The 57,671-nt window shown below is 43.6% G+C and carries 55 protein-coding genes and 5 tRNA genes (1 of these 60 running past the window's edge); 13 read left to right on the forward strand and 47 right to left on the reverse strand.

Annotated elements, in window-relative coordinates:
* Positions 1-88: 88 nt before the first annotated feature.
* A complete protein-coding gene (locus AKG39_RS02330) occupies positions 89-1,567 on the reverse strand; it encodes a sensor histidine kinase (protein WP_050738755.1) in 1,479 nt (492 codons plus the stop codon).
* Positions 1,564-2,235, reverse strand: a complete 672-nt coding sequence (locus AKG39_RS02335) for a response regulator transcription factor (protein WP_050738756.1) — start codon at positions 2,233-2,235, stop codon at positions 1,564-1,566. Before AKG39_RS02335 ends, AKG39_RS02330 begins: the two co-directional genes overlap by 4 nt.
* Before the next feature lie 217 nt (positions 2,236-2,452).
* Here AKG39_RS02335 and AKG39_RS02340 point away from each other — a divergent pair, with 217 nt between their 5' ends.
* Positions 2,453-2,836, forward strand: a complete 384-nt coding sequence (locus AKG39_RS02340) for a hypothetical protein (RefSeq protein WP_050738757.1) — start codon at positions 2,453-2,455, stop codon at positions 2,834-2,836.
* Between the two features lie 188 nt (positions 2,837-3,024).
* On the opposite strand, the gene AKG39_RS02345 is transcribed toward AKG39_RS02340, so the two are convergent.
* The 27 genes from AKG39_RS02345 to AKG39_RS02475 all read right to left on the reverse strand — a co-directional run bounded on the left by AKG39_RS02345 (position 3,025) and on the right by AKG39_RS02475 (position 27,259).
* Positions 3,025-3,837, reverse strand: coding sequence for a MetQ/NlpA family ABC transporter substrate-binding protein (locus AKG39_RS02345; RefSeq protein ID WP_050738758.1), 813 nt, complete (start codon positions 3,835-3,837; stop codon positions 3,025-3,027).
* A gap of 136 nt (positions 3,838-3,973) precedes the next feature.
* A complete protein-coding gene (locus AKG39_RS02350) occupies positions 3,974-4,633 on the reverse strand; it encodes a methionine ABC transporter permease (protein ID WP_050738759.1) in 660 nt (219 codons plus the stop codon).
* The gene (locus AKG39_RS02355; protein ID WP_242852536.1) at positions 4,623-5,660 is read right to left on the reverse strand and encodes a methionine ABC transporter ATP-binding protein; all 1,038 of its coding nucleotides are present in this window, start codon (positions 5,658-5,660) and stop codon (positions 4,623-4,625) included. The genes AKG39_RS02350 and AKG39_RS02355 overlap by 11 nt, the downstream gene beginning before the upstream one ends.
* A 100-nt stretch (positions 5,661-5,760) precedes the next feature.
* Positions 5,761-6,135: a YccF domain-containing protein gene (locus AKG39_RS02360; RefSeq protein ID WP_050738761.1), complete on the reverse strand. Its 375-nt coding sequence runs from the start codon at positions 6,133-6,135 to the stop codon at positions 5,761-5,763.
* Positions 6,132-6,671, reverse strand: coding sequence for a peptide-methionine (S)-S-oxide reductase MsrA (gene msrA, locus AKG39_RS02365; protein WP_050738762.1), 540 nt, complete (start codon positions 6,669-6,671; stop codon positions 6,132-6,134). The genes AKG39_RS02360 and msrA overlap by 4 nt, the downstream gene beginning before the upstream one ends.
* On the reverse strand, positions 6,655-7,413 hold the full coding sequence (locus AKG39_RS02370) for an alpha/beta hydrolase (protein WP_050738763.1): 759 nt from the start codon (positions 7,411-7,413) through the stop codon (positions 6,655-6,657). The genes msrA and AKG39_RS02370 overlap by 17 nt, the downstream gene beginning before the upstream one ends.
* A gap of 397 nt (positions 7,414-7,810) precedes the next feature.
* Positions 7,811-7,886 (reverse strand) — tRNA-Lys (locus tag AKG39_RS02375).
* Positions 7,887-8,068: 182 nt separating this feature from the next.
* Positions 8,069-8,144 (reverse strand) — tRNA-Gln (locus tag AKG39_RS02380).
* Positions 8,145-8,162: 18 nt separating this feature from the next.
* Positions 8,163-8,239: transfer RNA gene (locus AKG39_RS02385), tRNA-His, on the reverse strand.
* A 25-nt stretch (positions 8,240-8,264) separates the two neighbouring features.
* Positions 8,265-8,341: transfer RNA gene (locus tag AKG39_RS02390), tRNA-Arg, on the reverse strand.
* A 24-nt stretch (positions 8,342-8,365) separates the two neighbouring features.
* Positions 8,366-8,439: transfer RNA gene (locus AKG39_RS02395), tRNA-Gly, on the reverse strand.
* Positions 8,440-8,591: 152 nt separating this feature from the next.
* Entirely contained in the window at positions 8,592-9,377 is a 786-nt protein-coding gene (locus AKG39_RS02400; protein ID WP_050738764.1) for an ABC transporter permease, read from the reverse strand.
* Positions 9,378-9,386: 9 nt separating this feature from the next.
* Positions 9,387-10,292 (reverse strand): ABC transporter ATP-binding protein, encoded by a 906-nt coding sequence (locus AKG39_RS02405; RefSeq protein ID WP_050738765.1) that lies wholly within the window; start codon positions 10,290-10,292, stop codon positions 9,387-9,389.
* Positions 10,293-10,362: 70 nt separating this feature from the next.
* The gene (locus tag AKG39_RS02410; protein ID WP_242852537.1) at positions 10,363-10,713 is read right to left on the reverse strand and encodes an ArsR/SmtB family transcription factor; all 351 of its coding nucleotides are present in this window, start codon (positions 10,711-10,713) and stop codon (positions 10,363-10,365) included.
* A 32-nt stretch (positions 10,714-10,745) separates the two neighbouring features.
* Positions 10,746-11,240 carry a metallophosphoesterase family protein gene (locus AKG39_RS02415; protein ID WP_050738766.1) on the reverse strand — a complete coding sequence of 165 codons (495 nt, stop codon included), beginning with the start codon at positions 11,238-11,240 and terminating at the stop codon, positions 10,746-10,748.
* A gap of 194 nt (positions 11,241-11,434) precedes the next feature.
* Positions 11,435-12,034: an RdgB/HAM1 family non-canonical purine NTP pyrophosphatase gene (rdgB, locus tag AKG39_RS02420; protein WP_050738767.1), complete on the reverse strand. Its 600-nt coding sequence runs from the start codon at positions 12,032-12,034 to the stop codon at positions 11,435-11,437.
* Positions 12,035-12,046: 12 nt separating this feature from the next.
* Positions 12,047-12,796: a ribonuclease PH gene (rph, locus tag AKG39_RS02425; RefSeq protein WP_050738768.1), complete on the reverse strand. Its 750-nt coding sequence runs from the start codon at positions 12,794-12,796 to the stop codon at positions 12,047-12,049.
* Positions 12,797-12,893: 97 nt separating this feature from the next.
* On the reverse strand, positions 12,894-14,330 hold the full coding sequence (gatB, locus tag AKG39_RS02430) for an Asp-tRNA(Asn)/Glu-tRNA(Gln) amidotransferase subunit GatB (protein WP_050738769.1): 1,437 nt from the start codon (positions 14,328-14,330) through the stop codon (positions 12,894-12,896).
* A 3-nt stretch (positions 14,331-14,333) separates the two neighbouring features.
* A complete protein-coding gene (gatA, locus tag AKG39_RS02435; RefSeq protein ID WP_050738770.1) occupies positions 14,334-15,806 on the reverse strand; it encodes an Asp-tRNA(Asn)/Glu-tRNA(Gln) amidotransferase subunit GatA in 1,473 nt (490 codons plus the stop codon).
* A 9-nt stretch (positions 15,807-15,815) separates the two neighbouring features.
* The gene (gatC, locus tag AKG39_RS02440; RefSeq protein ID WP_050738771.1) at positions 15,816-16,103 is read right to left on the reverse strand and encodes an Asp-tRNA(Asn)/Glu-tRNA(Gln) amidotransferase subunit GatC; all 288 of its coding nucleotides are present in this window, start codon (positions 16,101-16,103) and stop codon (positions 15,816-15,818) included.
* Positions 16,104-16,244: 141 nt separating this feature from the next.
* Entirely contained in the window at positions 16,245-18,236 is a 1,992-nt protein-coding gene (ligA, locus tag AKG39_RS02445) for an NAD-dependent DNA ligase LigA (RefSeq protein WP_050738772.1), read from the reverse strand.
* Positions 18,237-18,266: 30 nt separating this feature from the next.
* A complete protein-coding gene (locus AKG39_RS02450; protein WP_050738773.1) occupies positions 18,267-20,468 on the reverse strand; it encodes an ATP-dependent helicase in 2,202 nt (733 codons plus the stop codon).
* A gap of 234 nt (positions 20,469-20,702) precedes the next feature.
* On the reverse strand, positions 20,703-22,013 hold the full coding sequence (locus AKG39_RS02455) for a sensor histidine kinase (protein WP_050738774.1): 1,311 nt from the start codon (positions 22,011-22,013) through the stop codon (positions 20,703-20,705).
* The gene (locus AKG39_RS02460; RefSeq protein WP_050738775.1) at positions 21,997-22,683 is read right to left on the reverse strand and encodes a response regulator transcription factor; all 687 of its coding nucleotides are present in this window, start codon (positions 22,681-22,683) and stop codon (positions 21,997-21,999) included. The genes AKG39_RS02455 and AKG39_RS02460 overlap by 17 nt, the downstream gene beginning before the upstream one ends.
* 28 nt (positions 22,684-22,711) lie before the next feature.
* Positions 22,712-24,760, reverse strand: a complete 2,049-nt coding sequence (locus AKG39_RS02465) for a hypothetical protein (RefSeq protein ID WP_050738776.1) — start codon at positions 24,758-24,760, stop codon at positions 22,712-22,714.
* A gap of 195 nt (positions 24,761-24,955) precedes the next feature.
* Positions 24,956-26,032 (reverse strand): tRNA 2-thiouridine(34) synthase MnmA, encoded by a 1,077-nt coding sequence (gene mnmA, locus AKG39_RS02470; RefSeq protein WP_050738777.1) that lies wholly within the window; start codon positions 26,030-26,032, stop codon positions 24,956-24,958.
* Positions 26,033-26,068: 36 nt separating this feature from the next.
* Positions 26,069-27,259, reverse strand: a complete 1,191-nt coding sequence (locus tag AKG39_RS02475; RefSeq protein ID WP_050738937.1) for an FprA family A-type flavoprotein — start codon at positions 27,257-27,259, stop codon at positions 26,069-26,071.
* Positions 27,260-27,617: 358 nt separating this feature from the next.
* On the opposite strand from AKG39_RS02475, the gene AKG39_RS02480 reads away from it, so the two are divergent.
* Positions 27,618-27,917, forward strand: a complete 300-nt coding sequence (locus AKG39_RS02480; RefSeq protein ID WP_050738778.1) for a hypothetical protein — start codon at positions 27,618-27,620, stop codon at positions 27,915-27,917.
* Between the two features lie 298 nt (positions 27,918-28,215).
* Here the strand turns inward: AKG39_RS02480 and AKG39_RS02485 are convergent, their stop codons facing one another.
* From AKG39_RS02485 to AKG39_RS02515, 7 genes are all read right to left on the reverse strand, one after another.
* Positions 28,216-28,881, reverse strand: coding sequence for a putative ABC transporter permease (locus tag AKG39_RS02485; protein WP_050738779.1), 666 nt, complete (start codon positions 28,879-28,881; stop codon positions 28,216-28,218).
* A 78-nt stretch (positions 28,882-28,959) separates the two neighbouring features.
* A complete protein-coding gene (locus AKG39_RS02490; RefSeq protein WP_083439382.1) occupies positions 28,960-30,207 on the reverse strand; it encodes a type II secretion system F family protein in 1,248 nt (415 codons plus the stop codon).
* Positions 30,195-31,856 carry a GspE/PulE family protein gene (locus tag AKG39_RS02495; RefSeq protein WP_050738781.1) on the reverse strand — a complete coding sequence of 554 codons (1,662 nt, stop codon included), beginning with the start codon at positions 31,854-31,856 and terminating at the stop codon, positions 30,195-30,197. The genes AKG39_RS02490 and AKG39_RS02495 overlap by 13 nt, the downstream gene beginning before the upstream one ends.
* A gap of 263 nt (positions 31,857-32,119) precedes the next feature.
* A complete protein-coding gene (locus AKG39_RS02500) occupies positions 32,120-32,452 on the reverse strand; it encodes a type II toxin-antitoxin system PemK/MazF family toxin (RefSeq protein ID WP_050738782.1) in 333 nt (110 codons plus the stop codon).
* On the reverse strand, positions 32,446-32,694 hold the full coding sequence (locus tag AKG39_RS02505) for an AbrB/MazE/SpoVT family DNA-binding domain-containing protein (RefSeq protein ID WP_201780237.1): 249 nt from the start codon (positions 32,692-32,694) through the stop codon (positions 32,446-32,448). Before AKG39_RS02505 ends, AKG39_RS02500 begins: the two co-directional genes overlap by 7 nt.
* 295 nt (positions 32,695-32,989) lie before the next feature.
* Entirely contained in the window at positions 32,990-34,198 is a 1,209-nt protein-coding gene (locus AKG39_RS02510; protein WP_050738783.1) for an aspartate kinase, read from the reverse strand.
* A gap of 19 nt (positions 34,199-34,217) precedes the next feature.
* Entirely contained in the window at positions 34,218-35,474 is a 1,257-nt protein-coding gene (locus AKG39_RS02515; RefSeq protein ID WP_050738784.1) for a homoserine dehydrogenase, read from the reverse strand.
* 137 nt (positions 35,475-35,611) lie between these two features.
* Between AKG39_RS02515 and thrC the strand changes: the two genes are divergently transcribed.
* From thrC to AKG39_RS02530, 3 genes are read left to right on the forward strand one after another with little or no spacing between them, the layout of a single operon-like run.
* Positions 35,612-37,117 (forward strand): threonine synthase, encoded by a 1,506-nt coding sequence (gene thrC, locus AKG39_RS02520; protein WP_083439383.1) that lies wholly within the window; start codon positions 35,612-35,614, stop codon positions 37,115-37,117.
* Entirely contained in the window at positions 37,110-38,000 is an 891-nt protein-coding gene (gene thrB, locus AKG39_RS02525) for a homoserine kinase (RefSeq protein WP_050738785.1), read from the forward strand. The genes thrC and thrB overlap by 8 nt, the downstream gene beginning before the upstream one ends.
* Positions 38,001-38,004: 4 nt before the next feature.
* Positions 38,005-38,439, forward strand: a complete 435-nt coding sequence (locus tag AKG39_RS02530; protein WP_050738786.1) for an ACT domain-containing protein — start codon at positions 38,005-38,007, stop codon at positions 38,437-38,439.
* Between the two features lie 185 nt (positions 38,440-38,624).
* On the opposite strand, the gene AKG39_RS02535 is transcribed toward AKG39_RS02530, so the two are convergent.
* On the reverse strand, positions 38,625-39,773 hold the full coding sequence (locus AKG39_RS02535; RefSeq protein ID WP_050738787.1) for a transglutaminase domain-containing protein: 1,149 nt from the start codon (positions 39,771-39,773) through the stop codon (positions 38,625-38,627).
* Between the two features lie 239 nt (positions 39,774-40,012).
* Between AKG39_RS02535 and AKG39_RS02540 the strand changes: the two genes are divergently transcribed.
* Entirely contained in the window at positions 40,013-40,909 is an 897-nt protein-coding gene (locus AKG39_RS02540) for an SPL family radical SAM protein (protein WP_050738788.1), read from the forward strand.
* Positions 40,910-41,029: 120 nt separating this feature from the next.
* Positions 41,030-41,683, forward strand: a complete 654-nt coding sequence (gene trmB, locus AKG39_RS02545) for a tRNA (guanosine(46)-N7)-methyltransferase TrmB (protein WP_050738789.1) — start codon at positions 41,030-41,032, stop codon at positions 41,681-41,683.
* Between the two features lie 108 nt (positions 41,684-41,791).
* On the opposite strand, the gene AKG39_RS02550 is transcribed toward trmB, so the two are convergent.
* Complete coding sequence (locus AKG39_RS02550; protein WP_050738790.1) at positions 41,792-42,268, reverse strand: SAM-dependent methyltransferase; 477 nt, start codon at positions 42,266-42,268, stop codon at positions 41,792-41,794.
* 133 nt (positions 42,269-42,401) lie between these two features.
* On the opposite strand from AKG39_RS02550, the gene AKG39_RS02555 reads away from it, so the two are divergent.
* The gene (locus AKG39_RS02555; RefSeq protein ID WP_050738791.1) at positions 42,402-42,743 is read left to right on the forward strand and encodes a DUF3784 domain-containing protein; all 342 of its coding nucleotides are present in this window, start codon (positions 42,402-42,404) and stop codon (positions 42,741-42,743) included.
* 37 nt (positions 42,744-42,780) lie between these two features.
* Here the strand turns inward: AKG39_RS02555 and AKG39_RS02560 are convergent, their stop codons facing one another.
* The 3 genes from AKG39_RS02560 to AKG39_RS02570 are packed head-to-tail and all read right to left on the reverse strand — an operon-like array spanning position 42,781 to position 44,679.
* The gene (locus AKG39_RS02560; RefSeq protein WP_050738792.1) at positions 42,781-43,602 is read right to left on the reverse strand and encodes a MerR family transcriptional regulator; all 822 of its coding nucleotides are present in this window, start codon (positions 43,600-43,602) and stop codon (positions 42,781-42,783) included.
* A 40-nt stretch (positions 43,603-43,642) separates the two neighbouring features.
* Entirely contained in the window at positions 43,643-43,978 is a 336-nt protein-coding gene (locus AKG39_RS02565; RefSeq protein ID WP_050738793.1) for a branched-chain amino acid transporter permease, read from the reverse strand.
* Positions 43,975-44,679 carry an AzlC family ABC transporter permease gene (locus tag AKG39_RS02570; protein ID WP_050738794.1) on the reverse strand — a complete coding sequence of 235 codons (705 nt, stop codon included), beginning with the start codon at positions 44,677-44,679 and terminating at the stop codon, positions 43,975-43,977. The genes AKG39_RS02565 and AKG39_RS02570 overlap by 4 nt, the downstream gene beginning before the upstream one ends.
* A 188-nt stretch (positions 44,680-44,867) precedes the next feature.
* Here AKG39_RS02570 and AKG39_RS02575 point away from each other — a divergent pair, with 188 nt between their 5' ends.
* Genes AKG39_RS02575 through AKG39_RS02585 form a run of 3 tightly spaced genes read left to right on the forward strand, consistent with a single transcriptional unit; the run spans position 44,868 to position 49,506 of the window.
* Positions 44,868-45,380 carry a MarR family winged helix-turn-helix transcriptional regulator gene (locus AKG39_RS02575; protein WP_050738795.1) on the forward strand — a complete coding sequence of 171 codons (513 nt, stop codon included), beginning with the start codon at positions 44,868-44,870 and terminating at the stop codon, positions 45,378-45,380.
* A complete protein-coding gene (locus AKG39_RS02580) occupies positions 45,377-47,614 on the forward strand; it encodes an ABC transporter ATP-binding protein (RefSeq protein WP_050738796.1) in 2,238 nt (745 codons plus the stop codon). Before AKG39_RS02575 ends, AKG39_RS02580 begins: the two co-directional genes overlap by 4 nt.
* Positions 47,611-49,506, forward strand: a complete 1,896-nt coding sequence (locus tag AKG39_RS02585) for an ABC transporter ATP-binding protein (protein ID WP_050738797.1) — start codon at positions 47,611-47,613, stop codon at positions 49,504-49,506. The genes AKG39_RS02580 and AKG39_RS02585 overlap by 4 nt, the downstream gene beginning before the upstream one ends.
* Positions 49,507-49,835: 329 nt before the next feature.
* On the opposite strand, the gene AKG39_RS02590 is transcribed toward AKG39_RS02585, so the two are convergent.
* Genes AKG39_RS02590 through AKG39_RS02610 form a run of 5 tightly spaced genes read right to left on the reverse strand, consistent with a single transcriptional unit; the run spans position 49,836 to position 54,569 of the window.
* The gene (locus AKG39_RS02590) at positions 49,836-51,152 is read right to left on the reverse strand and encodes a HAMP domain-containing sensor histidine kinase (protein ID WP_050738798.1); all 1,317 of its coding nucleotides are present in this window, start codon (positions 51,150-51,152) and stop codon (positions 49,836-49,838) included.
* A gap of 9 nt (positions 51,153-51,161) precedes the next feature.
* Complete coding sequence (locus tag AKG39_RS02595) at positions 51,162-51,833, reverse strand: response regulator transcription factor (RefSeq protein WP_050738799.1); 672 nt, start codon at positions 51,831-51,833, stop codon at positions 51,162-51,164.
* A 9-nt stretch (positions 51,834-51,842) separates the two neighbouring features.
* Positions 51,843-53,015 carry an ABC transporter permease gene (locus AKG39_RS02600; protein ID WP_050738800.1) on the reverse strand — a complete coding sequence of 391 codons (1,173 nt, stop codon included), beginning with the start codon at positions 53,013-53,015 and terminating at the stop codon, positions 51,843-51,845.
* Positions 53,008-53,697: an ABC transporter ATP-binding protein gene (locus AKG39_RS02605; protein ID WP_050738801.1), complete on the reverse strand. Its 690-nt coding sequence runs from the start codon at positions 53,695-53,697 to the stop codon at positions 53,008-53,010. The genes AKG39_RS02600 and AKG39_RS02605 overlap by 8 nt, the downstream gene beginning before the upstream one ends.
* Entirely contained in the window at positions 53,697-54,569 is an 873-nt protein-coding gene (locus tag AKG39_RS02610) for an efflux RND transporter periplasmic adaptor subunit (protein WP_050738802.1), read from the reverse strand. Before AKG39_RS02610 ends, AKG39_RS02605 begins: the two co-directional genes overlap by 1 nt.
* Positions 54,570-54,768: 199 nt before the next feature.
* Here AKG39_RS02610 and AKG39_RS02615 point away from each other — a divergent pair, with 199 nt between their 5' ends.
* Complete coding sequence (locus AKG39_RS02615) at positions 54,769-54,990, forward strand: hypothetical protein (RefSeq protein WP_050738803.1); 222 nt, start codon at positions 54,769-54,771, stop codon at positions 54,988-54,990.
* A gap of 210 nt (positions 54,991-55,200) precedes the next feature.
* The gene (locus AKG39_RS02620) at positions 55,201-56,439 is read left to right on the forward strand and encodes a glycosyltransferase family 2 protein (RefSeq protein ID WP_050738804.1); all 1,239 of its coding nucleotides are present in this window, start codon (positions 55,201-55,203) and stop codon (positions 56,437-56,439) included.
* A gap of 193 nt (positions 56,440-56,632) precedes the next feature.
* Here AKG39_RS02620 and AKG39_RS02625 read toward each other — a convergent pair whose 3' ends face one another.
* Positions 56,633-57,671: the 3' portion of a hypothetical protein gene (locus AKG39_RS02625; protein WP_050738805.1), read on the reverse strand. The gene runs 83 nt beyond the window's last position; 1,039 of the gene's 1,122 nt are visible here — the last part of the coding sequence; its start codon lies beyond the right edge, outside the window — the gene reads right to left on this strand; its stop codon occupies positions 56,633-56,635.

Below are 57,671 nucleotides of genomic sequence, written 5' to 3' on the forward strand. Positions count from 1 at the left end.
TCGTTTCTTTTGAATTTCGCAGTTGCCTAATTTAAGTTTTTAAATAATGCTATTATACCACAATCTTTGTTTTGAAAATCCATATTTTTTATTTTAACGGCAGCCGTATTTCAAACCAGACGCCTTTTTCCCGGTTTTGCACCGCCACCTGCCCGCCATGACACAGGACAATGCCTTTAACAATGGCTAACCCCAGTCCGGTGCCTTTTTTGTCAGTCTGGGCCTTATAGAAATATTCCCAGATTTGATCAATTTCATTTTCCGGAATTGGCTTCCCGACATTATAAACCGTGACTACCCAATCCCCGGATTGTAGTTCGCTTTCAAGCTCAATAAGGCCATCCTCCGGGACCACGTGTTTAATGGCGTTATTCAGCAGGTTGTAAAAGACCTGTTCCATCCTTTTTCGATCCATAATGACCAGTAATTCAGCATCGCAGCGATTTTCAAGCTTAATGTTTTTATGGGGATAGGTTTGCCTAAAACGCTCAACCACCGCTGCCAAAACCTCTGCGCCGAGGATTTTTTCTTTTTTCAAGGTGTATGCTCCAGACTCAATTTGGGCCAAATCCAGCAAATCACTGGCGATTCCGCTGATTTTATCGGCTTCCTTCTGGATGGTGATGAAATAATCCAGTTCTTCTTCTTCGGATTCCAGAATTTTGTCTTCGAGGGCCTCGGCGTAGCTTTTAATCACTGCTAACGGTGTCTGAATTTCATGGGATACCTGGGCGGTAAAACGCTGTCGCATTTTTTCCAGGGTCCGTTCCTTATTTAATTCGGCCTGAAGCTTATTGATGGTACTTTCCAACTCATCCGAAATGCGATTCAGAGTTTCTCCCAGCTGTCCAATTTCATCCTTCCGGCGACCTTTGTATTTTTCGGCAAAATTCAAGTTCCCCATTTCCTTTGAAATCCGATTTAAATTGACAATGGGTTTTGAAATGTTTCTGGCAAAAAAGTACGCAAAAATCAAAGAGCTAGCAAAAATAATCATCAAAAATACCAGTAAGAAGTTTTGTACAATTTCGATCACCTCGTGAACCGAGTACAAAGGGATGCGTCCAACAACCTGACTACCATCAGCCACAGCCTCTTTATAAGTTAGCCATTCGACCGCATGATCATCTTTCCCCAATACTGTTACAAAGCTTTCGCCATGCTGATGTTCTGCCACCTGGTTCTCAAAACTTTCCTGCTGCAGGCCGCTTCCCTGGCCCATACCTTGGCCAGTGCCTTGTCCTGTTCCTTGCCCGGTTCCATTCCCCGTCCCATCGCCCATGCCTTGATGTAATTCTCCTTCTTCGGCAGTGATTTGATTTTGGATAATTTCAATAACCGTACCTTCTTCACCGATTGTATCAATCCGGGACTGGAGTTCCGGCGTCAACCCTTCACTGTTGTAAATTTGCGAAATCTCTTTGGTATTGGTGATGAGGGCATCTGTTCTGGTTTGAGTATAATAAACCTCAAAGTAGGTACTGAGAATATAATAGGTCAACCCACATAAAATCAGGAAAAAAATCCCCAAATAAACCATGAGTCTGGAAAAAATAGATCCTTTCATTCTTGAAATTTATATCCAATTCCTCGAACTGTTTGGATACATTCCCCTTTCGCTTCCATTTTTTTTCGCAGCCGCTTGATGGTGGTATCCACTACCCGCAGGTCTCCTTCGTAATCAAATCCCCAAATTCGATCAAGAATTTGTTCCCGGGATAAAGCCATTTTTTGATGATTGATTAAAAAGATTAAAACCTCATATTCTTTTTGGGTTAATTTAATCATTTCATTATTAATCGTTATTAAATGCTCTTCTGAATTACAATTAATCCCGCAAATATCGGTTTTGCTTTCGACAGTTGCAATGCCACTGCGTTTTAACAATGCCTTTATCCGGACCATCAATTCCCTGGGACTAAAAGGCTTGGTCACATAATCATCGGCCCCGACCTCAAACCCCTGGATCTTATCATCTTCCTCTCTTCGTGCTGTCAACATAATCACCGGAACATTGTCGGTTTCCCGGATTTCCGCCAAAACTTCAAAACCATCCATTATCGGCATCATCACATCAAGAATAACACAGTCGGGCTGTTTTTCCGCCCAGAGATCCAGGGCTTCTTCCCCATTAGCAGCGCCGATTCCTTCGTAGCCTTCTTTTTTCAAATATTTTAAAATGATTTCTCGTAATTTATCTTCATCTTCCGCCACAAGAATGCGTATCCCCTTCATCAGTCACCTTACCTCCATTATTAATCTGTATCAGCATAGCATTTATGAATGTCATTTTTGTGTCAAATTAAGCCCTGACCTTTTATCCTGAAAATAGTTTATCATACTCTCTTAACCATTGTCTTTTATTTTCTGTTTTTGACACAGAAATGACACATAGCAGTCCTATAATACAACTATCGAAAGAAACAAAAATTTATTAATGGAGGAAATTAAAATGACCAAAAAAATGATTCTCGTAACATCTTTAGTATTAATGCTGGCAACCGCAGGAAGTGCCATGGCAGCTTCAGGAAACGGTGCCGGTAATGGCACCGGTGTTGGCAACGGCACCGGCCAAGGCACGGCACAATGTACTCAGGATGCTGATGGTGATGGTATCTGCGATCTCACCGGTAATCCTGTGGGCACTGGCGGTATGGGTAACGGCGCCGGCAACGCAAACTTTATCGATGCTGATGGCGATGGCGTTTGCGATAACGCTGGAACCGGTGGCTCGGCAAATTTTGTTGATGCTGATGGCGACGGCGCTTGTGATATCGGCGGCGGCACCCATCCCCAGGATGGCAGCGGCATGCGTCGCGGCGGACGAACAGTCTAATTAATTCTTAAAGTTTACAACAAAAAAACGCCTTCACAAGAAGCCGTTTGATACTGCAAAGAAGTAAGTCCCAAGGACAATCGTAACATCAGTTGTCGGCATCATGGCGAACAGGCCCAGCGCCTGTACGATCATACCGCCGACAACGATTTACCATTGTCCCTGGGACGTTTTTTTGTGCTTTGGGTTTAGAAAATTGGTACAACTGCACCTTGATAGGTTTCTTCGATGTATGTTTTTACCTTGTCGCTTTTTAATGCGTTCATCAAAGCCGTTGTCTTAGTACTGGTTTCGTCTCCGGCTCGCACGGCAATAATATTGGCATAGGTCTGTGCTGCCAAAGAATCTTTTTCTTCTTTGGCAATGGCATCCTTATCCACGTTCAAGCTTGCTTGAAGCGCATAATTACCATTAATAACGGCTAAATCCACATCAGGAAGTGACCGCGCCAGCTGAGCGGCTTCCAGTTCTTTGATGACAATGTTTTTAGGGTTTTCAATAATATCCTTTGGTGTAGCTTCAAGTCCTGCATTGGGATCAATCTTGATTAATCCAAGGGTTTCAAGCAGCAATAAAGCCCGCGCTTCGTTAGTGGTATCATTTGGTACTGCAATGGTGCTGCCATCAACAACTGCATCCAGTGACTTGATTTTTCCCGGGTATACGCCCAATGGTTCGTAATGAATGGCTCCGGCACTGACAAGGTTTGTGCCATTCTTAACGTTAAAATCTTCTAAGTATGGAAGATGCTGGAAGAAGTTGGCATCCAACTCTTTGTTTTCCAGAGTCAGGTTTGGCTGAACATAATCAGTGAATTCTTTAATTTCAAGAGTATATCCTTCTTCTTTTAGAACCTCCTGGGCAACTTTTAGAATCTCTGCATGAGGTGTTGGGCTGGCACCGACAACAATTGTCTTGTCGTCGCTTCCCTGGGTTGCGCACCCAGTAAACAAGCCAAGGCTAACAACCCCAACCAATAATACTGATAATAACTTCTTCATTTTTCTCTCCTTTTCATTTTCATTCTATACAATTCCTAGTAGTATGATATGTAATATAGCACAGCGCCCCAAGGTTGTCAATTCAAAAATTGTTATTCCCATAAAAGCTGCTGTTTAAACCAGAAGTGACCGTAAATTATTTTCGTCGATCCTGATTTTGCGCTATTTTCATTCCGGCTTCCTGAAAAATCTGAACCACTAAAACCAACAGAACAACAGTAACAACCATCACCCCGGTTTCATAACGATAATATCCAAAGCGAATAGCAATATCACCAAGTCCGCCGCCGCCGACGATCCCGGCCATGGCTGAATAGCCCAAAATCGTGGTGGTGGCAATGGCGGCTCCGATAATCAATGACGGCTTAGCTTCTGGAATCATGACCTTTGATACCACCTGAAAAGGGCTTGCCCCCATGGAAAGAGATGCTTCAATGATACCGTAATCCACCTCTTTAATGGAAGATTCAACCAAACGCGCAATAAAAGGTGCGGCAGCAATGACTAAGGGCACAATGGTTGCGGTGGAACCGATGCTGGTTCCGGTAATCAATCGGGTTAATGGAATTACCGCAATCAAGAGAATCAAAAAGGGAATCGACCGGGTGATATTAACCACAATATTAAGGACTTTATTGAGAAATTTCATGGGCACAATTCCCTGGGCATCACTAGTCACCAGCAAAACCCCCATGGGTAACCCAATAATGTAAGCAATCAAGGTTGAAGTCAGTGTCATATACAAGGTTTCAAATGTCCCCTGTACAATCAGGGTTGTCATTGAACTATCCCACATCGCCTTCCACCTCCTCAACGGTAATTTGATTGGCTCTGAGATAATTAATGGCCCGGGAAGCACTTAACTCATCCTCGGGCAACTGAATCACCATTTGTCCAAAGGTGATGCCATCAATATTTTTCATATCCGCATGCAGAATATTCACCATACATTTTGTTTCCAGGATCATTTTTGCCATCACCGAATCACTGGAAGATTTATTATCAAAAACAATCCGATAAAAGTTTTCGCCCATAACAACCGGGGTATTTTCACCTTGGGAAAAAATCATTTTTTTAGCAATTTCGGTTTTTGGATTTCTGAAAATATCCGCCACTCTGCCGAACTCGGCAATCTTGCTATTGTCAATAATCGCCACATGACTGCAGATTTCTTCCACCACACTCATCTCATGGGTAATAATAACAATGGTGATCCCCAGTTTCTGGTTAATTTCTTTGAGTAGTTTTAGAATTGCCTGGGTCGTTGACGGATCCAGTGCCGAAGTCGCTTCATCGCACAAAAGAATCTTAGGGTTGTTGGCAAGCGCTCGGGCGATTCCAATGCGCTGCATTTGCCCTCCGGACAGCTGTGAAGGATAGGCTTTGGCCTTATCCGGCAAGCCGACTAATTCCAAAAGTTCCGTCGTTCTTTTCCTGGCCGTGTTTTTTTCAACTCCGGCTATCTCCAGCGGAAAAAGAATGTTTTTTTCCGCTGTGCGCTGCATCAGTAAATTGAATTGCTGGAATATCATACCCACTGAATACCGCGTGGTTCGCAATTCTTTTTCTGTTAACGTCGAAATATCCTGTCCATCTATAAATACACTGCCTTCGGTTGGCTTTTCAAGAAGATTGATACAACGGACCAGGGTACTTTTCCCGGCACCGCTCATGCCAATAATCCCATATATTTCGCCTTGATTAACCGTCAGGTTAATACCATCTAAAGCCTTGACCTCGCCACTTTTGGGATAAAATGTTTTTACCAGGTCTTTTATTTCAATGATCGGTTTTTGGAACGTCTTATTATCGATGTTTCTCACTCTCCTCATAAAATCCAATTAAAAAACAGTGGGTTCGGTTTCGCCCACTGTATAATTATATTCTTGATATTGTTTTATTGTCAAGCTTATTAACGCGGTTCTACTTTGGAATATTAATGATTTCCGCTCCAAAAGGCAGCAGTGCCAATTTGGCAAACTTAAACCACTGAATACCAAAGGGAATTCCAATAACGGTTATGCAATAAAGCATTCCTAAAATAGCCGATCCGATGGCCAATTCCCAGCCAAAGAAAATAATCCAGAAGATATTCAATATCAAGGATCCTGCTCCCATTCTGGAAAAATCGACAGTTCTGCCAAAAGGCCAAAGTACCAACTGACCCATTTTAAACGCCTGGATTCCCAGCGGTATGCCAATAATGGTAATGCAGCAGATTAAACCGGCGATAAACCAGCCCAAAGCCATTACAAAGCCACCCAAAATAATCCAGATTATGTTTCCAAAGGTGCTCATTTTTCACCTCGAACCGTATCGTCCACAGCCTGGGCTGCTTTTTTAAAAGCACTGGTTCCAATATGGCAGTAACCCCCAGGGTTTTTATCCAGATACTTCTGATGATAGTCCTCGGCCGAACTGTAATTTTCCAGGGGCAGCACTTCAATGGCCAATTTTTTTTCGAAGTGGGTTTGCAATTCTTTTAAGGATTCCAAAATCACCGGCTTATCTTGTGGATCAGCATAGTAAATTCCGGTACGATACTGTGTTCCCACATCATTCCCCTGACGATTCAAGGCTACCGGATCAATAACCTGGTAATACATGTCCAGTAAAAAAGGCAAGGACACAACGCTGGCATCATAAACCAGCTTCACCGCTTCGGCATGTCCGGTTTTCCCACTGCATACTTCCTTGTAAGTTGGGTTCGGGGTTTTGCCATTGGCATAGCCCACCTCGGTTTTGATAACTCCTTTTATGGCTTGAAAATATTTTTCCGTTCCCCAGAAACAACCGCCTGCCAGGATAATTTCCTTGTTATTTTCCTGTTTCATCAATTTTTCCTCCCATAATATCTTTAATTTTTTCAACCGTAATAGCCTGCTGCTCCGGTGCTGAAATTAATGCGATTCCATCACCTTCCTGTTCCCCGTAATTTCCGAAATTCCCGTGATTTCCTCCAGTAATTTCCTGATATGAAACATCTGTTGGCATTTTTTCTTTTGCCTGCTCAAACGCTTCGCGGTTAAGCACACCATCTTCGCTGCCATAAAGGCTGAGCACAGTGATATCAGTTTGGGCTAATGTTGTATTAGGATAGGCTCCCATTAAAACCAGTCCCGCAAGCTTCTCTGGGTTCCCGGCCACATAATCCGATGCCATGGCCCCTCCCAAAGAGTGACCTCCGATGAACCAGGTTGTTATTTCAGGCAATGCCTCCATCGCCTCATTGGCACCATCGGCATTAAATACCGCCAGATTAAAGGGCATTCCGACTATGACAGTTGTGAATCCTTCCTGGGCCAAAGACCGCATTAAGGGTGCATAGGCGATGGCTTCAACCTTTCCTCCGGGATAAAAAACAAACCCCTGGTCGATCTCCTTGTCAGCCGGTGAAAAAATAGTGAGATTGCCCTGCTCTTCAACGGTCACGAGATTATCCGATATGAGCGCCTCATGGGCGACTGTGTCGGCATGATAATAATCTCCCAGATAGGTGAGGAGCCCAATAACAATGGCAACTAGAATGATTCCCATAATTTTAAAAAAGGTTTTTAGCGATTTTTTCTTTTCCATAAATCTCCCCCTTTTTTTAATATTGAATTCGTGCTTTGATTATACCCTATTCCCGGATAATCTACCATAGAATCCTTTATTCAAATGATGCCATTCTTCAGCATCGCTTAGCACTCTGGCTTTGTTCAAAAAAAGAAAAAAACCACAACGGTGTGCGGTTATAGTTATTAAAATGGTCCGATAACAAGGATCCTTTTAAGGCGGATCCTTGTTCCTGGATAACGTTTCGTAATGAGTCGCCTATCGGCTCTTTAAAACGAAACAGTTAATGATCCATGGGCTAAAAATAGTTCTTTCTGATTATCGGCTTTTCCCTTCGCGTTGCTCAGCGTTCGAGCCGATGGCGTTGTTCAAAAAAATAAAAAACCACAACGGTGTGCGGTTATAGTTATTAAAATGGTGACCCATGGGCGGCTCGAACGCCCGACACCCTGATTAAAAGTCAGATGCTCTACCAACTGAGCTAATGGGTCAGATAAAATATTAAATTGTAATGTGTCTTCATATAATTGCGTAATACTCAAGTTTGCCTAACTAAGTGATTCACACCAAATCAAAGATTTGGGTTCTCTACTTATACCAACTGAGCTAATGGGTCAGATAAAATATTAAATTGTGTGATCAATTTTTTGCCTGTCTTTCAAATTAATGAAAATGGCAGGGGTAGCAGGACTCGAACCTACGCATGCAAGAATCAAAATCTTGTGCCTTACCAACTTGGCCATACCCCTAAGACAAACAGAATAAAATGGGGTGGATAATGGGACTCGAACCCACAACATCCGGAATCACAATCCGACGCTCTAACCGATTGAACTATACCCACCACAATAAAACTACTTTGTTTGAAATGGTGCGCCTGAGAGGATTCGAACCTCTGGCACACGGCTTAGAAGGCCGTTGCTCTATCCTACTGAGCTACAGGCGCTCAATGCATTTGTACAAAAAAAAATGGAGCGGGTGAAGGGAATCGGACCCTCGCGACAAGCTTGGAAGGCTAGGGCTCTACCACTGAGCTACACCCGCATTGCCTCACTTAGAGACAAGTGTTAGTATACTTTAAATGACAAATATTGTCAAGAAGTTTTTTGTTTATTGTCCATTTTATTTTGCTTTATTCTTTGCTTTTTTCGTCTTTCCCGGTTATCTCAATAGAAAACGGGCCTATTAAAAGCCGGTTACACTGTTTTAATCCCAATACCTTTCTTAAATATGTGCGCTGCGATTAAATACGAACTGATGACCAAAACCGTCGTCACCAGGACATGGGTGTAGATATTACCTTCACAAACACCGATGTAAGCATATCTGGTAATATTCACCAGCGGATAGATTGGGTTAATGTATTTAATACTGGACAATATCCCGGGCAGTTTTGAAACCTCAAAAAACACCCCGCCTAAATAAGTTAGTGGCGTAATAACAATTGCCAGTGCAAAATTCATTTTCTCGAAATTATCTAATACGAGCCCGGCGATTAAACCAACTGATGCAAAAACAAAGGATGTTGCCGTCAGTCCCAAAACGAAAAATAAAGGATATTCAATTTCATAACCGACAAAGAAAATAGTTGCCGCATAGGTCAGCACCCCGACTAATACACCGCGGAACATTCCGCCAAAAATAAATGCCAGAATTTTTTCGGTAACAGATATGGGATAACTATTCAAATCCTGAATCGTATTCTGAAATTTTTGCGAGATAATTGAAAACGCCGGATTTTGAAATGCGGCAAAAATTGCTCCCATGGTCGCCAGACCAGGCACCAGAAAATGCAAATAGCTTACCCCATCAATGCCAACCGACCGCGTTTGCAGCATTCCGCCGAAAATAGCCATATACAGAATATTTGAAATAAGCGGAGCCAGAACCGTCTGGACCGGCACCTTCATGAATCGGTGAATTTCCCTGTTTAAAAGGGTTAAAAAGCCTGTTCTGTTGTAAAATATAAAGCCTCTCTTCATATGTATCTCCTAATGATTAATAAGATTTAAATAAATATCTTCCAGTTTTGGTTTTTCCACAATAAGATCGGTAAATTCCATGTTTTTTCCTGCCAGCTTTTGAAATACCTTTGAAAAATCTTTTCTTAACACCTTAAGTTTCAGATTTGTTTTTTCCTCTATTTGCGGTTGGTACTCTTTCAGAAAATCAAAATCATCAAGCTTCAGTTCATTATCAAAATGAATTTCAACCACAATTTCCCTGGAAAAAGTTTCCATCAGTTCTTCCTTGGGCTTATCGGCCACAATCTCACCACCATCGATGATAACAATTCGCTTGCACAATTTTTCTGCTTCCTCAATATAATGGGTTGTCAGTATGATTGTCGTTCCCGATTCATGCAGTTTAATTAAAAAATCATATAAGGTATGGCGCATTTCGACATCGACGCCGGCAGTGGGCTCATCCAGAATGAGGATTTTTGGTTTATGAACCAGCGCTTTGGCAATTAAAAATCGTCTGCGCATCCCACCTGAAAGGTCTCTCAGCCGGGCGCTTCTTTTTTCAGTTAAATAGAGCGCTTCCAGTAGTTCATCAATATATTCTTTGTTATCCTTGATCCCAAAATAACCTGATTGCTTTTTCAGCGCTTCATCAACGGTAAATATAAAATCATAGCCGGTATCCTGGGGCACAATCCCAATGATTTTTTTTGTATCAAGCTCATTGCTATCGATATCGTACCCACCGATTTTTACAGTACCCTTGGTCTTTTTTACATTGCCCGCCATGATATTGATTAAGGTGCTTTTTCCGGCACCATTTTGTCCCAGCAAGGCTGTAAATTCGCCTTCCATAATATCTAAATTTATATTTTTTAAAGCCTCTTTATTTCCTTGCTTATAGGTCTTTGATACGTTGCTAATACTCAGCATACGTTGTCTCCTTTTCCAATATTTGTTTTATTGTTCCATAATAATCGAACTTTAACGCCAAACTTCCGGACTACTCCAAAAATTCCCTGATCGCCTTCACGGCGTCCATATTAACCTTACATACTGAGCTTTGCCCAATACGAGTACATGTAATTAAACCTGCATTTTCAAGTTCTTTGAAATGATGCGAGATTGTCGACCGGGATAGATCCATACAGTCACATGCTTTAGTAAAACATTTCTCCACGCCTTCCTCTGAGCAGAAGCAATCTGCTGTTGCATCCGAGGTCGTCTGGTTCCAATTATAGAGCATGATAAAAATATTCAATCTCTGTTCACTTGAAAGGGCCTTGAAAATTTTTACTAATTCAATTTTTTTCATAGTTTCATGATAATCGAACAATCCTGTTTTGTCAATCATAATCCTTAACTAATTACTTATCCAGATTTATATCATGACCGGATATCGTCCCAGAGAGGAAAAATTTTTGCGTCGATATCCCCATTTTCAATGAAAATTATTCCATAACTCTCTGGATCTCCCATTCGGGGTGCTCCGATGGATCCGGGATTCATGATCAACGTTTGGCCATCATCCTGGAGAAAGGCCTTATGAGAATGTCCGAAAAGAATCACATCGGCGTTTTTTTCGAGACCGGCATGATAAATATTGTTAAGATCATTTTTAACCCCATATTGATGCCCATGACAGGCAAAAAAGTTAAATCCACCAATGGTCGTGATGATAATCGAACTCCCATCTTCGGCATGCTGATCCATATTTCCTTTAACGATATGAACGGCCGCACTAGTCAGGGTTCGCAGGTGCAATCCATCTTCAACGTAATCGCCAAGATGAAAGATCACATCCACCGCTCCCATTTGAGCCACCGCTTTTTCCAGAGCCTGCAAATTTCCATGGCTGTCACTAACCACTCCAATTTTCATGATTCTCTCCTTATTCTTTATTCTTATCGGTAATTGCTAACGTTTGGCGTTCCTTACTGTCCGTTTATATGAAACAATTTTTCCACTCTACATCGGACACTCTACGAGATGTCCGCCTCGACGTTACAAAATTGTTTATATAAACCAACACCAAGGTATAAAGGTCTTATTTTTTTTTAATTTTTTGCGAATATCTATTTATTATTTAAAAGCAAAGGTTTTGCCTTTGCAATGGCTGCGGCGCGGTGGCTGAGCCGGTTTTTTTCATTGTCGGACATTTGGGCGTAGGCGCGTCCGGTATCCTGGTGAATGAAAATCGGATCGTAGCCAAAACCGCCTGTGCCGGTATAATCAAAGGCGATGGTGCCCCGGACTTCACCCCGAAAGGTGAGCTCCCGGCCATCAGGAAAAAGAATGGCGATCACACAAATAAACGCGGCGCCCCGTTTTTCCGCGGGTACATCTTTCATGACCGCCAACAGCTTCTTATTGTTGGCGGCGTAGTCAACGTCTTCGCCGGCATAACGGGCTGAATAAATTCCCGGTGCTCCGTTTAGATAATCCACTGATAATCCGGAGTCATCACCCATCAGAATAATGTCTTTTCCCAGAACATAAGGCTTAAGAGCCCGGACCTTAATCAGGGCATTTTCCTCATAGGTCAAACCATCCTCAATAATATCGATGGCGATTCCATAATCTTTCATGGTCACAACCTCAAAGACGTTATCCAGCAAGTTTTTGATTTCCCGGGCCTTATTTTGGTTCCCTGTTGCCAGTAAAATTGTTTTCATCAAAACAACCTCCTATATTGACAGTTTTTCTTTTTGAAAAGCAATGAGTTCTTTGATGCCCGCTTCGCCAAGGATTAAGAGCTTTTGGAGTTCTTCTTTTTTAAATGGCCGTTCTTCGCCTGTGCCTTGAATTTCAATGATTTCACCATCTTCAGTCATGACCATATTCATATCGACCTCGGCACTGGAATCTTCTTCATAACACAGATCCATGATGATTTCACCCTGATGAATACCAACGCTGGTGGCTGCCACAAAATTGGTAATGGGCATTTCTTTGATCACACCCTTCTCAAGCAATCCTGACAGCGCATCGTGGAGTGCTATAAAGGCGCCGGTAATCGCCGCAGTCCGGGTGCCGCCATCGGCCTGAATGACGTCGCAGTCAATCCAGAGGGTGCGTTCCCCGAGTTTTTTAAGATCCATAACCGACCGCAGGCTGCGGCCGATTAAGCGCTGTATTTCCATGGTGCGTCCATCAATTTTGCCGCGGTTTCGGTCCCGGCTTTTTCGGGTATTGGTGGATCCTGGCAGCATTTCATACTCCGCGGTAATCCAACCCTGTTTTTGTCCCTTTAAAAAGTGGGGCACCTTTTCTTCAACCATGGCGGTACAGATAACCTTGGTGTTGCCCATTTCAATGAGGACTGAGCCCTCGGCGTTTCTGATAAAATTTCGGGTAATCGTAATTGGGCGAAGCTCATCTTTTTTTCGGCCATCAATGCGTTCATATTCAACCGCTGTTTCGGGTAATTTTTGCATAAAGTGTTTTCCTTTTCTTGATTCGATTATAAAAAGTGTTGCAACCATGCGTGCAGTTGCAACACTCTGATTAAGTGTCTGATGGTTCTGTCTGGAATTATCCTAAATGTTTTGCTACCACAGCACGGATAATTTCGTTAGCAACCTGTGGATTTGCCTGGCCTTTGGTAGCTTTCATGACCTGTCCGGTAAGGAAGCCATAGGCCTTATCGCTTCCGGCGCCAATGTCTTCAACGGATTTCGGATTGGCCGCCACAATTTTTTCAATGATGGCTTCCAATTCGGTGGTATCACTCATTTGAGCAAGACCCTTATCTTTGACAATATCACCGGGGTTTTTGCCGGTACTAAACATTTCTTTTAATACTTCTTTCCCGCTGGTTCCACTGATGGTGTCATCTTTAACCAATTTCAACAGTTCTGTCAGCATCAGCGGGGTGATGGAAATATTTTCCATGCATAATTCTTTTTCTTTCAGCAACGGCGGAATTTCAACCATTAACCAGTTGGAAATTTGCTTGGGCTCGTTATAGAGTCCCACCGCCTCTTCAAAGAAATTTGCCAGAATACCGGTGGCGGTCAATACTCCGGCATCGTATTCCGGAAGCTTGTATTCGTCCATGTAACGTTGCTTTTTGGCTTCCGGGAGTTCCGGCAAAGCAGCCTTTATTTTCGCAATATAATCCGCTTCAATCACAATCGGCACCAGGTCAGGTTCTGGAAAATAGCGGTAATCATGGGCTTCTTCTTTACTTCGAAGCGATGAAGAGGTGCCCTTGGTATCATCCCATTTTCGGGTTTCCTGGGTAATGACATGGCCTTTTTTAAGCTCGATGATTTGTCGCTTACTTTCGTAATGAACCGCCCGGATTAAGGCCCGAAAGGAGTTCAGGTTTTTCATTTCCGTACGTGTGCCTAAAACTGTGGCACCTTTTTCCCGCATTGAAAGGTTCACATCAAAGCGCATTGAACCTTCCTGCATTTTACAATCTGAAACGCCGGTATATTCTAAAATATTGCGGACCTTTTCCCCGAATGCCCGGGCTTCTTCAGCGCTGCTCATGTCAGGTTCCGAAACGATTTCGATCAGTGGTACCCCACAGCGATTCACATCAACCAGAGTCCCATCAACGGATTCATGGAGCAGTTTTCCGGCATCCTCTTCGATATGGATCCGGGTAATGCCGACATCTTTTTTAATGCCATCCACTTCAATTTCGATGACCCCGCCGTTACAAATCGGAAGGTCAAACTGGGAGGTTTGATAGGCCTTTGGTAAATCCGGATAAAAATAGTTTTTTCGATCCATCTTGCTGTAGTGGGCAATTTCACAACCCAGGGCTAATCCGGCCCGGGTGGCATATTCCACCACTTTTTCATTTAACACCGGGAGTACTCCCGGCATGCCCAGACAAACAGGACAGGTATGAGTGTTTTCTTCGGCCCCAAACTCGGTCGGGCAGGAGCAGAATATTTTGGATTTCGTTCCCAGTTCAACATGGATTTCCATGCCAATGACAATTTCATATTCCATGGTTTAAACCTCCTTTCCCAGTGGTGCTTTTAAATTTTTAATGTTCGTTTCATTTTCAAAGGCCCAGGCGGCTTTTAAAAGCGCTTTTTCGCTTAAGGCCGGACCCAATAGCTGCATCCCAATGGGCATGCCAGCTTGATCCAAACCGCAGGGAATGGAAATTCCGGGGATTCCGGCAATGTTCACCGGAACAGTGTAAATATCCGTGAGGTACATTTCTAAGGGGTTGTTGGTTTTTTCACCAATCCCGAAGGCAGTGGTTGGCGATGTGGGTGTCAGCAGCACATCACAGCTCTTAAATACCTGGTCAAAATCTTCTTTGATCAGGGTTCGCACCTGCATGGCTTTTTTATAATAGGCGTCATAGTAACCAGAACTCAGGGCATGGGTGCCCAGCATGATCCGCCGTTTGACCTCTTCGCCAAAACCCTGGCTCCGGGTTTTGCGGTAAAGATCCACCAAACCGTCATACTCCTCGGCCCGAAAACCGTAGCGAATGCCATCGTAACGAGCCAGGTTGGAGCTGGCTTCGGCAGATGAAATCAGGTAATAGGCCGAAAGAGCATAATCCAGATATTGGAAGGATACATCCACAATTTCCGCCCCCAGTATTTTATAAACCGCAATGGCATCTTCGAGGCTTTTGCGAACCTCGGGCTGGAGACCTTCACCAAAGAAAGCCTGGGCTACGCCAATACGCAGGCCTTTAACGCCCTGTTTGAGGTTTTTGGTATAATCTTTTTTCTCAAGCTTTAACGAGGTTGAGTCTTTTTCGTCATGTCCCACAATGGCATTTAACACCAGGGCGCAATCTTCCACGTCCTTGGTGAATGGTCCGATTTGATCCAGCGAGGATGCAAAGGCTACTAAACCGTAACGGGATACCAAGCCATAGGTTGGCTTCATACCAACCACACCGCAAAAGGATGCCGGTTGACGAATGGAGCCGCCGGTGTCGGAGCCAAGGCTGTAATAGGCAGTATCCGATGCCACGGCAACCGCTGAACCGCCGCTGGAACCGCCGGGAACCTTGTTTAAGTCCCAGGGGTTTTTGGTTACTTTATAGGCCGAGTTTTCCGTAGAGGAGCCCATGGCAAACTCGTCCATATTGGTTTTTCCCAACAGAATCCCGCCTTCTTCAATGAGAAGATTATAAACATGGGCATTGTATGGAGGAACAAAATTATAAAGCATTTTTGAGGCACAGGTGGTTAAAATTCCCTTGGTACACAGATTATCTTTCAAGCCATAGGGAATCCCTTCCAGGGGGCTTATTTTCTTGCGCGCTTTGAGCTTATCATCCACAATCTTGGCCATAGCCAGAGCCTGTTCGGGTTGTACCCTTAAATACGCATCGGTTGATCCTTCAACAGCATCGATCCGATTAATCACCGACTGGGTTACTTCGGTGACGGTAACCTCTTTTTTCTTAAGGAGCTCATTGATTTCATGTATTGTTTTTTGACTTAATTCCATTTTGGCCTCCTATTCCATAACCCGGGGAACTTTAAAGCACCCGGCTTCGCTTTCCGGTGCATTGGCCAGTGCCTCTTCATTGGTTAGACATGGTTTAACCACGTCCTCCCTAAAAACATTTTTCATCGCCAATACATGTTCGGTGGCCTTTACCTGGGAGGTATCAAGCTCGCTGAGGGTCTGGGCATAATCAAGTACCGCACCCAATTGGTCAGCCAGGGCGGTTACTTCATCATCCGAAAATTCTAAACGGGCAAGATTTGCCACATAGGTCACATCTTCTCGTGTTAAACTCATATCAATTTCCCTTCTTAACGGTATTCTTTTCTAAATGCAGGTGCTTATTGACTGACTATTATTAATCCGTTGTCAGTGCAATAGTTTGTCAACAATCCCAGCCGGAATTTTTGTTAATTTAATTCTAAAAATCATCCTTTATTATAAATCAAAGACACCATTGGTGACAAGGGCTAAAAACTGACTTTCATCAATAATTGCAATTCCCAGTTCCTGGGCCTTGGTTTGTTTGGACCCGGATTTTTCTCCGGCTAATAAATAATCGGTTTTTTTACTGACGCTGCCGGACACTTTTCCACCGTTGGCTTCGATGAGAGCTTTGGCTTCCCGGCGGTCCAGGGTTGGCAGTGTGCCGGTGAGCACAAAGGTTTTCCCTTGAAGACTCTGGGACACCGTCGTGCTTTCCTGGTACATATTAAGCCCGGCTTCCTGAAGCCCTCTAATAATATCCAGATTTTTCGGTGTTTTAAAAAAGTCCACAATTTCAATGGCCATTTTATTGCCAATGTCAAAAATTTCCTGGAGTTCCTCAGCCTCGGCATGACTCAGGGCCGCCATGGATTTAAAGTGCTCGGCCAGAACCCGGGCGCCCCGGGCCCCAACCAGCGGAATGCCCAGACCAAAAATGATCCGCGACAATTCCCTGGTTTTGGAATCTTCGATGGCCGCCAGCAGCTTTTCCACAGATTTTTCTCCCAGTTTTTCCAGGGTGATCAAGATCTCTTTCTGTTCAAAGAGATGGTAGATATCCACGGGATTGGCCACCAGATTATTATCAATCACCAGCCGCAGCACCCCGGGTCCCAAGCCTTCAATGTTCATGGCATCCCGGGAGGTGAAATGGACCAGCTTGCGAAATACCTGGGCGGGACAGGCCATATTGACGCATTTTGTAACCGCTTCCCCATCAATGCGAAAGGTCGGTTCGCCACAGACCGGACAGTTTTTCGGCATCTTAAAAACCACTTCACTGCCGGTGCGTTTTTCAAAAATAACGTGATCCACTTCGGGAATGACGTCGCCGGCCTTTTGAATTACCACCTGGTCGCCGATGCGAATGTCCTTGTCCCTGATATTATCTTCATTATGAAGGGTAGCCCGGGCGATCACCGACCCGGCCAGCGTGACCGGGCCCAGCTCTGCCACTGGGGTTAAGGCCCCGGTTCGGCCCACCTGCACGGTAATCCCATTAACTGTGGTGATGGCCTGATCCGGCGAAAATTTATAGGCAATGGCCCAACGGGGGCTTTTGGTAGTGTTTCCTAAAATCTCTCGGTCTTCCAGATTATTGACCTTAATCACCAACCCATCAATTTCATAGGCCAGGTTTTTTCGCTCGACTTCCATAACCACTGAATAATTTATAACCTCTTCAATATCGCTAAACTCTTTTACCGCACTGGTTTTAAATCCCAGCTCCTTTAAAAAAGCCAGCGCCTGGGTATGGGTTTTGAGGCCAAAATCATCCAGAGTTTCAAGATTAAATACAAATATATCCAACGGCCGGGACGCCGCCAGCTTCGGATCAAGCTGGCGAATGGAACCCGCCGCGGCATTTCGGGGATTGGCGAAGCTGTTTGCTTCTGCCAATACCCGTCGCTGATTCAGCTTTTCGAAATCTTTTTTCCCCATAAAAACTTCACCCCGAACTTCCAGGCTAAGGGCCTCTTTCAAGCGCAGCGGAATAGTTCGAATGGTTTTGAGATTAGTGGTGACATTCTCACCAACCATACCATCACCGCGGGTGGCGCCCTGAACAAAAATGCCATCCTCATAATTAAGCACCACCGTTAAACCGTCAAACTTATACTCCACCCCATAGGTTGCTCCGGGGCAGGTTTGCCGAACCCGGCGGTCGAAATCCCGGAGATCCCCCTCATTAAAGGCGTTGCTCAAACTGAGTTTCGGACTCTGATAGGTCACCTTCTCAAATCCTTCAGAAGGGGTACCGCCGACCCGTTGGGTGGGGGAATCCTTGGTTATCAGTTCCGGATACAATGTTTCCAGTTCAATGAGTTGCTGCATCAGCCGGTCATAATCATAATCCGCTATTTTGGGACTGTCTTCAATATAATAGGCACGATTGTGAGCCTCAATTTCTTCTCTCAACTGATTTATCTGATTACTATCCATTTGCTGTTTCCCATCTTTTTAAAACGCTTTTTAAGCTTTTTCTACAAATCCCGGATCCATTTTTTTAATGCCGACCCCGGGGAAGGCCACCGAAATCATATCACTTTTCACTTCGACCACGGTGCCGACACCAAATTTCTTATGACGAACCTTGTCGCTGAGCCCAAAGCTGTTTTCGGTTGTTTGTTTAATGGCATGGGAGGACCGTCTTCTGATGGCAACCTTTGACTGAATAACCCGTTCCGAAAATGTTTTTTTCTTGCGGGATTCTTGGCTGTCAATTTCCGGTTTTCGTTCGTACCGCTGTTTATTCTCAACACAGACCTCGACGGGAATTTCTTTGAGAAAACGTGACGGTGACTGCAGCTGTTTGCGGCCGTACATCGTTCGTTCCGCCGCCCAGGAAATATAAAGACGCTTCATGGCCCGGGTGATCCCGACATAGCAGATTCGGCGTTCTTCTTCAATGGCATCCGGTGAGTCCATGGAACGGCCATGAGGAAAAATGCCCTCTTCAAGGCCCGGTAAAAAGACAATCGGGAATTCCAGGCCCTTGGCATTATGCAGGGTCATCAACAGAACCTTACCTTCACTGTCGTCGTACTTATCGGTTTCCGAGGATAAGGCCACGGTTTCTAAATAAGCACTGAGGCTTTGATCGTCGCTGTTTTTTTCGAAATCTGAGGCCGACGAAACCAATTCCTGGAGATTTTCCAAACGGCTTTCGCCCTTGTCCATTTTGCCCAGCTCCAGCATTTCAATGTAACCGGATTTTTCGATAACCCCGGTGATCAAGCCGCTTAAACCCGAATTTTCCTTGATTTCTGATAGCTCCTTCATCAGCTCACTGAAGGCGCGGACCTTATTTTTCACACTGGGACTGAGTTCTGGAATTTCTTCCACATGATGAAAGGCTTCCATCATACTGAAGTCTTTAAACGTTGCATATTCGCCGATTTTTTCAATGGTCGCCGAACCAATGCCCCGTTTTGGAACATTCACAATCCGTAAAAAGCCCATGTTATCTTTGGGGTTACTTAAAACGTTAAGGTAGGCAATAACATCCTTAATTTCCAGTCGTGAATAAAAGCCGGTGCCGCCAATCAGCTGAAAAGGTATGTCCTCACGCATGAGCGCTTCCTCAAACAAACGGGACTGGGCATTGGTCCGATATAAAATGGCGAAATCGCCATAGATCCCATTGCCTTCGGCGATCGTGGTTTTAATTTCATCAACAATGAAACGGGCCTCATCATACCCCTGGTTAAAAGAGGAAATCATGATTTTTTCATCGCCCTCATTGTTCGTCCACAGCGCTTTTTCCTTGCGACCGGTGTTCTTGGAGATAACACAGTTGGCACCATCTAAAATCACCTGGGTTGATCGGTAGTTTTCTTCCAGTTTGACGATTTTAGCGCCATTATAATCCTTTTCGAAATCAAGGATATTGTTAATGTCCGCGCCTCGCCAACCGTAAATACTTTGATCATCATCCCCGCAAACACAGAGATTGTGATTTTTGGCAGCCAATAAATTCACCAACTCATATTGGCTGTGGTTGGTATCCTGGTATTCATCCACCAGGATATATTTAAATTTATTCTGATACTGTTCCAATATTTCCGGAAATCCTTTAAATAATACCAGAGTATTATAAATCAGATCATCAAAATCCATGGCGTTGTTTTTCTTGAGACTTTCCTGGTAACGCTTGTAATAACGCCCGACGCTTTCTTTTCGGAAATCGCCGGCATTTTCTTTGATGTAGGCATCCGGACTGACAAAATTATTTTTGGCGTTTGAAACCTCGCCCCCTACAAATTGATAGGTATAGTATTTATCATTCAACTCCAGTTCTTTAACCAAAACCTTGTACAAGCGTTTTTGATCATCCATGTCGTAAATCACGAAATTGTCGTCATAGCCCAGCCACTGGCTATGGGTTCGCATAATTCTGGCGCACATGGCATGGAAGGTGGACATCCAAATCCGTTTGCTGTCCTGAATATCCATTTTCGCAATCCGTTCCCGCATTTCACCGGCTGCTTTATTGGTAAAGGTAATGGCTAATATTTGTGATGGCCATGCCTGACCGGTTTCAATGATATGAGCAATACGGTGAATAATGGTCCGTGTTTTTCCCGATCCAGCCCCCGCTAATATAAGTAAAGGTCCGTTAATGGTTTCTGCGGCTTCCCGTTGTCGACTGTTTAATCCGTCTAATAAACTCATGAATCCTCCTGGTTTCTGATTTTTAAAGTAAATCCCCTACTATTGCTGTTAATATAAAATTTTTCCGTAATATGTCCTTTTTAAAACCCTGTCCATTTTTACCGGGTACCTTTGGGTAGATCCCTTAAGTGAATTTTCCGGTAATAATGAAAATCCGGTTTCCGGCACACTCCCCGATGGCATTCATTGCACCGGGACCGTCAATGATAAGATCGCCATAATACTTTAGTTCATTCATCTATTTCCCACCTCTTCATTAAAATGCAATATAATTTTTGTTCCCTTATTTTCTTCGCTTTCAATAAGGATGCCGCCGTGGTGCTCATCTACAATCCATTTTGCAATGGCCAAGCCCAGACCGGTACCGCCTTCGGTTTTTGAACGGGCCTTGTCCACCCGGTAAAACCGCTGAAAGACCCGATCAATCTCGTCAGGGGCAATACCAATGCCCTGGTCCATGACTTCCACTGTTATGCCCAGGTGATCCTGTTTTCCCAGGATTTGGATTGAGGTATTTTCATTGCTGTATTTAATGGCATTATCCAAAAGAATGACCAATAGCTGGGTGATCTGCTTTTCGTCCCCGGCCATGATTAAGTCATCGTCCAGGGTGTTAATAAAGTAGATGCCTCGTTTCCCAGCCAATGGCGCCATTTTTTCGGTCACATTCTTGATCAGATAGGTGAGATCAATGGATTCTTTCTGGATAACCACATCCCCGGAATCCGCCCTCGCCAAAAACATCAGATCCTCGACAATCCGACCCATTCGCGTGACCTCATCATAGGCGTTATCCACCCAGGTCATTTGACTATCCACGGTTTCATCCCCTGAGGTCTTCACAACCTCAAGATTGGTTTGTATCACGGCAATGGGTGTGCGCAGCTCATGGGAGGCATCGGCTAAAAACTCCTGCTGTCGCTGAACACCTTTTTTAATGGGAATCAGGGAACGCCCGGATAAAAAATAGCCTCCTAAAAAAGACAGGGAAGCTCCAACCAGTACAGCAATACTGATCATTCTAAGGGCATTATCCAATAGCGTTCGTTCCGGCTTCATGTTTTTCATGGCCTGTACAATTTTCAACTCGCCATTTTTATTAACGACCATATAGGTGCAAATTTTGTAATCTGTTCCGCCGCTTTCGTAATTGCTGATGAAATATTTCTCGTTATTGTTGAAATAGTGGGTTGCAATCTCAATGAGCTGGGTCTCTTCCAAAGGAATCGTAGGTGATTGATCTAAACTCTTATAGTTTTGATTGAAAATAGCATAGGAGATATTATTTTGAATGAGGCTCCGGGTATATTCGGAGTAACCCTGTCGCTCTTCTTCGGTAGTGACCTGTCCTTCTTGTTCCCTTTCAAGATATTCAATATTGTTGGCCAGCTGGGAAGAATATATTTTAAGATTATTATTCACATTTGTTTCTATGTCCACACTGAGCACCACATAGAGGAAAATTGAAATAAATAAGAGGAGTCCAATCAGGACTCCTGTGTTCATGAGCGTCAAGTTGATTCTAAGCTTATTGAGGCTCAGCATTCTCCTTCTCCTTTAGAACATAACCTAATCCCCGAATTGTTTTAATATAGGTCTTGGATTTATCCAACTTTTTTCTTAAATAATGGACGTAAATTTCAACGCTGTTTTCCATGGCCTGACTTTCGATTCCCCAGATCCGATCTAAAATCTGTTCCTTTGAAATCGTCATCCCCGGATTTCTGATAAACATTTCCAGCAGCTGTGCTTCTTTTGCGGTTAGCTTATTCAATTTGCCATCCACAAAAAGTTCCCCAGTATTAATATTCAACGCTATATTTGAAAAAGGGATCACATTATCCTGATACACTTCCCATGGACGCCGTCCCAAGGCTCGGACCCTGGCCACCAATTCATCGGTGACAAAAGGCTTCACCAGATAATCATCCGCGCCCATATTGAGACCATTGACCTTATCCTGGGTATCATCCATAGCTGTTAAGAGTAGAATCGGTACGTTTTTTCCTGATGCTCTGATGGACCGAAGAATTTCCAGTCCCGTCATTCCCGGCAGCATAATATCCAGAATAATCACATCATAAACGTCATTGTCACTTAAAAGTTTTCCTTCGATGCCATCATTGACCACATCCACTAATATTTTATTTTTTTCAAAGATTTTTCCAAGAGCTGCTGCCAGGGGTTTTTCATCTTCAACCAAGAGAATACGCATCGATTTTCAACTCCTTATTTAATATTCGTTATTCTGCTGTTTCCGGGAAGACCTCTTCGAGCAATTCATCAATAGGAACAATCGTACCCTCGTATTTTGGTTCTTCCACAACCCGACGACATTCCAGAAAGATTCTCACTGCGCCTTCGTAATTATCCAGAAAATTATCTGAAGGTAAGATGCTCCGATCCATCAGATGATAAATGAACAGTCCCATATAATAAACTTTATCCGGCTCGATCTTTTTAAGGTTAACGTATCTGAAAAAAGCCGATAAGGCATTGTCCCCTTCTTCTAAAATATTTCCGGCGATACGCACCCATTCTTCAGACAGGGTTTCTGTCACCGCATCTTTTAAACTAACCCATAAAATCGCCTTGGCCACAGACTCTTCTTTAATATCAAGGGATTCCTGCAGATCAATTGAAGCCTGATTAAAAGCTTCAATGATTTTGGGAGCATAGTTTATTTTCCCCAGGGTATAATTTTTTCGCAAACCGCCACCGGTTTCGATAATTTTACCTAATAAAAGATCACTTTCCTGAAGTTCCTTTTGAATCACATACCATTCATCATAAATACAATAGGGCAGATATCCGAAATCAGCAAAAATATGATTTACAATTCGCCTGACTTCCAGGTGCTTTTCCCGTTTCCCCTGAATCTCTTTTTGCTTTTTCAAAAAACGTTCCATTTGATAATAAAGGTTGTGTCGTTCAAAAAAACGTTCCATTTGAGCAATGGTTTCCGGTTCATCACTATAAAAAATCAATTCATCAAGGTCATGGTATTCATCCCCTGAGGTATGACCGTTATTCATAATCAATTGGAGATACTGTTTGTTATCGTAGGTCACCCGGTTACAGGGATGGTAAAGGGCATTTGGGAAGGTTTCCGTATAAATAAAGAAAATTTGTCGGCTCCGTCTAAAATAAATAATATAACCCTTGGTGGTGAAAAATCCCCAGCCCTTATCACTGGGCTTATTGCCATGTTTAATGCTGAATCCTTCGGTGTAAAGACAGTTTTTCAACAGATAGGTTACAATTTTGTCGTTGTTGTCAATGCCCATGTTGCGAAGATTTTGTCGGTAGTATGCCCAAAGCAGCTCAATGGTTGTTCCCTTTGGATCGAACAGAGCTTCCATGGAAAACATTTTTTGGCTTTTCAGATTTTTCACAATACATAAAAGCAGACAATCTAAATGAATGGCTTCAATTAATTCATCCGGTTTCAGTTTTTTAATATCTTCCATCACCCGATCGTTAAAATATTCCAAACCATCCTTCTTCACCTTGTCCTGGAGCTTTCCGGTTTTCTGATTAAATCGGTCCAGAGCATTGGCCACCGACAGCATCGCTTTTTCAGACATCAGGGTAATGACCACACTTTTCATTGCATCCCAGGGATAGCACACATTTTTTAAAGTAATCTCATTAATAATTTCAGAAGCGGCCACTTGATAATCAATCAAGGTTTCTTTGGGAATAGGAATGTAAACAAGCTTACGTACTTCAATGGTTTCAATAATCAAACCCCTGCGGCTGATAAACAGATTGGCTTTTATGGGTTCATCAGATTCCCCACAATTCATTTCCACTTCTTCAAGATAAATTTCATTCTGAATCATGTATGCCATAAAATTTCGAGTCGTCTGCAAACCAAGAACGGTTAGGTTCTGTTCAAAACCATAAAGCAGGAGTTTATAAATAGTCCGCACAATATCCTTTTGCTTGTCGATGCCCCGATTTTCGTCGCCGCGAATAATCGTTTGATTTAAAGTTGTTTTCGGCTCAAAATAATTCGGTTCCACCGAAAAAAGTGCCTCTACGGCCAGTAGAATAAGAAGATCAATATCCACTGATGTAACGCCATTCTTCTGGACATCTTTGTTTTTGTTAAGGTTTGACATCATCCACTGGTACATGTCATCTATTTTACCAATCCCATTTTTGATGATTCCATTACAGTCGTTACAAAGAGATTCATATTTAATATTCAACTTTTCATTCTCTATTTTATGCGTTCGTTCTAAAAAGCCAATTGGCTTTTTGCATTTTTCACAGGGTTTTTTCATATCTTTTCAATCCTTCCACATAAGTTGTGCTTATTAATTCTATAAAAAAAGTTTAACTTGATTACTTCTTCACAGTTTCCGCCCATTATAATAAATGTTCTGTCTATAGTTTACCATAAAGCCCGGGTTTTATGCAAAAAAAATACAAAAGAGCAAACTAAATTTAGCCTGCTCCTTTGTCTTTAAGAATATTAATTAAATCATTTCCACACAATCAATGGTTGCTCCACCAAGGCAGATATTTCCCTGATACAGGACAACCTCCTGTCCCGGTGTCACCGCCTTTTGTGGTTGGTCAAACGTAACAAAAATGCGGTCTTCGGTCACCCGAACCGAAACCCCCTGATCTGACTGACGATATCGGAATTTTGCACTACATTTAAATTCCGTTGCCGGAGGAGTGCCGCCTACCCAGCTCATTTCCGTGGCTTCCAGGGATTTTGAATATAGGGCGGGATGGGCATCACCCTGCACCACCACCAATTCGTTTGTATCCAAATCCTTATGGACAACAAACCAGGGTTCTCCGGTTCCCTGACCGCCAATTCCCAGGCCTTTACGCTGGCCCAAGGTATAGTACATCAGTCCCTGATGGGTCCCTTTTACGCTTCCGGCAAGATCCACAATATTTCCCGGCTGTGCGGGTATATATTGGCTCAGGAATTTAGTGAAATTCCGTTCACCAATAAAGCAGATGCCCGTGGAATCTTTTTTCTGTGCGGTTGCCAGATTATTTTCAACTGCAATCCGACGCACCTCATCTTTGGAAAGATGCCCGATGGGGAAAATTACATCGGCAAGCTCCTTTTGCCCGAGTTGACAAAGAAAGTATGTTTGATCCTTATTATGATCAAACGCCCGTTTCAAACGGTATTGCTCATTCACAAAATCAATTTGAGCATAATGCCCGGTGGCAAGATAGTCCCCACCAACCACATTCATGGCATAATCCAAAAAACGTTTGAATTTAATTTCACGGTTACATAATACATCCGGATTGGGCGTTCGCCCTTTCTTATATTCTTCAAGAAAATAAGAAAAAACAGAATCATAGTATTCCTTGGCAAAATTCACAGTATAATAGGGAATATCAATGGTATCACACACCCGTCTGACATCATCGTAATCCTCGGTGGCGGTACACAAACCTGTTTCATCCGTCTCTTCCCAGTTTTTCATAAAGACGCCGATGACGTCGTAGCCACGTTCTTTTAAAAGCAGAGCCGCAACCGAGGAATCAACCCCCCCTGACATTCCTACAACGATTTTCATGTTCGGTTCTCCTCCTCTGTTTTCGCTTTTTCTTCGCTAATTAGCCATTTCTTCTGCCATCTTTTTGGCTAATTCGTTCAGGGCTAAAACATCATTTTCATCTGGCCGTCCTTTTACCATGACCATGTCACTGATCACATCAACCTTTGCTTCTTCAATAAAAGCATTGAAATTCTTTTCCGCGCCGCCACTCCAGCTGAAGTCGGTAAAAAATCCCACCTTATGATTATCCACTTTTATTTCTGTTAATTTATACAAAAGATTTGCCATTTTAGGGAAAATTTTGCCATAGTAAGCTGGTGCTCCCATTAGCAAGCCCTTATATTTCCAGATATCTGAAACAATAAACGAAATATCGGTTTTTGATACATCATACAATACAACTTCTTTAACGCCGTTATCCTTTAAGGCAATGGCCAGAGTTTCCGCTGATTTCTGAGTACATCCGTACATTGAACCGTAGGCTATGACGACTCCCGGAACCGTTTCTTTTCTACTCATTTTAACGTATCGATCAAGGATGTGCCCGGGATTTGAACGCCAAACCAACCCGTGCGATGGACATATTGTGCCAATCTCTATTCCACAAAGCTTGTCTAACGCTTTCATTGCCTGTCCGGCCACTTTCCCGACGATCGTTGCATAATAACGTCTGATTGGGTCTTCAAAAGAGGCCAGATCATTTTCATCATCGAAGATACTGCCAACGGGCGCCTTATAACTCCCAAAAATATCCATTGAGAACAGAATTTTATCGGTTGTATCATAGGTTACCATGGACTCTGGCCAATGAACCATCGGTGTCATGAAAAACTGAAGGGTATGTTTTCCCAGACTAAGGGTATCCCCTTCCCCAACTTCGAGAACATTTCCTTCAATGTTATAAAAATTTTTCAGCATGGGAAATGTTTTTTTATTCCCGACGATAATCATATCCGGATATACGGATAATAATTCTTCAATTCCGCTGGAATGATCGGGTTCCATATGATTCATCACCAGATAATCAACCTTTTTATCCCCAATGATCGATTTGATTTTCTCTATATATTCATCCTGTTTAATTGATTTAACGGTATCAATAATAGCCACTTTTTCATCATTGATTAAGTATGCATTATAGGAAATGCCTTCCTGATCTATGGGCCATAACCCTTCAAACAATGTGGTTTGATAATCATTGACCCCAACCCAGAAAACATCATCTTTAATTTTTACTGCATTCATTTCATCACCACTTTCAATAGTTTTGTTACAGTTAAATATAACCTTTTTCATGAAATTTTTCAAGAGTAAAAAATAAGATAATCAAGAATCACTATTATTATGATGATATGCAAACGTAAAAAAGAGGTACCGAGGTACCTCTTTTTTAGAAAATTAAGAAAGGAAATTAAAACGTTTTCACACCATGGGCTCATTATAACCGATTACATTTAAAAAATCCAGTACTTTTTTCAAATCTTAGACAATAAAAAATAACGGACATTTTCGCAGAATTTTACCCTGTAATTTGGTAACCCTTCCTAAAAGCCTGTGCTATAATAATTTTGATACCTATCTTGTACCGAAGGGAGCTGGTTGAATGATTGAAAAAGATGATGTTACGACAACGGAGAATTTAGATGCAAGCTCAACTTGGAGTGAAAAAGAAATCAAGGCCGAATTACGCCGCATGTTTTTAGGCGGCGATGACTGGACCAAAGAGGCCTGTATGGGTTATTTTCTTAAGGCCTGCCAAATGACAAACCTTGATAAAGAGACAATTCAAAACCTAGCACTAAACCTTTATGGGCTTTTTGACGAGTTTTCCATTAATGACGCTAAAAATTTATACTACAATGAATGTCATGCTATTTTATCCGGCCGCAAAAACAACGGCTAAGCATCACATTTAAAAATGGCTGTCTCATTGCGAGGCAGCCATTTTTTATTTGCAAATCGTCCTGGGGACAATGGTAAATCGTTGTCGGCTGCATGATCGGACAGGCTCTGGCCTGTTCGCCATGATGCCGACAACTGATGTTACGATTGTCCCCAGGACTTACTTTTTTTATTTTTAAACACTAACGCAGTACCGACAATTGTTACATCGTGTTGTGTGCATCAAGGCGAACAGTCCTTAGACTGTACGAATTGAAGCATACAACTGATTAACATTTGTCGGTACGGGAGGCTTGTTTTTAAGGGTGGCCCACATGGACCATATTGGGGTAAATCTGTTGCAAAAAGCTGTCCGGATAGACCGAATCCAAAATTTCCTGAACCGTTCCGGTTGCCGGGATATTATTAATTCTTTCGTTCCAGCGGTTGACTGCCAAGGCTGATACACTCATGTTTAGCACCATAAAAACAACCAGCACCCAGGTCAGCGGAACTCCGACTTTTTTAGGGATTTTTTCAATCAGTTTTGATATAAATGGGTAGATTTCCTGTACCCAAAGAAGCCCTAAAAAGCCCCAGTAAAATGAATATTGCAAACTGGTTCGCCCGGCCAGATTAAATGGCGACTCATGATATTGCCAGGAAATCGTTCCGGTTGTAAACTGCTGAACATAACTGCTGATGAACTCAAAACCGCCGCCCAGGATCATACTCAGAATAAAAATAATATACCATCGCTTCTTTTCCAGAGGATGGAGCACCAGCGTCAACGCCACCGCACCAAATCCATAAACCGGATTAAAAGGCCCATAAATGACTCCTTGCCGACTTTGAATGTAACCATGGGTAACTAAACAAAATAAACTTTCAACCACCACCCCTAAAACGCAACCGATCATAAAAACCCAAAACAATTTGTAGAAATCAATGCCTGCAGCAAATGATTTTCCGTTTTTTTTCGCCATCTTTTCTCCTCTTAAATGAAAACACTGTCTATACCGGATGCCAACGATTGATCCTCTCCTGTTTTAATCCTGTTTCCCTTACATCCCTGAGTATGCTGTATAGATATCAAACACCGGCAGCATGATGGCCGCCAGAATAAAGAGCACGGCTCCGCCTAAAATCAGTAGAATCAAAGGTTCTACAGCGGTACTTATGAATTTTATGCTGTTTTTTACCTCATCATCATAAATCAAGGCAATTTTTCCTAAAACTTCAGGCAACGATCCAGAGGTCTCGCCAATGCTGACCAACTGGGAATAAAAAATTGGGAATACCAGGCTTTCTTCCATGGCCTGGGTCAAGCTTGAACCGCTTGAAACTTTTTTCACAAGCTTTCTTACCTCTCTTTTGATAAATTGATTTTCTGTAATCCCATCCAGACGATCCAGCACTGATAAAAGATCCATCCCACTTTTTAGAAGCAGGGCCATGGTTTTTGATAGAATCACCAAACAGCACTTTTTATTTAAACCACCTATCCCCGGCAGTTTAATCTTTAGAAAATCTTTAAATAAAGCAACCCTGGGGATCTCCAATACAAACCTAAGAAGCAAAAGAAAAGCGACCATTAACAACAGCATCATCGGCCAATCGGCAATAAGTGTTTGGCTCATTCCCAAAAGAATCCGGGTTGGCTCCGGAAGCGGAGCATCCATGGCCTTAAACATTCCCACAAAGGTTGGTAAAACGTTAGTAAGCAGAAAAACAACCACTAATACTGACACCAATACCAGAATGATTGGATAGAAAAAAACCTGCTGCATCTGACGATGATTTTTCTCCTGATTTTCATAATGATCGGCCATTTCCATGAGAATTTCACACAGATTCCCGCTTCTTTCACCGGCTTCCACCATAAAAAGAAATAGGGTTGGAAATGATTTTGGATAAGCAGCCATGGCCTGGGAAAGACCTTCTCCAGCGCGAATCCCCTGACACACCGCTGATAGATCCCGAGCAAATCCGGTGTCCCGAGTTTGATCCTTGAGCAACTCCAAACACCGGGCAATCGGGACCCCGGCACTGAGAATAATATGAAATTTTCTACAGAATCGGCTAAATTCTTTTGTTTTCACATGTCCCAGACGAAAATTCAGGTTTTTGTTCAAAAACAGCTTCACCCTATTTTCTTCTGTGATTTCCAAAACCACCAGGTTACGATTGTGCAAAACTACCGCCGCCTCTTGCTGTGTTGAGGCCTGAAGAACACCATTGGTGTTTTCTCCTTTGGCATTCTTGGCCTTATATGCAAATGTCTTAATCATCAGGACCTCTACTGATGCCATTCATTTTCAAATACCAAAATTTCGAAACCCTCCGCCAGAGAAGTTTTTCCTTCCAGAATAATCTGTTTAAGGGATTCCTCAATGGGAATAAGACCTTCTACTAAAGCAATTTTTCGAATGGCATCATAATTCATTCCCTGACCAATGGCTTCCCGGATGCCTCTTGTCATCTTTAACACTTCCTGAACGGCCATACGCCCCTGATATCCAGTGCCACTGCAAAATGAACACCCGACCGGATAATAAAGCATCAGGTTTTCATCCAAAACGCCCAGAATGTTTTTTTCTTCCATGGTGGCTAACCCTTCCTTTCGACAGTTTGGGCAAAGCTTTTTAATCAATTTTTGTGAAATCACCCCTCTAATGGCCGAGGACAATAGATATAAAGGAACCTTCATGTCCATGAGTCGGGTAATGGTGGAGATGGCATTATTCGTATGAATGGTTGATAAAACCAGGTGCCCGGTAATGGCCGCACGTACAGCAATCCCTGCGGTTTCTTCATCACGGATTTCTCCGACCATAATAACATTGGGGTCCTGTCGTAAAATAGAACGCAATCCCAGGGCAAAGGTGAGCCCTGTTTTTTCATTCACCTGAACCTGATTAATCCCCCCCAATTGAAATTCCACGGGGTCTTCAATCGTAACAATATTTTGTGTTTCAGAATTAATGGTATTAAGCAGGCTATAGAGGGTGGTAGTTTTTCCACTTCCGGTAGGTCCTGAACCCAGAATCATCCCATGAGGGGACGCCATGATTTCATTTATTAAAGACTTTTGCTCTTTTGAAAACCCCAAATCTTCAATCCGCATCAGAAACTTTTGTTGATCCAGCAATCTGAGCACCATTTTTTCGCCGTGAATAGTTGGCAAAATAGATAGTCGGACATCAATCTGGCGCCCTTCAAAATGAGTTGTAAAGGCACCATCCTGGGGCACTCGGTGTTCGGCAATATCGCACTCTGCCAAAATTTTAAGCCGGGTGATCAGACCGTGAAAAGTGTCTTCGTCAAGATGCATCATGGGGTGCAACACCCCATCAATCCGCAATCGAATTTGAATTCTTTCGGAATACGCCTCAATATGGATATCACTGGCACCCCTGGAAACGCCCTCATCTATAATTTTGTTCACCAAGGTTACAATTAAAGGTTCTTCACTAAAACCATGGTCTTTTGCAATCCTGTAAACCTCTTGTTTATCGGCAATTTGATTCTCAGTGTAATATTTATGGATAAGCTTCTGGATGCACTGCTTTTCCGCCACCAGTATTTTGAATCGCTTTTTTACCAGTTGCTGCAAACTCCGAATGGCTTCTTCATCGGTTGGATCCGCCATGAGCAGAACCAAAATTCCGTTATCCGATTCATTTAATGGAAAAATTATTAGCTCCTGAGCCTGTTTCCGGGTAAATAACGAAAGTAATTTTGGATCCATCCGATCTCTGCTGGGATCATAGACTTCAAATCCCCATTCATTATGGAAAACCAATAGCAGTTTTTCAGGGGTGATTACCTGATCCTTCAATAATAGATCCAGCACAGAAACCCCTGTTTTTTCGGCTTTTGGGATTCTGCTGCTGATATGCTGATGGGTGATTTCCTGATTTTTTAAAAGCATTTCCAAAACAGATTTATTTTCTTTCATCACGTCTCCATACGCCTCCACTAAGTAAAGCTAATTGAAGTATAACTGATTTAATAAGAAATTTCTATAAAAAAATGCCTTACTTGTATTGATTTTTCAAGTGATCATGAAATTTTTGATGACGAAAACGTAAAGGTGGCCTAAAATCGCCACCTCTATACTTAGTTATTTATTTTTCTTTAAAAGCCCCATCAATAGACCCAGGAGCTGGAGCGCCTTTTTCGACTATCTTAATCTCAATACCTTGTTGAACAATAAACTCATTACTCCGGCTTTTCAATTTCTGAAAAAACCGTCGATATAATTTCGTCCAGCAAATCTTGTGGTATACGTTCGACATAGTTGTAGGATCGTGCTTCTAAATCAATCGATTTAATATGTTCACACAGTACAAAACCTGTTGTCTTTGTTCGATTATCAAGCAGGATGTGCAACGGAAATGAACGGTTGGCATTAGTAATCGGACAAACGATAGTCATATTCACTTTTTCATTAAAAAAATCATTACTGATAACCACTGCTGGACGAAAGCCAGCCTGTTCATGGACACTCTGCAGATTAAAGTTCAATTTGATGCTGTCGCCTTGCTTTACCATATTTCTTTGCCCTCGGGTTTTCCCCAATCTATTTCAGTCGGTTCATATTCGTCTTTAAACCCAGCGAAGCGTTCTTCGATGGTCTTATGTTTTCCGTCTTTGCAGCATTTTTTTATAATAATATTATCTCCATCGACATATACTTCGACTTCATCCCGATCTGACAAATTTACACGATTCAAGATATGTTTCGGCAGCCGAATACCTTGTGAATTGCCCCATTTTACAATTGTTGTTTGCATTTTTATCACTCCTTAGCTTTGTATATCCATAGTACATCCCATTCGTAGAAATAAATCAATACCCTTATTATATCGAATGGGTCAGTTCAACCGCAACAGTGGGTTGAACATGAGGACAAAAATTGTAGAATATGAAGCAGATCCCGATCCCGAAAAAATCGATACCCTGCACAGTGAATTATTATGCAATGCATGAAAAATCTATACAGGGTAAAAAAGGGGGCAAAACAAGAAATCCAGAATAAAAAAGCCCCCGAGACCGTTGGTGTTAAACGGTCTCAGGGGCTGTGATTAATTACATATCAAATTTTTTGTGAATATGGACCATGGCTTCTTTGCCACGTTCTTTATCAATCAGACAGGAAATCTTAATTTCCGAGGTACTGATGGTCTGGATGTTGATGCCCAATTCAAATAGGGCTTCAAAGAATTTAGAGGCAATCTCGGCATTGGCAACAATCCCGGTGCCGATAACTGAAAGCTTTGCCACTCCCTGGTCATATTCAACCTTTTGGGCATTCACCTCAAAGGCAAATTTTTGAGCAACGGTTACGGCTTCCTGAAGCTCTTCCACATCAACGGTAAATGAAATATCATTGACCGCGGTGCGGTTCACATTTTGCACAATCATATCCACATGGATATTGGCCTTGGCCAGGGCGCTGAATAAACGAAACGCAATCCCCGGTTGATCCGGCACTTCAAAAATCGAAATTTTAGCAATATTTTCATCCAGGGATACCCCTCGAACTAATACTTTTTCCATAATAACATCCTCCTTAATAATGGTTCCTTCGTTATGATTATAGCTTGATCGCACCACTAAAGGCACTTTGAATTTTTCCGCCATTTCAACCGACCGGGGGTGTAAAACCTTAGCTCCGGTACTGGCCATTTCCAAAATCTCTTCATAGGAGATTTCGTCAATCTTTGAGGCATTTGTGACAATCCGGGGGTCAGCGGTGTATACACCATCCACATCCGTGTAGATTTCGCAAAGCTCGGCTTCTAAAGCAACTGCCAAAGCCACGGCTGAGGTGTCGGAGCCCCCTCGCCCCAGGGTGGTAATATCATTATTTTCATTGATACCCTGAAAACCCGCAACAATGATAATTCTTCCTGCCGCCAGTTCCTTTTCCATGCGATTGGTATCAATATCATTAATCCGGGCCCGTTTATGGACATTAGAGGTGTTGATCCCGCATTGTGCTCCAGTGAGACTCACCACGTCGTGTCCCATCGACTGAATGGCCATGGCCAGCAACGATATCGATATCTGTTCTCCAGTAGCAAGGAGCATATCCATTTCCCGGTGGGGAGGGTGTTCATTAATCCGTTTGGCTAGACTGACTAAGTCGTCAGTGGTATCGCCCATGGCGGAAACCACCACCACTACTTTTTTTCCTTTTTCCTTTGTCTCAATAATCCGGCCGGCTACCCGCCTTATTCTTTCTACATCGGCGACACTGCTGCCGCCATATTTCTGTACAATTAGATCTTGCATATACCCTCGTCACTCTTTCCTATTCGTAGATACGGGCATAAAAAATTTCCGGGACACTTTCCCTGAGTTTTTCTGCCATTTCGTTAAAATCACTGGCTGCAATGGGGCTGGTGACTACATAAACACTATTGCCGTTAACAATCACGGTTTTTCGTGATGCCACGGTTTCCACAGCGGTTAGCACCTGATCCAGATTTTCCTCAGCGTCAATATTAGCCCGGAGATAATATTTCCCCTTGAAAAGACCTGTTCCCATCTTATTAAGATTTCGGTTCAGCCGAAGCGGTCTGGGCAGGTTCTCTTCCCCAACAATATTGAGAATATAAAGCGCATCCCCGACCACAGCATTGGCAGTGGCATCTTTTCCAGCGCCCTTACCGTAAAATTGAAGTTCCCCAATAATATCCCCGGTAATAGAAATAATATTAAATTCACTGTTGACATTGCTCATCATTGACACTTCTTTAAACAATACCGGTTCCACGGTAGTATAAACATCACATTTGCCATCAAGAATGGAGTGGCCCAGATATTTAACCACATAACCCAGACTGCTGGTCATTTCGATGTCAACTGCACGGATATCGGTGATGCCCCGTTTATAGACATCTTCATCACGGATGATGCCTTCATAAGCCATGGATGACAAAATCGACAGCTTCCGGGAAACATCATAGCCTTCAACATCTGCGGTGGGATCGGCTTCTGCAAAACCGATGGATTGAGCCAGTGCCAGTGTTTCTGCGAAACCGGCGCCTTCTTCAGTCATTTTTGACAGGATGAAGTTAGTGGTCCCGTTTAGAATCCCCTTAATCTCAGTGACGCGATTAATTTTCATTTCTTCTTTTAGGCTGCCAATGATGGGAATCCCACCACCAACGGATGCCTCGTAGCGAAGAACCACCCCGTTTTCCTCGGCCAAAGTCAGCAGCTCAGCAAAATATTCGGAAATAACTGCCTTGTTGGCAGTGACCACATGCTTTCCAGCCTTGAGGCAAGCCTTAATCATTTCGTATTCAAAGTCCATGCCGCCCATCAGGGCAATGACCAGACCGATACTGTCATCTTCCAATATTTCTTTGGGATCTGTGACAACGACTCCTACCGAATCGCCGAGATCCTTGGTAATATCACGTTCCAAAACCTTAGTGATCACCGGTGATGATTTCCGGGATTCCAGGTCAGTAAAATTACTGCCAAATTTTCCCTTATTGAGATTTATGAGTTCATAAACCCCGGAACCAATGGTTCCGAAGCCTAAAAGTGCTATATTCACTAAAAAGTCACCTCGCATATGTATTTATTTTAAAAACACTTGTGTTTTCCTGGAAAACATTTTATCATAGACTTATGGGATATTCAATACCCAGTTTGGAAGAAATTTTCCAACACCAACCAAATTTGGAGGAAATCATGAAAAAAGGCTACAACAGCACACGATCCAAAGACATCACTGTTACTGCATCCCAGGGAATCCTACGAGGATTAGCTCCTGACGGCGGACTTTTCGTCCCTAATTTTATTCACAACATCCAACTGGATCAAACCAAACTCAGCAAAAAAAACTACGGCGAATTGGCCCAGGTGATCTTCACTGCTTTCCTGGATGATTTCAGCGAAAAGCAAATCGCCGATGCCATTCAAAATGCCTACTATTCGGGGAAATTTGAAGAAAAGGAACCCGTTAACCTAAAAAAAGTCGAGGATCGCTATTTTCTCGAGCTTTTCCACGGTCCTACCTGTGCTTTCAAGGATATGGCTTTGACCATTTTACCATATTTTATGGTGGAGTCCATCAAAAATGTCAACAGCCACAACAAAATTCTCATTCTCACCGCCACTTCCGGAGATACCGGGAAAGCGGCGCTGGAGGGCTTTGCCAATGTTGATGATATCAGTATCATCGTCTTTTATCCCAAGGATGGGGTCAGCACCATCCAGGAGAAACAGATGCTCACCCAGATCGGTGACAATACCTGTGTGGTTGGGATTTCGGGAAATTTCGACGATACCCAAAACGGGGTCAAGGAAATCCTCAACGATGTGGAATTAGGCCAGAAATTAGCCAAATCCAACGTGCTTTTTTCATCTGCTAATTCCATTAATATCGGCCGCTTGCTGCCCCAGGTGGTTTATTATTTTTACAGTTATTACGAGCTCTTAAACCGCGGCGAAATTGTCGATGGCGAAGAAATTAATTTTGTGGTACCCACCGGGAATTTCGGAAATATCCTGGCCGGTTATTATGCCAAACAACTGGGCCTTCCCATTCACAAGCTCATTTGTGCATCCAATGCCAACAAGGTTCTGACCGACTTTTTTGAAACCGGCACCTATGACCGCAACCGGGAATTTTATAAAACCTCGTCACCCTCCATGGATATCTTAATTTCCAGTAATCTGGAACGCCTGTTGTACGATCTTTCCAATGAAGATTCCGAAGCCGTCAGCAGTTTAATGAAACAGCTTAATACCCAGGGCAGCTACCAGGCTTCCAAGACACTGATGGAAAAAACCCAGCTCTTTTATGCCGGTGCTGCAGATGAGCTTGAAACCGCCGAGTCCATAAAAGATATTTTTGAGAAAACCCATTATCTGATGGATCCCCACACCGGTGTTGCCAATAAGGTCTATAACGATTACCTAAAGGAAACCGGCGATATCACTAAAACCGTCATCGTTTCCACCGCCAGTCCCTATAAATTCGGGCGTGCGGTTTACGAAAGCATTTTCGGAGCTTCAGACCTGGATGATTACTCCCTATTAGACTGTCTGGCTCAGAAAACAAATACCCAGATTCCCGCCCCTCTGAGAGATTTGGATAAAAAGGAAAATCGGCACAGTGTCCAATGCCATAAAACCGATATGTCCAAGGCGGTTGTCGATTTTCTGAAAGATCAGGAGAAAAACCATGCTTAGGGTTCAAGTCCCCGGTACCAGCGCCAATATCGGCCCGGGTTTTGATGCCTTTGGTCTGGCCCTGAACATCTACAACACCTTCAGCTTTGAGGAAAAATCTGATGGCAAGCTCACCATCCGCGGCGTTGAGCATAAATACCAAAGCGAAACCAACCTGGTTTACCGTTCCATGCAAATGGTTTTTAAGGCCATCCATTATCATCCCAAAGGCCTGTATATCCACAGTGCGGTGAATATCCCCATTAGTCGGGGCCTGGGCAGCTCGGCGACCTGTATCGTTGGAGGTCTGGTGGGCGCCAACGCCCTGTCCGGGTACCAACTGACCACCGAAGCGCTTTTTGATATGGCTGTGATCATGGAAGGCCATCCGGACAATGTCGCTCCGGCCCTTTTTGGTGGGCTGGTGGTGTCCATGAAGGATCATGACAAGAATATTTACATCAAAAACCCAGTTCACCCCTGTTATGAATTTTACGCGCTGGTACCGGATTTCAACCTGTCCACTGCGGATGCCCGGCAGGTCCTGCCCAAGAAAGTCAGTTTCAGCGATGCCGTCCATAACCTGCCCCGGGCAACCATGACCTATTTGGCCCTGACCAATGGCTCTGAAGAGGTTTTAAAGGCTTCAATGCGGGACCGTCTGCATCAGCCCTATCGAAAAAAACTCATTGCCCATTACGACAGCATCACCCGCAAAGCTAGGGATCTGGGGTGCCTCAATACCTGTATCAGCGGTGCCGGCCCCACTATTCTGGCCATCAATTCGGTTAACAATCCCGAATTCAAACATGAAATGGCCCACTACCTAACACAAAAAATGCCGGGATGGCAGCTATTAACATTGACCCCCGATAATAAGGGCGTCCAAATTTTGGGAGGTTAGTTTATTGATTAAGGATTATCTGATTGTAAACAAAAAAATTTTACCGGACTATTACACCAAGGTGGTGGAAGCCCGGACCCTGATGGAATCTTCCCAATGCAAATCCGTCAGTGATGCCGTCAAAAAAGTCGGCATCAGTCGAAGCACCTACTACAAATATAAGGATTATATTTTCACCCCCTCGGAAAATTACGGGCGCAAATTCACGCTTTCCTTTAAGCTCGACGACCGCCAGGGAATCCTGTCAAAGATTCTGAATATTTTCAGAGAACACCAGACCTCGATTATCACCATCCACCAGGACATTCCCATTAACCATGCCGCCATTGTCATTGTGACCCTGGACAGCAAAGATCTTCTGATCAGCATTGATGAACTCATTGCCATGCTCGATAATCTCGAAGGGGTTCACAGCGTCCACCTCATTGCCATGGAATAAAAAAAGGGCCTCCGCCCTGTCAAAAGCTACCGTACCGACCAATTGTTAATCTCCAATCAAAAGTAAGTCCTGGGGACAATCGTAACATCAGTTGTCGGCATCATGGCGAACAGGCTAGCCTGTCCGATCATGCCGCCGACAACGATTTACCATTGTCCCCGGGACGTTTTTATCGACAAAGTAATTTAATAAAGAACAACTGTATTTGATAATTTATTTTCTCCCTGATACCAGCTAAATGAACCCAGCTCGTCGCCAATCAAACCGGCGGCGGTTTCAAGGGTTTCGGGATCAGCAAGCTTGAAATGGTAATATTTCTCTTGGTTATTAATAGCCGTTCTAAGGTCTGCAGTCAGCCGGTCCCGGTCGGCTCGGGTATTGAGGTCAAATATCTTATTCTCTTTCACAAAATAGTTGGCCTTGGTGGCGGTGAATGCCGGATACTGAACAATGGACTCATCGATGGTATGGGTCTTTAATAAATCCTCGGTTGTCACACAAAAGAAATCATAGGTAATATTTTTTTCAGGTTCTGAACTGCTTTCGTTATCAAGTTCACCCCAGGTGGTGTCTAAATAATAGTATTCCCCATCAATCCGCACGATGTTCCATGCATGAGCTTCCTGTCCTGCCACCACACCGGTGACATAGGAAGCATCCATCCCCATCCGCTTTAAGAGATACTGGGTCGACTTGGCATACCCTGCGCATACTGACTCGTTTTTTCCAAAAACGCTGTATATATTCTGGTCATCCAGGGGATCTGATGCATACCGGGTATTTTTAATGACATATTCATAAACATATTTAACCTTTTGATATTCATCCATACCAGGGGTAAGATTCATTGTAAAATTTTCATATTCAGCATCAATTTCTGCCTGTCTCTGTTTTTTTTCTGCTTCATCATAGGGATATTTCACTCTCACTTCATTAACGCTGTTTGTTTTCTCACTGCCAAAGTAGGAAAAATCCCCTACCCAAAAATATTCAGGATGATCATTTTGAACCGCAATGAGAACATGGTCCATTTCTTCCTGGGAAATATCAGCAACATCAGCCTTGGTTTTAAAATTATCGAGCATCTCACTGACCTGATCATAAGCCTTTTTTTCATTGTCATTTAAGGCGAAGTAATAGTCGAAGTTTCCCATGCTGCTTTCCGGCGGGACCTCTTGTTGGTCTGACTCTTTGGGCGCCATGTGAAAATCTATTTTGTTTAAGCCATTGTAATATTCAATAACCGTAACACTGCCGATCACAAGCAAACCAAAAACAAGGACAAAGCCGATGATTGCCAAAATGATATTGATTGCTTTTTTATCGCCACGCATGCTAAAACCTCACCCCCTTTATTTTTGTGGATTGTCTATCTTTTAAAAGATTACCATCATTGCTTCCTTAATGCAAGAAAACAATGGCAGAAGCCTTTTGAAACCTAATTTAGTGGACAAAGCCTATCTTAATAAATTATACTAAAGAAAATCAAGCTGAAATTACAAAGCTACCCTTGTTCGATTTTTTAACATTTCGTAATTACCTGGAAGAAAATTAAGGTTTAAAGGAGATTCTAATGACTCAGTATCATCCCATCACCTGCACCGCTGCCCTCAATCAATTAAAACGAAAAATTCCCTATGGCTGGGACCTAAATATTTTTCGCGGTTGCAGCCACGGCTGTCAATACTGTTATGCCATGGGCACCCATGGTTACACCGGTCTTGCTGATTTTTCAAATGACATTTATATAAAAACCAATATTGTCGAAGCCCTTGAAAAACAGCTTCGTTCACCGGACTGGAAGGGTGATATCATTAATATCGGCGGCGTCACCGATAGCTATCAGCCTGCCGAAGCTCACTATCAGCTAATGCCGGAAATCTTAAAACTGCTGATTAAGTATAAAACCCCGGCCATCATTTCCACCAAGTCGGATTTGATTCTGAGGGATTATGATCTCATTGATACGTTATCCCGAATCACCTATATTAATGTTGCCGCCACGGTGACCACCATGGATGAGAAAATCCGTAAAAAAATAGAACCGGGGGCGGCAACCAGCCAGGCCCGCTTTAATATGCTCAGAGCTTTTAGTAAAACCAATGCCTCGATCGGCCATCACCTCATGCCTATTATCCCCTACCTGACCGACGATTCCGCCACTCTTGGAGATTTATTTGAAGCCGCAAAAGAGGCAAATGTCCACTATGTGCTTCCCGGCGCCCTTTATTTAAGAGGTGCCACCCGGTCGGCCTTCTTTGATTTTATCAAAACGGCCTTCCCTGAAAAATACGATGCCCTGCGTGCGCTATACCAAAAGGGCGGGGCATCCAAAGACTATAAGGATGAACTTTATGGACGATTGAACCCCTTGCGAAAGTCATTTGGTTTGTCCAACAGCTATAGCAAACCGATGAAGGAACGCTTAACACCATGGGTAGCACCCGAAGAACAGATTTCATTTGTCTGAACCAAAAACCATATTATCCTTAACCTAGTTTTACCCGCTGACTATTTCATCACATGAACTCCCAAAGTATGTTACAATTTAATTAACGAAAAACCAAGAAATAAAAGGAGCATCATTACCATGCACATACGATCTAAGCCCTGGGCCCGGCCGGAATTGGAAGCCTGTGGATTTTTCCAGGCTAATCCTTTAGAACACCGGGGACAGTGGCAACAGGTATTTAAAAACAACCATCCCCTTCATATGGAGGTTGGCTGCGGAAAAGGCACCTTTATGGCTGAGCTGGGCAGTCAGAATCCCTGCATCAATTACCTCACCATCGACTTAATTGACGGCGTTCTGGGCTGGGCCAACCGAAATATTCAGACCGTCTACGCTAAAAAGGATCAACCCATTGACAACATTCAGCTCATGTCCTGGGATATTGAACGCATTGATATGCTGCTGGCCCCTGAAGATGGGGTCGAACGCATTTACATCAATTTCTGCAACCCCTGGCCATTGCGAAAGCATCAAAAAAAACGCCTGACCCATCCGAAGCAGCTTCGAAAATATCAGGCGCTATTAAGCAAAAATGGGGAAATTCATTTTAAAACCGACAGCGATGCTTTGTTTGAAGATTCCATTGCTTATTTTAAAGAATCCGGTTTCACCATTAAAACCCTGATTCCTGATCTCCACGCTTCGGATTATCCCGGAAATATCGAAACCGAACACGAAAAAATGTATGCCGCCCAGGGCATTAAGATTAAGTTTTTAATCGCTGCCTTATAAAAATGCTTCATTATCCAGTCTTATCCCGAGAATAATGCCGTGCCTTTATTCTCGACCCGGTATTCATGAAGACTATGTCTTGCCTTTTTTATCCTTCTGTTTTAATCTTTAGAAGTTAAACTCATTTTCCCAGTTAAAGGTCCCGGATTTTTCAACGCTTTTGGGCCAATGATCGCACCAATCCGGCACAATAGGGTTTTCAACCCGATCCAGACTGGGGGTATAGGGTTTAAGGTCAATGACTGGGGTGCCATCGTTGGCATCAATGTATGGAATTTGGATGATGCCCTTTTGATAATCGATGTCAATCACCGCAACCACTGTTAAGGCAACAGGGTTTGGCCGAAGCGGAGATCGGGTGGCAAATACCCCCATCACTTCCGGGGCCTGCTTGTAGGGTTGGAGTCCAGAGAGAACCTTCCTTGCCTCTTCGTTATCAAACTCACTGAACCACCAGAAAACATTGATGTGAGAAAATCCATCCAGTCCTTCAAGCCCTTCACGATAGGCTTCTTCCAGTTCAATAAAGATATTCTCACCCTGAACATGAATGGTGCCAATTGGTTTTATGTAACCTTGTTTCATTTGTTTACCTCCATAATTGTATCATCAATTTTTTTACACCTTTATCATAGACCCTGACACCATGTGAGAGTCAACTAAAAAACATAACCGGATCGCGCTATTGGTTTCAATTTTTTTTTATGGAGGCATACTTATGGCTACAAATGATATATGGGCTCTCTTTTGTCTTGTCTCGGCAATCATTTATGTATTGTTGGCACTTATTTTTACACTATTAAAAGAAAAAGCTGCTATCCTTATTAGTGGCTTCAACACATTACCCAAAGAACTCCGTGCAAAATATGACACCCAGCAGATGAGCAAAGATATGCGCAATCAATTTTTTTTATGGACAATCATCTTATTAGCCGGGGCAATTCTTTCTCATTTCATCAGTTTCTATTTTGCTATCGCTGCTTCAGTCCTTTGGTTGTTTCTCTTTTTAAAAGAAGTCCATTTCGATATTGACAAAGCTTTTGATCGTTATCTGAAATAACACCACTTTGATTTATATTAATTTCATATTTTTTCACTCACACTTTTTCCAGTTCAATCTGAATTTCGGTCAGGTAGTGAGCCGGATTTTCTTCATTCCAGGGGCCCCGATGGCAAATTTGTCGGTTTTTTCCCGACATTTTAAACCCGGAGTGTTCGGTGAGCCAGTAGGCGAAAGAGCGAAAGACTCCGGATATATTTTCATAAGGCCCATAAACCATGGTGCAGGCCATCATTTCAACCGCCTCTGTTTCTCTGAAACAAAGTGTTCCTTCAGTTTTTTTCTTAACATTTACAACTATGCAGACTTCCACATCCACATCTTTTTCTTTAAACTCATTGTCATGGTAAATTGCAAAGCATTGACCGTTTGAAGGCAACGCGATGTTTTCCTTTTGAGACCATTGGCCAAGCTCTCTCCAGAGCATCTCTTCACAAAAATAATTTGGAAGCACCCGCCGCAGAGAAATCACGGAATAAGTGGGAATCTGTTTGATGATAAAATCATAGCGAATGGCAATCTCATCTTTTTTGATATTTTCCAACGCCGCTTCGATTTTTCTCAGCTTTTCCGTCTCCTGTTCAATGGAATGCTGCACTTCTGTTCGCTTGCTTTTTAACTGATCGGCAATAAAATCCCCGGTCCAATGATCCAGCGCGATTTTGATCTCTGACACCGTATAGCCGAGATCCCTTAAAAAAATAATTTTATGAAGCATCGGAATTTGCGTAACCGAATAGAGCCGATATCCAGTGAAGCAGTCTGTAGTGGCTGGCTTAAACAGACCGGTTTCATCATAATAGCGAAGCATCCGGATGGAAACCTGGGTCAATTTTGAAAACTCACCTATCTTAAACATAGCAAACCCCTTTCATGCCTAAAATCCATTGGAGCTTAACTTATACAAATACCATTTGCACCAGCAGCATATAGGCAACGGTGCCGCCGCCGATGCTCAGGAGGTTGTTGCGTTTCCAGATATGCAGAAAGGCCACGATGCCGATGGCAATAAATTCCGGAAAACCATTGGGAGGTATCATAAAATTAACACCCTTAAGACAGTAAACCACTAAAATGGCAATCACCGCCGGTGGCAGCAGCACACCCAATGATTTGACAATGGCAGGAACTTCCTTGCCGCCGCCAAAAAGGGCAAAGGGCAGAAAGCGGGTGGCAAAGGTACACAATGCAACAATCAAAACAACCAGCAGTGGGGTTGAAAATTCCGGATTCATTGGCAGACCTCCTGACTTTCGCCTTGTTTGATACTGTTTTTAAAAACCAATAATAAACACACCGATGCAATCAGGGCCGGTAAAATAAAAGCGTTGGCCCCAAAGATAATCAGGGCCGCCAAACCACAAGCTATACCCACCATTGCCGGGATATGGGATTGAAAGCCATACCATTGCTCGATAAAAATCACCACAAACAAGGCAGTCATGGCAAAATCAATTCCGGTGGTATCAAAGCCGATGAAACCGCCCAGAATGGCCCCCAGTGTGCAACCCGCAATCCAGTAGCTCTGATCCAGAGCAGCCACCGTGAAAAAAACTTTTTTCTCGTTTAATTCTTTTGGAATTTTCATGCCGCATAACAGCGAATAGGTTTCATCGGTTAATGAAAAGATCATATACCAGCCGGCTTTCCCCATGACCTTAAATTTTTCAATGAAGGAAAGACCGTAAAAAATATGTCGGCTTTGAACAGATAGAGTTAATAAAATCATCGAGAATAGGCCCATTCCCCCGCCCAAAAGTCCAATCAGCACAAATTGCATGGAGCCGGCATAGACAATACTGCTAATAAAAAATGCCCATATAAAATTATACCCGGCCCGCTCCAGCAGAATCCCAAAGGCGATTCCCATAAAAAGGTATCCAAATAAAACCGGTAAGGTTTGAAGAAATGCATATTTGAGTGTTTCTTTTGTCATGATCCTAATTTTTCTCCGTTTCCTTAATTTTTCTTAATATACCCGGATATTATAACATATTTTTTTATGCTAAACCTTTTCATTGTAAATTTTCTCTTGCAACCTCTTTAAAATAGGGTATACTGGTAATGCTTAAGTTGGCTTAACTATTATTCCACTTAAATATTAATCTGCGAAAGGAGATTCATTTGAGTACTTATGGACAGCAATTATTTAAAGCCTTCGGGCAAATAAAAAAATCAAGTATGACCCGGCTTCATAAAGCGGGCGTCGGCAAACTCAAACCCCATGAATATTTCATGCTGGTGACCATTAAACACCGCTACCAAGAGCTTGCCTTGCAATCAGACAAGCTTGGCACCACTTCCCCACCCGGCGTGAAAATATCGGAAATCAGCCGGTGTTCCTCAATATCAATGCCGGGGGTTTCCCAAACCATTTCTTCGTTAGTCAAACAAGGTTATGTGAAACGGATCACCACCGATTCTGATCGCCGCCTGGTTTATGTTAACCTCACCCCTAAGGGCAAAGCCCTGGAAACACAGATTTCTGAGTCAAGCTTCCAGCTCTATGATGAAGCTGCAGACATTTTAGGCCCGGAAGATACCCAAACGCTGATCTGTTTATTGGAAAAGCTGGCGGTGACTTTTGACACCATTGAAGAAAAACAAAATGAAAATCCTGAAAGGAAAACACCATGATTAAACTCGCACGCTATTTAAAGCCCTATGCCCTTTTGCTGACAATGGCCATTGCCCTGCTTTTTGTCCAGGCCATTTCGGATCTTAGTCTTCCAAATTACATGTCCGACATCGTCAATGTGGGGATCCAGCAAAGCGGTATTCAAAATGCCACACCTGAGGCCATCAGCGAAGATGGCTACACCCTGATGACGACCTTTATGACCGAGGATGAACAATTAATCGCAGCCGAAAATTACACCCTGTTAAATCCCGGCGATACCACCGCTCCCGGTTATGAGGATGCCGTGAAAACCTATCCGCTGCTGGAAACCGAAAGCATTTATGTTCTGAATAATACTGATCCGGTAACCTTTGAAACCCTGGATCCCATTTTCGGCCAGGCCACCTGGACCTTCATTAATTATTTCCAGTCCCTGACTCCCGCCGAAACTACTGATTCATCGTCGACTGCAAGCATGACCGATGTTGACTTTACCGAAGTTTATGCCGCATTGCCGATGCTCACCCGACTGCCGCCCGCAACCTTTGACGAGGCCCGGCTGCAGGCTTCCCAAACCCCGGAATCGATGCAGATCCAGACTGCCATCCAGTTTACAAAGCAATTTTACATCGAACTGGGTGCTGACATTGGTGCTATGCAAACGGCCTATATTCTTCAAATTGGGGGCATGATGCTGCTGTTGTCATTTGTCAGCATTGCCGCCGCCATTGGCGTGGGCTTTTTCTCAGCCAGGGTTGCCGCCGGGGTATCCCAAACCCTGCGTCGGGATATTTTTAGAAAGGTTCAATGGTTTTCAAATACCGAGTTTGATAAATTTTCAACCGCATCCCTGATTACCAGAACCACCAACGACATTACCCAGATCCAAACCGTCCTGATCATGGGGATCCGAATCCTCTGTTATTCGCCGATCCTGGCCATTGGCGGGATTATTATGGCCTTAAGACGAACAACCTCCATGGGTTGGATCATCGTTCTGGCAGTGGTTTTAGTCATCCTTATTATTGGGATTGTCTTTGCTCTGGCCATGCCGCGGTTTAAGAAAATTCAAAAACTTGTGGATAAACTTAATCTGGTCACCCGGGAAAATCTCACCGGACTGATGGTGGTTCGCGCCTTCGGCACCCAGAAATTCGAAGAAAAACGTTTTGACGGCGTGAACGTTGAAACCACCCAAAACAATCTCTTCGTGAACCGTATTATGGTCTTTATGATGCCCACCATGATGTTTATTATGAATGGCATTACCTTACTGGTGATCTGGGTTGGAGCCCATCAAATTGCCCAATCCGCCATGCAGGTCGGTGATATGATGGCCTTTATGCAATATACCATGCAGATCATTTTCTCCTTCCTGATGATTTCGATGATGTTTATCATGATCCCGCGTGCTGCGGTTTCCGGCGATCGAATCCAGGAAGTTTTAGCAATCGAGCCCAGCATCACAGATCCAGTTGCCCCTCAAAACCTGCCCATGAATAATCAAACTACCATAACCTTCGACCATGTATCTTTTCGCTATGAAGGCGCCGAAGAGGATGTCCTTCACGATATCAATTTCGTTGCCAATCCCGGAGAAACCACAGCCTTCATCGGCTCCACCGGTTCTGGAAAATCGACCCTGATTAATCTGATCCCACGGTTTTTTGATGTGACCGATGGCGAGGTCCGCATCGATGACATCGATATCCGGAAAGTTACCCAGCATGATCTCCGTGAAAAAATTGGCTACGTACCACAAAAGGGTGTCTTGTTCTCCGGCACCATTGCCTCAAACCTGTATTATGGCGATCAAAATGCCAGCGAAGCCGACCTGGAGATTGCCGCTCAAGTCGCCCAGGCCACTTCCTTTGTTCAGTCATGTCCGGAAGGATTTGAACGGGAAATCTCCCAGGGCGGCAGCAATGTTTCCGGCGGCCAGAAGCAAAGGCTTTCCATTGCCCGGGCCTTGGTCCGAAAACCGGACATTTATATTTTTGATGACAGCTTCTCGGCCCTGGATTACAAAACCGATGTAACCCTCAGAAAAGCCCTAAAAGAATATACCAGCAACAGCACGGTACTTATCGTGGCCCAACGGATCAATACCATTATGAACGCCGAACAGATCATCGTTCTGGAACACGGACATGTGGTGGGCAAGGGTACCCATGGTGAATTATTAAAAACCTGTGACACCTACCGAGAAATTGCATCCTCACAACTTTCAGAGGAGGAATTGGCACTATGAGCAATCAAAAACAAGTAAAAAAAGCACCACCGGCCGGCGGAATGGGACGAGGCCCCGGCGGCATCTCCATGATGCCCGGTGAAAAGCCCAAGGATTTTAAGGGCAGCATTAAAAAACTGGCTGCCTATTTAGCCGTTTATAAAATAAGGCTTTTCCTGGTGGCAATCTTTGCCATTGCCTCCACCATCTTTATGATTGTCGGCCCAAAGATATTGGGAAACGCCACCACTGCCATTTTTGAAGGCAGCATGAACATCATCGCTGATAACGGCAAAGGCATGGACTTTGCTTACATTGCTCAGATTCTGCTTTTCCTTTTGGCACTTTATCTGATTTCAGCTGTCTTTTCGTATATTCAGGGATACATTATGACCGGCGTCTCCATGAAGGTCACCTATGACCTGAGACGAAATATTTTTGCGAAAATCAACCGTCTGCCCTTGAAATATTTTGATAAAACCAGCTATGGCGAGGTGCTGTCATTCCTCACCAATGACATTGAAACCGTGAACCAAACCCTCAACCAAAGCATCACCCAGATCATCACCTCGGCTGCCACCATCATCGGTATTCTGATAATGATGTTATCGATCAGCTGGCAAATGACCCTGGTCGCATTGATTTCTGTGCCACTCTCCTTTATTGTGGTAATTCTCGTTGTCAAAAAATCCCAGAAATATTTTGGTGAACAGCAAACCTATTTGGGCCATATTAACGGCCATGTTGAAGAGATGTACAGCGGCCACAATGTGGTCAAGGCGTTTAACGGTGAACAGGCTTCTTTTGATACCTTTGATCATTACAACACCACTCTGTTCAGCTCGGCCTGGAAATCTCAATTTTTATCCGGACTGATGATGCCGCTGATGACCTTTATCGGAAATGTCGGTTATGTTGCCATCTGTATCCTCGGCGGCTACCTGGCAGCCAACGGCCGTTTAAGCGTCGGGGACATTCAGGCGTTTATCCAATATGTGCGCCAGTTCACCCAGCCCATTGTTCAACTTGCCAATGTATCCAATATTTTACAGCAAACCACCGCTGCTTCGGAACGGGTTTTCTCGTTCCTTGAAGAGTCCGAAGAGATTGTCGAAAATACCACCGACTTCGACCTCAAAAAGGTATCCGGCCAAGTGGACTTTGATCATGTGAGCTTTGGCTATAATCCGGATAAAATCATCATTAAAGATTTTTCCACCCATATTAAGGATGGCCAGAAAGTCGCCATTGTCGGCCCAACCGGGGCCGGAAAAACCACCATTGTTAAACTGCTGATGCGTTTTTACGACATCGACTCCGGAGCGATCCTGGTGGATGGCCACAATATCCAGGATTTCACAAGAAGTGACCTGAGAAGCCTTTTCGGCATGGTCCTCCAGGATACCTGGCTGTATAATGCCAGTATCCGCAACAACATCAAATACGGACGACTGGATGCCACCGATGCAGAAGTTGAAGCCGCCGCCGTCGCTGCCCAGGTGGATTGTTTTGTCCACACCCTTCCGGATGGTTACAACATGGTTTTAAATGAAGAAGCCAGTAATGTCTCCCAGGGTCAGAAACAGCTCCTCACCATTGCCCGGGCGATTTTGGCAGATCCCAAGATTTTAATTCTGGATGAAGCCACCAGCTCAGTGGATACCCGAACCGAAGTCCTCATCCAAAAGGCCATGGATAACCTGATGGAAGGCCGCACCAGCTTTGTCATCGCCCATCGTTTGTCCACCATTAAAAATGCCGATCTTATTCTGGTCATGGATAATGGCGATATTGTCGAACAGGGCACCCATGATGCCTTGCTTGCCGCCGACGGTTTCTACGCCAAGCTTTACAATTCGCAATTTGAAAAAAATGAAGAATTGGAAGAAACCATCGAAGAATCGCTTTTCTAAAACTGCTATCAAACAAGTCGCAAAAAAGTCCAGAAACCTTCTTGGTTTCTGGACTTTTTTATATACAAGGGCGATTATCAACGCCCGTGACGTTGAGGGTTTATGCAACCGCAAGGTCATTGCCGTTACGTCTCGGGCGGCTACTAGCCGCCCCTACGGAATTTAACTGACTTTTGCTTAAACACATACTGTTTGCCCGGTTCGTACAAGGGGCGATTATCAATCGCCCGCAACGTCGAGGTGAGGCAGGCGTTTGGTTATTACCGCTACGTTACGGGCGGCTAATACCCGCCGCTACAGGATTGAATTTGCATTTGCTTAATACATATTTAAGATCGCGGCAGTTTGACGCGGAAGCGGCTGCCCTGGCCAACGACACTTGCCACGGTGATGGTTCCGCCATGAAGGGTCACAATCCGCTGGCAGATGGTGAGGCCCAGGCCGGTGCCCGGGGTACTCCGGGACTGGTCGCCCTTGTAAAAACGATCGAATATTTTTTCCTGATCTTCCTTGGGAATGCCTGCACCGGTATCGATTATTTCAAACATTATGTCCGTTGGCGTAGCTGTTAATTTGATGGTAATGGTGCCCTTTTCCGGGGTATGGTTGATAGCATTGGTAAAGAGATTGATGATCACCTGGGCCATCAGCTCCTGGTCGCCCCAATAGGAGACCTCATCCATTTGAATATCCAGGTCGATGTTTTTGCTTTCCCATTTTTCCTGGAGCAGCAAGACCACCCGCCGAATTCCTTCATCCAGCGAAAAGCGTTCCTTTTTCAATCCAATGATCCCATTCTCAAGTTCCGACAGTTTGAGTAAATTCGAGGAAAGCTTCCAGAGCCGATCGCTTTCATAGACAATAATATCCACATACTCCTGGCGCTGCACTTCATCGATGTCGGGGTCTTTTAATAAATTTCCAAAACCTTTAATGGAGGCAATGGGGGTTTTAAACTCGTGGGAAACATTGCTCACAAAATCCCGGTGAATATAGTCGTTTTTGGAAAGGGCTTCGGTCATAATATTGAAGTTTCTGGCCAAAACCGCCAGTTCATCCCGGCCTTTGACCTTAAGCCGCAAATCAAAATCCCCATCCGCTACTTTTTTTGTGGCTTCGGAAACCGCTTTAATGGGTTTGACGATCATCGCCACCGCAATCAGCATCAGGATTGTTCCGATCATCAGCGATAACAGCAGGGTTGTCTTTTGAAGGTTCATAAAATCGCCGCCTTGGTCCCTTTCCATATTGGGGCTGGTGATCACATAGCCGTCAGAAATTTTACCAATGGCAACCGGAAGCCGGGTTGAATGTTGCTGCTCACTGTAATAGATCTCCCCGCTTTGTATTTTCTCAATGGCTTCCCCGGACAATGCAAAGCCGGTTTCTTCAAGCGCTGGAACCACCCGGGAGATGACGATTCCCTTGGTAAATAAGCCGGTGATTTCCTCATTACTGAGGTCTTCCTGACTGAGAGTCTGAACCGCCTGGGCCTGGTTCACCAATTCCAATTGCAGCTGTTCAAATATCTTGTCGAATTGGGTATAATAAACAACCCCGAAGGTCAATGTCGCCGCAAATAATAACACCCCAAAGAATATAAAGGTGAATTTTATGTAGATGGAATTAAAAAATCCTTTTTTCATGCAGCTCCCTTATTTAACGATGGCTTTGTAGCCAAGGCCCTTAACCGTAACGATTTCGAAGTCCCGGTTTTCACCGATTTTTTCCCGGAGCCGCTTAATGTGGACATCCACGGTGCGATGATCACTTTCGCTTTCATATCCCCATATCTCATCCATAATCTGAGCCCGGGTGAAAATCCGATTGGGCGAGGCCAGCAGCTTAAACAATACCTGGAACTCTTTTTTGGGGAAAGTCATGATTTCATTGCCATTATCCAAAGTCAGCGCTTCATAATCCAGGGTAGTCCGGCCAAAAACCAGTCGTTGTTCGCTGGCAATTTTAGCCCGGCGCAACAGGGCAAAAACCCGCAGCAACATTTCATCCATGTCGACGGGTTTTACCATGTAATCATCGGTCCCGGCATTAAAACCGGTTCGTTTGTCAGCTAAGCTTTCCCTGGCGGTGATCATCAGGATGGGGAGCTCAAAGCCCCCTTCCCGCAGTGTCCGGGTTAATGCATTGCCATCCATATTGGGCATCATCACATCGGTTATCAGCAGATCAATCTGATGTTTTTCCAAAAGATCAAGGGCCTTTGAGCCATCGGCGGCTTCAAAAATCGTATATCCTTCTTTTTCCAGCGTATCCCGAAACAATCGCCGAATGTGGCGGTCATCTTCGCAAATCAAAATATTCAACATTTATTTCTCCTATATGCTCCTTAGTGCATCAATGGGATTAAGCCTGGATGCCTTTCGGGCTGGGGTAAAGCCAAAAACAATGCCAATCCCCGCTGAAAAACCAACTGCCAGAATCACCGAAGATGCTTTCAAGGTAAAGCCCGTTCCGATGATCATTGCAACCACATAGGCCAGTACCACCCCGATAATGAAGCCGATGATCCCACCGATGATCGACAACACCACGGATTCAATCAGAAACTGCATCTGAATCTGTTTGGGCTCGGCACCCAAGGCCTTTCTCAGGCCGATTTCACTGGTCCGTTCGGTTACCGAAACCAGCATCATGTTCATAATGCCAATCCCCCCAACGACCAGTGAAATGGAGGCAATCCCGCCCAGCATCATGGACAGAATACTGGTCATGCTGTCAATGGTGTCTAAAATGCTCTGCATGTTCACAATGTTGTAGCCGTCAGTATTCCCATTAAAGGCCTTTTTTAAATTTGCTTCAATTTCCTGGGTTGTGGCAACCGCCATGGCTTCATCGTCAATGAATACCGTCATACTGTTAATGTATTTTGCGCCCACAACCCCCATGGCGGTGGTGTAGGGAATCATCACCGAGCTATTGGTATCCGAGGAAGCAAAGCTGTCAGATTCGGCTAAAACACCGATGACCGTGTAGGTGATCCCGCCAATTTTAATTTCCTGACCAAGGGGACTTTTGCCGGCATACAGTTCATCAACAATATCCGTACCGATCAGCGCCACCCGGCTCTTGTTTTCAAGATCAATGGGACTGATGATTCTGCCTGAGGATATGACATCCTCAGTATTTTTGAAATAAACATCATTTTTTCCCTGGAGGGAAATTTCTTCCATGGAATTATCATTGGAAGCCACCGCAGTTATTCCTGAAATAGTCGGGGATACCCCGGTGATATTTTTAATTTCTGATATCTTATTAACATCGCCCTGAGTCAAACCCTGTTTCAGGGGGGTTCCCTGTATTTGGATGGTCACCGTATTGGCGCCCATGGAGGCGACCTGATCGGTGACCGTGCTGGTTGCTCCGGATACAATGGTAATCAATGCAATAACCGAACCGACCCCAATGATAATGCCCAGCATCGTCAGAAAGGATCGCATTTTATTACTGACCAGATTCTCTAGTGCCATTTTAATACTTTCTTTAAACATTGTATACCCCCTCGCTGAGATTCCCATCGATGATCCGCACAATCCGACTGCCGTTTTTAGCCACATCTTCGTCATGGGTAATCATAATAATGGTCTTCCCTTCCAGATACAGCTCATGAAACAGATCCATGATCTGATGTCCGGTTTTTTGATCCAGGGCCCCGGTTGGCTCATCCGCCAGCAGGATAGTAGGTTCTGTAACCAGCGCCCGGGCGATGGCAACCCGTTGCTGCTGGCCGCCGGATAACTGGTTGGGACGGTTTTTCATCTTTTCCCCAAGCCCCACCCGTTCTAAAATTGCCGCACTCCGTTCATGCCGTTCTTTTTCCGGGACGCCGGCATAGATCAGCGGAAGTTCCACATTTTTTTGAGCAGACAGCCTTGGCAGCAATTGAAATTGCTGAAAAATAAATCCGATTTCACGGTTTCTGATGTGCGACAATGCCGATTCCGGTAAATCCCGGATCAGCTCGCCAGATAAATGATAAGCGCCGCTGGTGGGAACATCCAGACAGCCGATGATATTCATCAGAGTGGTTTTGCCCGAGCCCGAAGGCCCCAGGACTGAAACGAAATCCCCACGGTTTATTTCAAGATTTATGCCCTTCAGCACCACCTGCTCCTCATCTCCCATAATATAGGTTTTTACCAGGTCTTTCATGTCCAGAATTTTTTCAGGCATTAGACTGCACCGTCGGTGGCAGGCCGCTGGAATGAGGTTGTTTCAGGCGCTATGGTAACCGGAATCAGCACCGTATCGCCCTCGCTCAGGCCTTCGCTGATCTGGATTTTCACACCATCCGTGATGCCTGTTTTAACCACCCGATTTTCCGTTTCCCCGGAGTCATTTTTCACCATCACATAGGATTCATTGTCTGCGTTAAACAAAATCGCATCTACCGGCAGGGCCAAGGCCTTTTCGGCGGTCTCCTTTATGATGATCACTTCAGCGTTCATCCCAATCCGAATCTGGGCATCGCCCTGAAAATCTACGATGGCCGTAAAATAGGCAACATCATTTTCGTTTTTGGCTTCCCGGCTGATTTCGCTGACGGTCCCCTGAACACTGCGGCCAATGCTGTCAATGCTAATGGTCACCGGTGAACCCACTGCGATGCTGGAAAGCTGATACTCATCAACTTTAATACTGACCTGTAAGTTGGTATAATCCACAATATCCATGACTTTTGCCCCAGCTGGCACTGTATCATCTTCTTCAAAATAAATCTCTGCTACTTCACCGCTCACCGTGGCACTTATAACTTCGCCTGCTGAGGTTTCATAAAGATCTGTATCTTCTTCAACCAGATCACCTTCACTCACATAAAACTCATAAATTTCCTGTGATCCCGCTGCCATGATTTCTTCACGGGATTGACTTTCAATAACTCCCGTAAACCGATTATCATTCACAATATTCTCGATTGCCGGCTGGTAGGCAGAAAATTGATCATCGGGTTGATTTCCCAATAACTGGAATCCCAGTAACCCTCCGATCACAATAACCACTCCAATAACACTACCAATAACAATTTTCTTTTTTCCTTTTTTCACTGTCGTCCTCCAAGATTTATTTCTTTTGCTATGGATATCTTATTAGAGCGGTATGAATTTAAAATGAACTCTTTATTGAATTAAGGTTTCCCTCTTATTATAGGGCTATTCATAAAAATTTGTTGATTTCCTATGAATTGGGGTATTAAACAAATATACTAAAATCGAAAATCGATTATTATATTAAGGGGGAATAATAATGCTGGAAGAAAATAATTATGATACTGTTTTACAAAGTGATCACAGTGAATCCGAAAAAACCCCATTTTATTATAGAAAATGGTGGCTGCTTCTTTGGTCTCTGTTACTATGGCCAATTGGACTCTTTATGTTATGGGCTTACTTTGCCAACATGAAAAAAAATGAGCTTCCGCGAACAAATATCGTTAAAGATGATTTTGAAGATATTTTAAAGGTTTAATGTTCGCATAAACCTTTAAACCACCTTAAGATTCTCTTGACGACGTTTTCAGTAACAGCCTCGTATTCTTGATAATTGTTGTATTTCATGATATAATATTGAAAATTTGAGCAGTCAATAGTTCAGGCATACAACCACCATGAATTGTCCATTCATGGTGGTTGTGCCATGCTGAAGTTGTATTCGATTAGTTGAAAGAAGAGGATAGAAATGGTTTCACAAATCTTTACCTTATTATTTATCTTGGGTATTCCGTTTTTTATTTACGGAACCTACTATTTTGTTGTTGGCTTATTTGGTTATACCAAACATAATACTTATGTTCAATCACCACCAAAGAACCGGATGGTTGCCATTATTGCGGCCCGAAACGAAGCCGCCGTCATTGGCAATCTAATAGAAAGCCTGCATCAGCAGGATTATCCCCAAGAGCTTATGGATATTTATGTGATCCCCAATAACTGTACTGATGATACCGAAGGTGTTGCCCTGGCCCATGGTGCAAAGATCATGAAGTGCCCCGCTGAGGTTAAATCAAAGGGTGCTGCCCTTTCCCAATTTTTCGATTATATTTTCAGAGAAAATGATGTCTATGATGCCTTTTGCGTTTTCGATGCCGATAACGTTGTGGATCGGCACTTTTTCACTTCAATGAATAACGCACTTGTTTCCGGAGAAAAAATTGCCCAGGGCTATCGTGACAGTAAGAACCCGGATGATTCCTGGATTTCCGGCTGTCAGTCCGTATTTTATTGGACCCTGAATCGTTTTCTAAACCTGGCACGTCACAAGCTGGGCTGGTCGGCAACTTTAAACGGTACCGGCTTCATGATGCATGCTGATGTTGTCCGTAAAGAAGGTTTTAACACCTTTAGCCTCACCGAAGATATTGAATTCACTACCCAATGTGTGATCAAAGGCTACCGCGTGGCCTGGGTTCCCGAAGCAATTACCTTCGACGAACATCCCCTGACCTTTGAACAGTCGTGGTCCCAGCGCAAACGCTGGTCAACCGGTACCATTCAATGTTTTGGTCAGTATTCACAGCAACTGCTTGATTGTGTTATAAAGGATAAAAATCGTTCTGCCATGGACATGCTGATGTTCCTGGTGGCACCGTTTGTCCAGGTGTTAACCTGTATCTACACCGTTTGCTCCTTTATAATTTTGGGCATGCTGTTAATTAACACCAGTATCTGGTCAAACGCCTTAACCTTCTCCCTTGCTTTTTCCATCGGCGGCGTTTTATGCAGTGTGTTCTTTACCGCCATGGTGCTCTGGTTAGAGGGTAAAAAAATTAAACAGGTCAATAACATTTCGATGTTTTCCTTTTGGTTTTACCTGGCCTCCTGGATTCCCATAAACATTTTATGCTTCATCAAACCGATTCAAATCTGGGAACCCATCGAACATACCCAAAGCGTCAAGATCTCACAAATGGTTAAATAAAAAAAGGGCTGATGCCCTTTTTTTATTTACTTTATCTGTCAAACCCGTCCTGGGGACAATGGTAAATCGTTGTCTGCTGCATGATCGTACAAGCTATGCTTGTTCGCTATGATGCAGACAACTGATGTTACGATTGTCCCCAGGACTTACTTTGCTACTTTGTCTAAACTTAAAAAGGGCTGTTGCCCTTTTTTTATTTCAATTCTGTAGTATCCTGAACTTCTTCCGGTTCTTCAATGGTTTCAATAACATCGTCCAGTTCATTTAGCATTGGATCTGTCATCGGTATGGCTTCTATTGCCATGGCCTTATTTATTTTTCTGTTTTGACGGGCAAGGAGAATGGTTAAAATCACCGTTATGAACAATCCCAATAAAATGAGCCAATAGCCAACGTCCAATTGAATATAAAAAGCCATGTATAAAAAATCTCCCCGGGTTCCGATGAAATTGGCGATAAAGGTGCCAACGTCCCCAAGACTTGAAATCAGAACGCTTCTTAATCCTTCAACAATCCCATTATTGACTTGTGTGGTGAGCTCCAAAAGCTCGGCATTGATCTGGCTATTGGCAGTGGATACGCCAATGCCGACTCCCACGAATAGAATAAAAAGAACACTGGAAATTCCAATGGAAATACCCACCGGGGCACGCTTATATAAAAGGAGTAAAATCAACGCGATGCCACTGGCAAAAATAAATAACATGATGCCATTGGCCATATCCTTATACCCATCGATGGTTGCCATGGTTTGATTGACTTGATCCATGGATTCCCGAGCATTGGCAACCACATTATTTGCTGCATTGACAACATTTTTTGCACTTTGAATGATATTCCAGGCATCCTCCAGGATAATATTAATCTGATCACCTCTGGCAAACCTTGTGGCAATCACTTCCTGAACCCTGGGATCAATGAGAAAATTCAAGGCCGAACTGGATAAAGCCTGATCAACATTGGCAATGATCCCTTTATCGGGAAGAGGACTCCTGAGTATATCCAGAACCGACTGGTCCATGACTTTAACATCTCCCAGAGGGATGCTAAAGACTTCAATGTCATCAATGGGCTTCTGCAGAACAAAGTCGCCAAGGTTAAATGAAACCACATCATTTTCAGGCGTTATGATTTGGATAGTATTATCCATTAACCCAGTGACAGAGATATCGGCTTTTGCACTCATAAATGGAAGAAAAAAACTAAACAATACCAGAACCATACAAAAAATA

The sequence above is a fragment of the Acetobacterium bakii genome, from assembly GCF_001263355.1.
In the GTDB taxonomy this organism is placed as follows: domain Bacteria; phylum Bacillota; class Clostridia; order Eubacteriales; family Eubacteriaceae; genus Acetobacterium; species Acetobacterium bakii.

Bases quoted from the DNA above. Each gene is read 5' to 3' on its own strand.
- AKG39_RS02330 (WP_050738755.1), bottom strand. From the start codon at position 1,567: ATGAAAGGATCTATTTTTTCCAGACTCATGGTTTATTTGGGGATTTTT.
- AKG39_RS02335 (WP_050738756.1), bottom strand. From the start codon at position 2,235: ATGAAGGGGATACGCATTCTTGTGGCGGAAGATGAAGATAAATTACGA.
- AKG39_RS02340 (WP_050738757.1), top strand. From the start codon at position 2,453: ATGACCAAAAAAATGATTCTCGTAACATCTTTAGTATTAATGCTGGCA.
- AKG39_RS02345 (WP_050738758.1), bottom strand. From the start codon at position 3,837: ATGAAGAAGTTATTATCAGTATTATTGGTTGGGGTTGTTAGCCTTGGC.
- AKG39_RS02350 (WP_050738759.1), bottom strand. From the start codon at position 4,633: ATGTGGGATAGTTCAATGACAACCCTGATTGTACAGGGGACATTTGAA.
- AKG39_RS02360 (WP_050738761.1), bottom strand. From the start codon at position 6,135: ATGAGCACCTTTGGAAACATAATCTGGATTATTTTGGGTGGCTTTGTA.
- msrA (WP_050738762.1), bottom strand. From the start codon at position 6,671: ATGAAACAGGAAAATAACAAGGAAATTATCCTGGCAGGCGGTTGTTTC.
- AKG39_RS02370 (WP_050738763.1), bottom strand. From the start codon at position 7,413: ATGGAAAAGAAAAAATCGCTAAAAACCTTTTTTAAAATTATGGGAATC.
- AKG39_RS02400 (WP_050738764.1), bottom strand. From the start codon at position 9,377: ATGAAGAGAGGCTTTATATTTTACAACAGAACAGGCTTTTTAACCCTT.
- AKG39_RS02405 (WP_050738765.1), bottom strand. From the start codon at position 10,292: ATGCTGAGTATTAGCAACGTATCAAAGACCTATAAGCAAGGAAATAAA.
- AKG39_RS02410 (WP_242852537.1), bottom strand. From the start codon at position 10,713: ATGATTGACAAAACAGGATTGTTCGATTATCATGAAACTATGAAAAAA.
- AKG39_RS02415 (WP_050738766.1), bottom strand. From the start codon at position 11,240: ATGAAAATTGGAGTGGTTAGTGACAGCCATGGAAATTTGCAGGCTCTG.
- rdgB (WP_050738767.1), bottom strand. From the start codon at position 12,034: ATGAAAACAATTTTACTGGCAACAGGGAACCAAAATAAGGCCCGGGAA.
- rph (WP_050738768.1), bottom strand. From the start codon at position 12,796: ATGCAAAAATTACCCGAAACAGCGGTTGAATATGAACGCATTGATGGC.
- gatB (WP_050738769.1), bottom strand. From the start codon at position 14,330: ATGGAATATGAAATTGTCATTGGCATGGAAATCCATGTTGAACTGGGA.
- gatA (WP_050738770.1), bottom strand. From the start codon at position 15,806: ATGGAATTAAGTCAAAAAACAATACATGAAATCAATGAGCTCCTTAAG.
- gatC (WP_050738771.1), bottom strand. From the start codon at position 16,103: ATGAGTTTAACACGAGAAGATGTGACCTATGTGGCAAATCTTGCCCGT.
- ligA (WP_050738772.1), bottom strand. From the start codon at position 18,236: ATGGATAGTAATCAGATAAATCAGTTGAGAGAAGAAATTGAGGCTCAC.
- AKG39_RS02450 (WP_050738773.1), bottom strand. From the start codon at position 20,468: ATGAGTTTATTAGACGGATTAAACAGTCGACAACGGGAAGCCGCAGAA.
- AKG39_RS02455 (WP_050738774.1), bottom strand. From the start codon at position 22,013: ATGCTGAGCCTCAATAAGCTTAGAATCAACTTGACGCTCATGAACACA.
- AKG39_RS02460 (WP_050738775.1), bottom strand. From the start codon at position 22,683: ATGCGTATTCTCTTGGTTGAAGATGAAAAACCCCTGGCAGCAGCTCTT.
- AKG39_RS02465 (WP_050738776.1), bottom strand. From the start codon at position 24,760: ATGAAAAAACCCTGTGAAAAATGCAAAAAGCCAATTGGCTTTTTAGAA.
- mnmA (WP_050738777.1), bottom strand. From the start codon at position 26,032: ATGAAAATCGTTGTAGGAATGTCAGGGGGGGTTGATTCCTCGGTTGCG.
- AKG39_RS02475 (WP_050738937.1), bottom strand. From the start codon at position 27,259: ATGAATGCAGTAAAAATTAAAGATGATGTTTTCTGGGTTGGGGTCAAT.
- AKG39_RS02480 (WP_050738778.1), top strand. From the start codon at position 27,618: ATGATTGAAAAAGATGATGTTACGACAACGGAGAATTTAGATGCAAGC.
- AKG39_RS02485 (WP_050738779.1), bottom strand. From the start codon at position 28,881: ATGGCGAAAAAAAACGGAAAATCATTTGCTGCAGGCATTGATTTCTAC.
- AKG39_RS02490 (WP_083439382.1), bottom strand. From the start codon at position 30,207: ATGGCATCAGTAGAGGTCCTGATGATTAAGACATTTGCATATAAGGCC.
- AKG39_RS02495 (WP_050738781.1), bottom strand. From the start codon at position 31,856: ATGAAAGAAAATAAATCTGTTTTGGAAATGCTTTTAAAAAATCAGGAA.
- AKG39_RS02500 (WP_050738782.1), bottom strand. From the start codon at position 32,452: ATGGTAAAGCAAGGCGACAGCATCAAATTGAACTTTAATCTGCAGAGT.
- AKG39_RS02505 (WP_201780237.1), bottom strand. From the start codon at position 32,694: ATGCAAACAACAATTGTAAAATGGGGCAATTCACAAGGTATTCGGCTG.
- AKG39_RS02510 (WP_050738783.1), bottom strand. From the start codon at position 34,198: ATGCAAGATCTAATTGTACAGAAATATGGCGGCAGCAGTGTCGCCGAT.
- thrC (WP_083439383.1), top strand. From the start codon at position 35,612: ATGAAAAAAGGCTACAACAGCACACGATCCAAAGACATCACTGTTACT.
- thrB (WP_050738785.1), top strand. From the start codon at position 37,110: ATGCTTAGGGTTCAAGTCCCCGGTACCAGCGCCAATATCGGCCCGGGT.
- AKG39_RS02535 (WP_050738787.1), bottom strand. From the start codon at position 39,773: ATGCGTGGCGATAAAAAAGCAATCAATATCATTTTGGCAATCATCGGC.
- AKG39_RS02540 (WP_050738788.1), top strand. From the start codon at position 40,013: ATGACTCAGTATCATCCCATCACCTGCACCGCTGCCCTCAATCAATTA.
- trmB (WP_050738789.1), top strand. From the start codon at position 41,030: ATGCACATACGATCTAAGCCCTGGGCCCGGCCGGAATTGGAAGCCTGT.
- AKG39_RS02550 (WP_050738790.1), bottom strand. From the start codon at position 42,268: ATGAAACAAGGTTACATAAAACCAATTGGCACCATTCATGTTCAGGGT.
- AKG39_RS02555 (WP_050738791.1), top strand. From the start codon at position 42,402: ATGGCTACAAATGATATATGGGCTCTCTTTTGTCTTGTCTCGGCAATC.
- AKG39_RS02560 (WP_050738792.1), bottom strand. From the start codon at position 43,602: ATGTTTAAGATAGGTGAGTTTTCAAAATTGACCCAGGTTTCCATCCGG.
- AKG39_RS02565 (WP_050738793.1), bottom strand. From the start codon at position 43,978: ATGAATCCGGAATTTTCAACCCCACTGCTGGTTGTTTTGATTGTTGCA.
- AKG39_RS02570 (WP_050738794.1), bottom strand. From the start codon at position 44,679: ATGACAAAAGAAACACTCAAATATGCATTTCTTCAAACCTTACCGGTT.
- AKG39_RS02580 (WP_050738796.1), top strand. From the start codon at position 45,377: ATGATTAAACTCGCACGCTATTTAAAGCCCTATGCCCTTTTGCTGACA.
- AKG39_RS02585 (WP_050738797.1), top strand. From the start codon at position 47,611: ATGAGCAATCAAAAACAAGTAAAAAAAGCACCACCGGCCGGCGGAATG.
- AKG39_RS02590 (WP_050738798.1), bottom strand. From the start codon at position 51,152: ATGAAAAAAGGATTTTTTAATTCCATCTACATAAAATTCACCTTTATA.
- AKG39_RS02595 (WP_050738799.1), bottom strand. From the start codon at position 51,833: ATGTTGAATATTTTGATTTGCGAAGATGACCGCCACATTCGGCGATTG.
- AKG39_RS02600 (WP_050738800.1), bottom strand. From the start codon at position 53,015: ATGTTTAAAGAAAGTATTAAAATGGCACTAGAGAATCTGGTCAGTAAT.
- AKG39_RS02605 (WP_050738801.1), bottom strand. From the start codon at position 53,697: ATGCCTGAAAAAATTCTGGACATGAAAGACCTGGTAAAAACCTATATT.
- AKG39_RS02615 (WP_050738803.1), top strand. From the start codon at position 54,769: ATGCTGGAAGAAAATAATTATGATACTGTTTTACAAAGTGATCACAGT.
- AKG39_RS02620 (WP_050738804.1), top strand. From the start codon at position 55,201: ATGGTTTCACAAATCTTTACCTTATTATTTATCTTGGGTATTCCGTTT.